Source organism: Bradyrhizobium sp. URHA0013, from assembly GCF_000518345.1.
Lineage (GTDB): Bacteria > Pseudomonadota > Alphaproteobacteria > Rhizobiales > Xanthobacteraceae > Bradyrhizobium.
In genome coordinates, this window is the sequence record NZ_KI912426.1 from 203,692 (window position 1) to 258,970 (window position 55,279).

Genomic DNA, 55,279 nt, shown 5'->3' on the forward strand with positions numbered 1-55,279 from the left:
GACGTGCAGCGCGGTGCAGGCGAAACCGGCTCGGCATCGTCGCAGGTGCTGGCAGCCGCGCAGTCGCTGTCCGGCGACAGCAACCGCCTCAAGCTCGAGGTCGGCAAGTTCCTCGATTCCGTGCGCGCCGCCTGACGGGCGCATATCATGAGAGAACTGCAACCGCCGCGCGTAGAAGCGCGGCGTTTGCGCGCGTGCATATTGCGGAGCCGCGACGAAGACCGCGCAGGGTTAACCTTCCGGAAAACCGATGCAGTCATGATGCCCGCAATATTCCGGGCGCTGAGTCGCCCTCCCGTATTGCGTATCGACGTATTGGAGCACACTCATGAGCGGCCTTTCCATCCGTCTCACCCACAAGGTCATGGCGATCGGACTTTTCGGTCTCGTCGGCCTCGTCGCTTTTGGCTCGATCTACCAGATCGGCAGCCTCTCCCAGGATGCCTCCCGTGCCGTCGCCAACCGCGCTCGCGCGATCGCTGACCTCGACAAGCAGCTCTCCATCGAGATGCTGGAGGCCCGCCGCAACGAGAAGAACTTTCAGCAGCGCCGCAACGAGAGCTACGCCAAGGCCCATGCCGAATTGATCGGGCCGATCAATCGCGATTTCGACGAGGTGGAGCGGCTGATGTCGGCCGGCGGCTTGGGCGCGCTGTCCGACCGGATGAAGCAGGCCCAGGACGGCTTCAAGCGATACGCGTCGGACTTCGGCGCATTGGTGGCCGCGGAGACCCGGCTCGGCCTAAACGAGACTCTGGGCCTCTCCGGCTCGCTCCGCGCCGCCGTGCACGACATCGAGGCCAAGCTCAAGGAGATCGACGATCCCAGGTCCACCAGCTGGATGCTGATGATGCGCCGGCACGAGAAGGACTTCATGCTGCGGCGCGACCCAAAATACATCGCCGAGATGAAGAAGGCCGCAGTCGAGTTCTCCAAGGCGATAGAGGTCGTCGCAATTCCTACGGCAGTGATGAACGACATCACAGCCAAGCTGCAGAAATACCAGTCCGAGTTCACGGCGTGGGTGGAGACGGCGCAGCAAACTGCGGCCCTCGACGCCAGCATGATGAAAACGTTCCGTGGGTTAGAACCAAGCATGATCGAGGTGCGCAACACAGTCGAAGACCTCTACAGGAAGGCCGACGTTGCGGAAGCTGCGACCCGCGATGCCGTGCGCATGTGGATGATGGTCGCCTTCGGCGTTACCGTCGTCGTGCTCGCCGCGGTCGGCTTCCTTCTGGGGCGTTCGATCTCGAAGTCGCTTGCCGGCATGGTCGGTGCGATGACGCGGCTTGCGCGCGGCGAGCTTTCGATTTCCGTCCCCGGCGTCGGGCGCAGGGACGAGATCGGCGAGATGGCCGGCGCCGTCGAGGTGTTCAGGACCAGCATGGCGGAGGCCGAGCGGCTGCGCATCGAGCAGATCGAGGCCGAGGCGCGCGGGCACCAGCAGCGCAAGGCCGACATGCACCGGCTCGCGGATAATTTCGAAGGCGCGGTTGGCGAGATCATCGATACTGTTTCGTCGGCTGCAACCGAGCTCGAAGCATCTTCGAACACGCTGACGCAGGCCGCCGAGCGCGGCAACGGGCTTGCCACCGTCGTGGCGGCCGCCTCCGAAGAGGCCTCCGCGAACGTGCAGTCGGTGTCTTCAGCGAGCGAGGAAATGACCTCCTCGATCTCCGAGATCAGCCGCCAGGTGCAGGAATCGGCGCGTGTTGCCGACGTCGCGGTCGAGCAGGCCCAGCGCACCAATGCGCGCGTCGCCGAGCTGACCAAGGCCGCCTCCCGCATCGGCGACGTGGTCGAGCTCATCAACACCATCGCCAGCCAGACCAATCTGCTGGCACTGAATGCAACGATCGAGGCGGCGCGGGCGGGCGAAGCCGGCAAGGGCTTTGCCGTGGTCGCGACCGAAGTGAAGGCGCTCGCCGAGCAGACTGCAAAAGCCACCGGCGAGATCGGCCAGCACATCGGTGCGATCCAGAACGCGACGCAAGACTCGGTCGGTGCGATCAAGGAGATCGGCAACACCATCGCGCGGATGTCGGAGATCTCGTCGGCCATCGCCGCCGCGGTCGAGGAGCAGGGCGCCGCGACGCAGGAGATCTCCCGCAACATCCAGCAGGCGGCGAACGGCACCTCCGAAGTCTCGGCGAATATCGGCGACGTCCAGCGCGGCGCAGGCGAAACCGGCGCTGCCTCGGCGCAGGTGCATTCGGCCGCGCAATCGCTGTCGCAGGAGAGCAACAGGCTCAAGAGCGAGGTCGCGCGCTTCCTGGACTCGGTGCGGGCGGCGTGACGGCGGCTGTCTCTGTCGGATGTTGCAACGCAAGCGCAGCGCTCGCGTCGCAGCATGAGGTGCCGCTGCCGCTGCAACAGATGGTTGCAGAAGAAATAATGACGGTCAGGGCTATCCCGTAGTTTTACGTAGGTTCCTGTTAACGCCTGTTTGCAACTATGGGCGCAAGCTCACGGGATAAAAATCAGCCAGCATTGTTGAACTGACCTCCGTCTCGCCACCGTCGTGGCGATTGCGGCGAAGGTGATTTGCGCCTTGCTAGGTATCATCAGGATTTGTCGTGATGTCGAAATTGTCGATCGTCTTCAAGCTTTTGGCCGTGCTGTCGGTCCTGGTTCTTTCGCTCGCCGGTGTCGGCGTGACGGCGATCGGCACCATGCAGAACATCAATTCCCATACGGTCGAGATCGCGGAGAGCTGGCTGCCCAGCGTGCGCGCGCTCGGCTCGCTCCGCGCCGACATCAACGAGCTGCGCGTCGCGCTCCGCCTGCATCTGATGCAGGACACCATTGAGGGCAAGGACGCCGCCGAGAAGCGCCTCGCCTCGCTGCAGGCGCGCATCGACCAGACGCGCAAGGTCTACGAGCCGCTGATCACCTCCGCCGAAGAGCGCTCGCTCTATGGGCAATGGAGCACGGCGTGGGCCGAGTATCTGAACGGCGTGCAGGACGTGATGGCGCTGTCGCGCAAGAATGTCGGCCGCTTCCCGGCCGACGCCAACGAGCTACTGCAGACCAAGGTTGCGAAGATGGCCCAGGCCGCCGACCCCCTGCTTCAGAAGGGCATCGAGCTCAACAACCGCGGCGCCGAGCTTGAGACGAAGCAGGCCGCCGATAGCTACGCGATGATCTTCCGCGTGCTGGTCGGCATCATCGTGCTCTCGGTCGTGATCGCGATCGGCGCCGCCTATTATCTCGTGCGCGACGTTTCTCGTGGCATTGCCTCAATCATCCGCCCGATGCAGTCGCTCGGCGAGGGCGACCTTTCGGCCGAGGTGCCGCATCGCGGCGAGAAGACCGAGATCGGATCGATGGCGGATGCACTGCAGATCTTCAAGGAGGCGCTGATCGCCAAGAAGGCCGCCGACGAGGCCGCTGCGCGCGATGCCGAAGCCAAGATCGAACGCGGCCGCCGTGTCGACGCCATCACCAGCAAGTTCGAAGCCATGATCGGCGAGGTGGTCGGGACCGTGTCCTCGGCCTCGACCGAGCTCGAGGCCTCCGCCTCGACGCTGACCAACACCGCGCAGCGCGGACAGGAACTCGCGACCGTCGTCGCGGCCGCCTCCGAGGAAGCCTCGACCAACGTCCAGGCGGTGGCATCCGCTTCGGAGGAGCTGTCGTCCTCCATCACCGAGATCAGCCGCCGCGTGCAGGACTCGGCGCGAATGGCCGCTGAGGCCGTCGAGCAGGCGACGCGGACCAACGACCGCGTCAATGCGCTGTCGCAGGCTGCCTCCCGCATCGGCGATGTCGTCGAGCTCATCAACACCATCGCGGGCCAGACCAATCTGCTGGCGCTGAATGCGACCATCGAGGCCGCACGTGCCGGCGAAGCGGGCCGCGGATTCGCCGTCGTCGCGTCCGAGGTCAAGGCATTGGCCGAACAGACCGCGAAAGCGACCGGTGAGATCGGGGCGCAGGTCGCGGGCATCCAGGCGGCGACGCAGGAATCGGTCAGTGCCATCCAGGAGATCGGCGGCACCATCGAGCGGCTGTCCGAGGTCGCTGCAGCCATCGCTGCCGCAGTCGAGGAGCAGGGCGCGGCCACGCAGGAAATCTCGCGTAACGTGCAGCAGGCCTCGGTCGGCACGCAGGAGGTCTCGTCGAACATTACCAACGTGCAGCGCGGCGCGATCGAGACCGGCGAGGCTTCGACTGAGGTGCTGTCGGCGGCGAAATCGCTGGCGACGGACAGCACCCGTCTCAAGGTCGAGGTCGCGCAATTCCTGGAATCGGTTCGCGCGGCCTGATTCTCACATGCTCGTCTGCGGAGCCGGCGGCGGTGCGACCTGCCGCCGGAACAGGATGCGCTGGTAGAGCCAGCCGATCGCGACCAGCACGATGCCGAGGCACATGAACGACAGCGCGCGGTAGACGCCTGTCAGCGTCGACATGTCGATGACGAACGCCTTCAGGATCGTCAACGCGATCACGACCGCCGACGCCAGCCGCGCCCGCTCGGAATTGACGAGAATGCCGACGCCCAGCAGCACCACGCCGAAGCCGAGCCAGCCGATCGAATAGGTATATTGCTCGGCGCCCGTCGTCGCCCCGCTGGAGAGGATCGGACCGTGATAGAAGCGGCGGATCTCCAGCGTGACATAGGCCAACGCGAACAGCAGCGCACCGCCCGCAATCGTGTTGGCGTAGGCCTTGCCGCGTTCGCCGGCCACGGCATAGGACAGCAGCAGCATCAGCACCGCTGGCAGCGCGTAGCCGAGCAGCAGCAGGTTGAACACGGCGCCGCCGACGTCGGTGCGCCACAGCAGCGGGTTCTCCAGGATCAAGAGGCCGAACACGCTGACGAGCCCGCCGATCGCCGTGAGCACGACCGCGCCGACATTGTGCACGATGCTGCGGCTGCGCTGCCGCAGACGCTCCAGCCCGATCGCCATGGCGAGCGCGACGCAGGCCTGCAGCGCGCATTCGAGCAGCGACGGTGCGGACGTCACGTCGCCGCCGGTCGCAAAATGGCGGATCTCCATGAAGGCGAGCAGCGCGGTGAACAGGATAGCGGCGCTCTCGACCATGCGCAGCGGGGCGTCGTCGGCGCGTCGGCGAAGGAACAGGCTCGCTGCCCAGAACGATGCCGCCGGCAGTCCGTAGCCCCACAACAGCCAGTTGAAGATCGGCGTGGTTCCGACGGCGTCGCCGACGATGCGCGGATCATAGCCGATACGTGCGGTGACGAGGCCGGCGAAGATCGCGGCCAGCCAGCGCAGGAACGGGATTGGCCGCTGCATCGAGATCCAGGCGGTGCCGAGCGACATCAGCGCCAGTGAGATCGTGAGCCAGCCCTTCTCCAGCGCAAATGTCAGCGCCAGCGCCAACGCACCGAGCGTGCCGGTCGCGAACAAGGCCGTGGAAATCATGGCGCCCGGCCGGGTCTCGCGGCGCGCAAGGGCTTCGGTGGCAGCACCAAAGGCGGCGGCGAGCAGCACCGCGAGGATGGCGAACGGAATCGAGCGGTCGAGATGCGCGATGCGTGCGTAGAGCGCGACCAGGATCGCGATCGGCGTCGCGACAGCCGCGACCGACCACACTACTGGAATGATCGCCGAGTTCGAACGAGCCTGCGCGAGAAAGCCCGCGATGCCGAAGCCGGCGGCGAAGATCGCAGCCATCACCAGATGCAGCGTCACCGCGCTATCGGTCGCCGTCGGTGCGATGCCGGCGATGGGGCCGCCCGGCAGCACCAGCATGTCGGGATTGGCGCGCACCGCCCATTCGGCGAACACGACGAAGACGGTCGCGGCGGCTGCGCCGAGCGCGCCGGTGGCTGCCGGCGCGCGCCAGGCGACAAGCAGCGTCGCGCCGACCAGCAGCGCGAAGGCGATCAGCGCCAGGTCCGCATGCGCGCTCGACAGCACGATCAGCATCGCGCCGAACAGATAGGCGCCGAGCGAGCCCGACGAGACCGGCTCGATCTCGCCGTCCTGGATCGTCGGGCCGAACATGAAGCCGCAGACGACGAGCAGAGCCGCGAGGACAAAGCCTGCGATCACATGGAAAGCGTGCGGCGCAACCTGCAAGTCGCCGGTATCGAGCCCCGGAAAGATCCAGAGCACGGCGAAGGCGATCGTGGTGACCGCAAGCCAGCGCCACAGCCGGATACGCGCGAGACCGAAGCTCGCGGCGGTGACGATCGCGAGATAGATGTAGAGCGCCCAATAGTCCGGCTTGCCGCTGGAGACGAGGATCGGCGTCACGAACGCGCCGACCACACCGAGGCCCGCGAGCGCGGGCCCGTGCAACAGCGCCGCGGCCAGCGTGCCGAGCGCAACGAGGCCGAGCAGCACGAAGGCGGTCGCGGGGACGAGGAAGCCATAGAGCGCGTAAGCCGCGTAGATGGTCGCAAATGCCACCGCCGTACCGGCAGCGGTGAGGATCGCGGGAATGTTGGCGATCGGCAGCGCGGCGATATTGGAGATGCTCTCTTTGCGGCGTGACCATTCGCCGGCTCCCAGCAGCGCCAGCGCGAATACGCCGCCAAGGAACACGCGCACGCCGGGGCCGACGAGGCCGGCCTCGATCGAATAGCGCACCATGAAGAAGCCGCCGAGCGCGAGCGCAAGGCCGCCGATCCACACCACCCAACGCGTGCCGAGCCGTTCCTCGAAGCCGGGCGCGGGTGCGGGCAGCGGCGGCGCGTCGGCCTCGGTGTTCGCTGCGAGCGGTGGCGGCGAAACATCCTCGGTGACGAGCGGGGGCGGCGCCTCGGCTCCCGGTTCGGCTTGGGGCACAAGTGGCGGCGGCGCTGCGGAAGTCGTCGCGGACGCTTCAGCCCACACATCTGCCGGGATCCGCGGCGGCTGCACGGGCCGTTGCGCGTGGAACGTCTCTTCGAGCGAGCTTAGCCGTCGTCGCAGCTCAGACGCTTGGCTGGAGGCCTTGATCGCGATGATGAAAGCGATGACCGCAATGATCAGCGCGAAGACGTCAAACGGGCCGTCAGACATAAAGCCTCCAGGCAATCGGCGGGCAGGGGCCGATCACACATATATCGGGTTAGCGCCGGGAGCGTACGCGCAAGCCCGGCGCGGGCCGCTCCTGGAGCACGTCGCGACGGAAGCGGTAGAGCGCCGCCGGACGTCCGCCCGTCTGTGTCGACATCACCCCGGTCGGTTCGACCAGGGCTTCCATTTCGACCAAGCGGCGGAAATTTTGTTTGTGCAGGTGTCGGCCGGAGATCGCCTCCACCGTATACTGCAATTCGGTGAGTGTGAACTCGGCGGGCAAAAGTTCAAAGACCACAGGACGATACTTCAGTTTGGCACGCAGTCGCGCGATCGCTGTCGCAAGAATCCGGCGGTGGTCGAAGCGCATGGATGTGCCGAGCGCGGACAGGGCCTTGCGCGCTAATGCCGCAGGGCGGCCGTCGCGCCGTGCTTCCTCGACCAGCCCGGCCTCATACAGGAGCTCGTAGCGGTCGAGCACGCGCTCCTCGTCCCAGGACGCGCCGTCCAGACCGAAATAGAACCGCACCCGATCCTTGCGCGGCAATGCGCGCGTCGTCTCCGGCGTCTCCTCTTCGGCCCACTCGGTCAATGCCGGGATGATGTCGTCCGCGATGATCGCGGGCGGGCCCTCTCGCCGGTCCTCCCAAGGCAGGAAGCGATACCATGGCGCGAAGCTCGCACTCGTGGCTGCCAGTTCGCCGCCGATGGCGCGCGTCAGTGCGAGATAGCCGATCGACACCATGTGCGCGCCGGTGTCGCCGGCCTCGGCATGCCGGCCGCGATCGCCAAACGTGTAGAGCTGTTCGACATAGCCGAGCCGCAGCCCCGTCTGTTCCTCGACCCAGGCCCGCAGGCCGATCTCGAAAGTGCGATGGCTCGGCGCATCGAACGGGCCGAACGGCAGGCCCGCCAGTCCGTCACTGTCGCGCGCGGTGAGGATCAGCGGCTCGTGATCCTCGATCGCGACGATCGCGGCAGTCAGGCCGATCTCGATCGGCGTCAGCAGCTTTTCGCTCATGCGATGGCGATCGTAACTGTCATTCGAGCTCGATCACGAAGGGGCGGCCCTCGACCATCATCGCGCCCGGGCCCATCTCGTCGAGTGCGCGCAGCATGCGGCCGTTGCGGCCCAGCGCACGGTCGGCAAGGCCGACGATGCGGCGGTTCGGCGAGGCGATCGGGGAAGCTGCCCGGATCTTCTTCGCGATCTCGGTCTCGTCGCGATCCGGATTGAGTGCGCACACGGCGGCAAAGGCGCTCGCGGTGGAGCGGCTGATGCCGGCATAGCAATGCACCACCAGCGGCGCGTCGCGGTCCCAGCCGCGCACGAAGTTCAGCACCTGCTCGATATGCGTTTCCGATGGCGCGACGAAGCCGTCCATCTCCTCGGTGATGTCGTCCATCGACACCTTGAGATGGTTGGCCGGCAGCACCGACACCGGCCGGGCCACCTGCTCGACATTGGCCATCACGGTCAGCACGTGGCTGGCCTTGGTGAGGCGGACGGTTTCGGGAAGGGCGGCGAGAGAACAGACGTGGATCATGGCGGACCTTTTTCCGCAGATTATAGCGAGGGTTGGCGGGGTGGGCAAAGCGAAGCGTACCCACCACTTTCGTCTCATTGCGCAAAATCAGTGGGGGCGGCGCGAGGGCCCTATTGCCCGCCCTGCAGGACCTACGCAAATACGGCGCCAAACCGCTCCAGAAACTGCTTCTCGGCCCGGGCAGCCGTCCAGGGGGTGAGATAGTCGCGCCGGACGCTGTCGGACAGGCCGGGGTCCTTGCCGAACAGGCGCTTGGCCTCGCTTTCACTGAATCCGGCAAGCGCGGTCGCCTCCAGATAGGCCGCGCCATGATCCGCTGCCTTGATCGCCAGCGTGATCTCGTCCGGCAGCACCGGCGGCAGGCCAAAGCGGATGTGGATGGCGCCGAGCAGGCGTTTCTCGACCGCTTTGTAATGACCGTCGAGCACGGCCTTGAACGGTGAAATCATGTCGCCGATCACATATTCGGGCGCGTCATGCAGCAGCGCGGCAAGCCGCATGCGCTGATCCACGCGGGGGTTCTCGTGCCGCATCACGGTTTCGACCAGCAGCGTATGCTGCGCGACCGAGAAGATGTGTGCGCCGATGGTTTGGCCATTCCAGCGGGCGACACGCGCCAGCCCATGCGCGACGTCGGCAATCTCGATGTCGAGCGGCGAGGGATCGAGCAAATCGAGCCGCCGGCCCGACAGCATGCGCTGCCAGGCACGAGACGCCACATCGCGTGACGATTTCCTGGCCGTCATTTGGCCTTGAGGCGCGGCTTGCGCTGCGACTTGCCGCAGCTCGCGTGACAATGGCAGTCGACGAGATGATCGTTGACCATGCCGGTCGCCTCCATGAAGGCATAGACGATGGTCGGGCCGACGAACTTGAAGCCGCGCGAGGACAGCTCCTTGGAGATCTGCATGGAGAGCGGCGTCGAGGCCGGCACGCTCGCGGTGGTCTTGAAATGATTGACCTTGGGCTTTCCGTCCATGAAGTCCCACAGGAATCTCGAGAAGCCGGGGCCCTTCTCCATGATGTCGAGATAGGATTTCGCGCTCGATATCGCGCCGTCGATCTTGGCCTTGTTGCGCACGATGCCGGCATCGTTCATCAGCGCGTGAACTTTCTTCTCGTTGTAGCGTGCGATCTTTTCCGGCTGGAAATCGTCGAAGGCTTTGCGGAAATTGTCGCGCTTGCGCAGGATCGTGATCCAGGACAGGCCGGCCTGGAAACCGTCGAGGATCAGCTTCTCATAGAGCGCGCGGTCGTCGTATTCCGGCACGCCCCATTCGGTGTCGTGATAGGCGACGTAGAGCGGATCTTCGCCGGGCCAGGGGCAACGCGTCTTTCCGTCGGGATGCAGGCGGGGAGCACGGCTCATGCGATGGGTTGCTTCGTTGGAATGCGCACGACGTCTGGTTCGGCAAGCCTCACAGTGAGGCCACCGGCAGTCAGCGCCTGTCCTGCATCGAGCGCATCAGCGACGCGGTCGATGCGCACCAGCGCGATACCCTTGCCCTGCGCCGACGAGCCCATCGTGCCGACCGGCTTGTCGCCGGCGAGAACGCTGACGCCGGGCTCGGGCGAGGAGTCCTCGAGCAGCACCTTGACGCTACGGGTGCGCGCGGTGCCGCGATGCTGCATGCGCGAGACGACCTCCTGGCCGACATAGCAGCCCTTGTCGAAATCGACGCCGGAAAGGCGGTCCATGTTGGTCTCGTGCGGGAACGCATCGCTGTACGTGAAATCGAGCCCGCCGCGCGGCACGCCGAGCGCGATGCGGTGGGCCTCGTAGGCGGCGGCGTCGACCATCTCGGCGCCGATCAGATCGGACAGCTTCTGTTTGAGATCTTCGGGAATCAGGATGCGGGTGCCGAGGTCCTCATTGCGCGGATCGGCGAAGGCGAGGTCGGGCTGGGCCGCAGGCTTGCCGTCCCAGGCCGCAAGCACGCCGAGATCCTCGGACAGGTTTTCCACCGTGACCTTGGCGCGCAGCTTGTAGAATTTCAGCTTGGTGGCGAGGCTGTCGGCAAGCGGCTTCGGGCAATCGATCAGGAACCCACCGCCATGGCCGGCAGGCGCTTCCGTGATCAGGAAATCCACGATGATCTTGCCCTGCGGCGTCAGCAGCGCGCCGAATCGGCCCAGGCCCGGTTTCAGCTTGTCGACATCGGTCGTGACGAGGCCATTGAGGAAGTTGCGCGCATCCTCGCCCGCGACCTTGATCACGCCCCGGTCCGGAAGAAACGCTGATTTCATACGAAAATCTCTTGCGACATGTTGCTCTGGAACGTAAGCCCGCAAGGCAAAAACGACAAGACCTCAAGCCCTGCGCTTGGGGACGAGAGAGGCCTTCAGCCATGACCCAGCGTTTCGACGTGATCCTCAAGGGCGGCACTGTCGTCAACCAGGACGGCGAGGGAGCCCGCGATATCGGCGTCGTCAACGGTCGCATTGCCGAGATCGGCGCGCTGTCGCAGGCTTCCGCCGCCGAGGTGATCGACTGCAAGGGCCTGCACATCCTGCCCGGCGTGATGGACACCCAGGTGCATTTCCGCGAGCCCGGGCTGGAGCAGAAGGAAGACCTCGAGACCGGCTCGCGCAGCGCCGTGATGGGCGGCGTCACCGCCGTGTTCGAGATGCCGAACACCTCGCCATTGACCGTGACCGAGGCCACCTTCACCGACAAGGTGAAGCGCGCCCATCACCGCATGCATTGCGACTTCGCCTTCTTCATCGGCGGCACCCGCGAGAATGTGCAGGATCTGCCGGTGTTGGAGCGGGCGCCAGGTTGCGCCGGCGTCAAAGTGTTCATCGGCTCCTCGACCGGCGCGCTCTTGGTGGAGGACGACGAGAGCCTGCGCCGCATCTTCCAGGTGATCCGCCGCCGCGCCGCGTTCCACGCCGAGGACGAATACCGTCTTAATGAACGCAAGCCGCTGCGCATCGAGGGCGACACGCGTTCGCACCCGGTGTGGCGCGATGAGACCGCGGCGCTGATGGCGACGCAGCGGCTGGTCAAGCTCGCGCACGAGACCGGCAAGCGCATCCACGTGCTGCACATCTCGACCAAGGAAGAGATCGAATTTTTGCGCGACCACAAGGATGTCGCCTCCTGCGAGGCGACGCCGCATCATCTCACGCTAGTTGCGCCCGAATGCTACGAGCGGCTCGGCACCCTGGCGCAGATGAACCCGCCGGTGCGCGGCGCCGATCATCGCGCCGGGATCTGGCGCGGCATCGAGCAGGGCATCATCGACGTGCTCGGCTCGGACCACGCCCCGCATACGCTTGAAGAGAAGCAGAAGACCTATCCGGCCTCGCCCTCCGGTATGACCGGTGTGCAGACGCTGGTGCCGCTCATGCTCGACCACGTCAATGCCGGCCGGCTGTCGCTGGCAAGGTTCGTCGATCTCACCAGCGCCGGCCCCGCGCGCCTCTACAATATGGCCTGCAAGGGCCGCATCGCCGCCGGCTATGACGCCGACTTCACTGTCGTCGATCTCAAGCGCAGCGAGACCATCACCAACAAATGGGTCGCGTCCAAGGCCGGCTGGACCCCCTATGACGGCGTCCGCGTCACCGGCTGGCCCGTCGGCACCTTCGTCCGCGGCCGCCGCGTGATGTGGCAGAGCGAACTGGTGACGGCCGCGCAAGGTGAGCCGGTGCGGTTTCTGGAGACGTTGAAGCAGTAGGGATTGCAGGTAAGCGGCACAAACTTCCCACACATCCGGTGTCGTCCTGGCGAAAGCCAGGACCCATTATCCCGACTGCATTTTGTTGCGAAGATGGGTGGCTACACGTGTGCGCCACAATTTGATCTTGCGGTAATGGGTTCTGGCTTTCGCCAGGACGACGCTGAGGGAGGAATGAATGACCCAACCAACACCCCTCATCACCACCGAGCAACTCGCAGCCCAGCTCGGCGATCCCAACCTGCGCCTCTACGACTGCACGACCTACAACGAGCCGGTGCCGCCAGGCAGCGACATGCCCTATCGCGCGGTGCCCGGCGACAAGACGTTCGAGGCGGGCCACATCCCGGGCGCCGATTTTCTCGACCTGCAAGGCGAGTTCTCCGACGCCTCCGCGCAGCAATTCTTCATGATGCCTGATGTGGCCGAGCTGGAGGCCGCCTTCGGCCGCCACGGCCTCGATGCATCGAAGTCGGTCGTCCTCTACAGCATCGGCACCATGATGTGGTCGACGCGGTTCTGGTGGATGCTGCGCTCGCTCGGCGTCGACGCGCGGGTGCTCGACGGCGGCCTCGACAAATGGAAGGAAGAGGGACGGCCGGTCGTAACAGGAGGACCGAAGGGTTATCCCGCCACGACCTTCAAGGCTACGCCGCGCGCAGGCTTCTTCGTCGACAAAAATGCAGTGAAGGCACGGCTCGGCGATCCCGCGACTGTTATCGTCAACGCGCTCGGCCCGCAATTTCATCGCGGCCTCGAGCCGAGCCGCTACGGGCGGCCCGGCCGCATTCCCGGCAGCGTCAACGTATCAGCGGCAACGCTCACCAATGCCGACAAAACGCTGACGACGCTCGCCGATGCCGAAGCCAAATTCGTTGTGGCAGGCGTCACCCGCGACAAGCATGTGATCTGCTATTGTGGCGGCGGCATCTCGGCGACGATCGACCTGCTGCTGCTGACGCAACTCGGCTACGACAAGCTGACGCTGTACGATGCCTCGATGGGCGAGTGGGCGAGGGATCCGGCGCTCCCGATCGAGACGGATTAGGCCTTCGGAGGAGGCTAGAAAGTTGGGAACCTTTCCCTTGGGGCGGCATCCAATGTCCGGGAACGAAGCCAATTGAGCAGGTGACCGCCATGCCACGGACCGCAGCCGGCCTATCCGCCGGCGCCAAAACATCGGAAATCCGGACCTTGGAAGCCGAACTGGTCGAGCGGGCGCGGGGCCGTGACGAGGCCGCGTTGCGCGAGATCATGCAGGCCAACAATCGCAGGCTCTATCGTCTGGCGCGCGGAATTCTGCGCAGCGACAGCGAAGCCGAGGATGTCGTTCAGGAAACCTATGTCCGCGCCTTCACCCATCTCGACGGCTTCCGCGGCGAGTCCGGGCTGTCGACCTGGCTGTCGCGCATCGCCATCAACGAGGCGCTTGGCCGGGCGCGAAGCGCCAGGCCGCATGTCGAACTCGGCTCGGTGCCCGAAGCGATGCTCGAGGCGCAAATCATCAAATTTCCCGCTTCTCCCGCAGGCGATCCGGAAAGGACCATGGCCCAACGCGAAATCCAGCGCGTCGTCGAGCGCGCCATCGATGAATTACCGGATGTCTTCCGCATGGTCTTCGTCGCACGCGTCATGGAAGGCATGAACATCGAGGAGACCGCCGAACTGCTCGGCGTCAAGCCCGAAACCGTGAAGACGCGGCTGCACCGTGCGCGGACCATGCTGCGCGAGAACGTCGAGAAGGAGATCGGTCCGGTGGTGATGGATGCGTTCCCGTTCGCCGGGTGGCGCTGCGAGCGGCTGACCGTGTCAGTGCTGAAGCGGCTCGGCATCGGCGGCTGAAGTTTTTCGGGAACGTTCGCGCGAGAATTCCATCCAACGCCTGTGAAGCAACGCGCCGGCAAAGCGTCCGGCACCACAGGAGTGTCAAACCATGTTCGTTCGTTGGAGCGCGGCGATCGCCGCTGCAATTTTGTTGTCGAGCCCTGCCCTGCTGCAAGACGCCAGAGCAGCCGACAAGCCGACCGATCCGCAGATCGCCCACATCGCCTACACCGCAGGCGTGATCGACATCAACGCAGCCAAGCAGGCGCAGAAGAAGGCCAAGAACAAGGACGTGAAGGCATTTGCCGAGGACATGCTGCGCGACCATGAGGCCGTCAACAAGCAGGCGCTCGCGCTGGTCAAGAAGCTGAACGTCACGCCTGAAGACAACGACACCAGCAAGGCGCTGTCGAGGCAGGCGAGCGATAAGCTCGCCGAACTCGACAAGCTAAATGGTGCGGCCTTCGACAAGGGCTATGTCGCAAACGAGGTCGCCTACCACAAGACGGTCAACGGCGCGCTGGAAACCCAGCTCATTCCATCCGCCAGCAATGCCGAGCTGAAGAGCCTGCTGCAGACCGGCCTGAAAATCTTCCAGGGGCATCAGCAGCATGCCGAGCATGTCGCGGCGGAGCTGAAATAGGGAGGCAATGATGCCGGGACGATTGTCTGCGATCGTGTCAGCGGTCCTGCTCGTGGCGTTGGCCGTCCCGGCGCACGCTGCGACCATCGAGATCACGATGGAGAATCTCGAAGTGTCGCCGAAAGACGCTTCGGCCAAGGTCGGCGACACCATTGAATGGATCAACAAGGACGTCTTCGCCCACACCGCGACTGCCGGGAACGGCGATTTCGACGTGAACTTGCCTGCGAAAAAATCAGGGACGCTGGTTCTCAAGAAGGCGGGCACGGTCGATTATTACTGCCGCTATCATCCCAACATGAAAGCGACGCTCAAGATCGAGCCGTAACGGCTGGGAGCGTATTCCTGACGGCAGCGGAAACTGGCCCCGCCCGCGTGGCGGGGGCATTTTCGGCAAGGCTTACTGCCTCGAGGAAGACTTACTGTCTGGAAATGTCGACCGAGAATTCGCCGTTGCGGATGCGGCCGGGAAAGCCTTCGACGAACTTCGCCACCGCGTCCTCGCCATAGGTGCCGACAAGCTCGGCAAGGGCCGCAAACAGGCTCGCCTGCGCCAGGCAGTCGCCGTCGACGCCATCATGGCGCGCTTCGGCCCAGGCCTCGTTGAGATAGCTCAGTGCGGCCTGCTTCTGCTCGTGATCGGGCAGCGGCGCGCGTGCGGGGGCGTAGGACACTGGATGGCTCATGAAACTCGATCAGGGCTGGGGCGCGATCCACGGCGATGCGCTGTGCGAGAGGTGTAGCACGCGCGTTAACGCCCGCTAGGCCACATCTTTAGGAACGGTTAACGGCTGTGTACAAACTCGACGACGGGGTTCCCCGCCGCGCGTCCGACAGCCCAATCCTCATGGTGAGGAGCGCGTTCTTCGCGCGCGTCTCGAACCATGCAGGCCCCGCTAGAGCCGGGCCTTTCATCCTTCGAGACGCCCGCTTTGGCGGGCTCCTCAGGATGAGGAATTTGCGTTGCAGGATGAAGCCGACAGGAATCAATTCGCGTAACGCGCCGTGAGATCGCGCGAGATCTTCGCGCCTTCCTCGATGTAGCGGCGGATCGCCACCGTCGCGGCCGGCGTGCAGCTCCGGTAGGTCTGCTGGAAACCGTTATAGCCGCGGTTGAAGCCGGCGATCATGCGGGTGCGGCGTTCACCGGCGGGGGTTTCGGCATCGATCAGCGCCTGCATCTCGCTGCGCCATTTGTTGCCCTCGTTGGACCCGCAGATGCCGCGCAGATAGTGCAGCCCACCGAGAATCTCCGCCAGCCGCTGCAAATCGCCGTCAAACGGCGCTGCCCCGTCCTGAGCCCTCGTGGGCACCGAGGCACAGGCGAGAATCAGGGCAAAAATGGCCAGAAATCGCGTCGACATCGGCCGGGTGTATGCCTCCTCGGGGCGGTGGACGCAAGGCGTGTCGGTCAGGGGCCGATCAGCCGGTGGGCGGACTGGATGACCTCTTCCAGCCCGCCGGTCAGCTTGAGGTCGCCAAGGCTCGCCAGGGCCTCCGGGGCGATCCAGCGGTAGTCGTCGAGCTCGTCGTTGAGAACCGGCTCCCGGGCCACCCATCGGGCAGCAAAGGACATGATCAGGTAGTGGCCGGCGCCGGCCGCGGCCGGGAGCACTTCGCGCCAGCCCGCGAGGCCAATGATGTCGATATCGAGCCCGGTCTCCTCGTCGATCTCGCGCGCCAGCGCCTGGTGCAGCGATTCGCCGAACTCGACCCGACCGCCCGGCAGCGAATAGAGCCCCTTTGCCGGCGAGCGTGCGCGACGGGTCAGAAGCACCTTGCCGTCACGAAAAATCGCGGCACTGACCGCGATCTGGGGATGGGCCGGCTGGACGATCGCAGCCATGACTTCACCTGCTCGGGCCTAGTTCGCCATGATGTTGTCGACGTCGGCTTCCGCGCCGCCATTGATGATGCCGCCGCAGGCCGCGATCAGCGGCTTGACCCAGTGGGCGGCCTGCTCGGCGAGGCGAACGCGGGTCGTGTCCTTCTCGACCTCGCGCATGGCCGAGCCGACCGCCGTCAGGATCGAGGTCATGGTGTCGGTGAGGTGGTCGAACTGGGCGCGCACGTTCGGGTCGGCTTGTTCATAGGCCTCGATCGCCAGATCCCGGGCCTTGAAATTCGACGCCGTGAAATGCTCGGCATAGGACAGCGGCGACCAGGTCAGAAAATCTTCCGCGCATTCCGGCATGTCGGGGACCATTTCCAGCAGCATCACGGCTTCATTGAAATGGTTGAGATAGTCGGTGGCAAGCCCGGTCCGCGGGTTGATGTTGGCCACGCGCAGCCGCTCGGCCCAGGCCGCGGCCTCGGGCGCCGTCTGTCCATGCATTCGCGCCGGCTGGGAGACCGTTGAGCTCATCTGCCGCAGTGTTAACGTTCGGGGTTAAAAGGACCTGAACGGACCCTATATAGGCCCTCAAGGATGTGTGGACGCTTCGTCATAACTTCGGCCCCCGCGGCTTTGCGGCAACTGTTCGGCTACATTGAGCAGCCGAATTTCCCGCCCCGGTTCAACGTGGCCCCGACACAACCGATTCCGGTCGTGCTGGCCGAGAACGGCGCGCGCCATTTCCGACTGATGCGCTGGGGTTTGCTGCCGGGCTGGGTCAAGGATCCCAAGGGATTTACGCTCCTGATCAATGCCCGTTCCGAGACGGTGCTGGAGAAGCCCGCCTTCAAACGCGCGATTCGCCGGCGGCGCGGCCTGATTCCGGCCGACGGCTATTACGAATGGAAGACGGAGGATGGCCGCAAGCAGCCCTTCTTCATCCATCGCGCCGACGGCGCGCCGCTCGGCTTTGCCGCACTGTTCGAGACCTGGGTTGGGCCGAACGGCGAGGAGCTCGACACGGTCGCGATCGTCACGGCGGCCGCAGGCGAGGATCTCGCCACGCTGCATGATCGCGTGCCCGTCACCATCAGCCCGCGCGATTTCGAGCGCTGGCTCGACAGCCGCAGCGATGACGTCGATGCCGTGTTGCCGCTGATGACCGCCCCGCGCATCGGCGAATTCGCATGGCACCCGGTCTCCACCCGCGTCAACCGCGTCGCCAATGACGACGACCAGTTGCTGCTTCCGATCAGCGCGGAGGACATGGAAGCGGAAGCGCCGAAGAAGAAGGTGGTGCGGAAAGCGGCGGCCGGCTCAGCCGATGACGGGCAGGGGTCGTTGTTCTAGCTGCGAACCACAAAACAACTGTCGTCCCGGCCTAGTGCGCAATTGCGCACGGGGGGCCGGGACGACGGTGGAGTTTTAGGCGGCAGCCCTTACACGATTTCCCTCGCCCTCAACGCCGCGATCTCCGCCGCGTCGAATCCCAGTTCGCCCAGCACCGCGTCCGTATCCGAGCCGAGCTCCGGCGCCATCCGGTCCAGCCTGCCGCCGCCATGCGCGAGCTTGAATCCGCTGCCGGCGAAACGAAGCCGCCCATAGGGTGTGTCGAGCTCCTGGATCGCGCCGCGCGCCTTGATCTGCGGATGGTCGATCACTTCCTCGACCTTCCAGATGCTGGCGCAGGGCGCGCCGGCATCTTCCAGAATGGTCTCCCATTCGCGCGCCGGCCTTGCCGCGAGCGCCTCTTCGATGATGGCGCGCAGCGCCGGCTCGTTCTCGTTGCGCGCAAACCAGTCGGCAAAGCGCGGGTCGCTGAACGTATCCGCGCGGCCCAGTGCAGACATCAGCGCGCGATATTGCTTCTCGTTGTTGACGGCGAGCAGGATGTGACCGTCGCCGCATCTGAACAAATTCGCCGTGGACCTGCGGCTGACAGCCTGATTGCCTGACAGCTGCTGGCGATGGCCGGCGACCGACCAGTCCGCGATCTGCCCCGACAGAAACGCCATCGTCGCCTCCAGCATGGAGACGTCAATGAGCTGGCCCTTGCCGGTGCGATCGCGCTGGTACAGCGCGCTCGACACGCCGAACGCAGCGGTCGCGCCCGACAGCACGTCGCACACCGCAAAGCCCGCGCGCGTCGGGCCGGTTTCGGGATGACCGGTGATCGCCATGATGCCGGACAGCGCCTGCATCTTGCCGTCATAGCCGGGGCGCAGCCGATCCGGACCGGTCTGGCCGAAGCCTGATACCGCGCAGTAGATCAGCTTTGGATTGATCGCATACAGCGCCTCATAGCCGATGCCGAGCTTGTCCATCACGCCGGGACGGAAATTCTCCATGACCACGTCGACCTGGCTCACGAGCTTCTTCACGATCGCGATCGCATCGGGCTTTTGCAGATCGAGCGTCAGGCTGCGCTTGTTGCCGTTGATGGCCTGGAACGCCGGTGCGAGCCCGCGCTCCGCCCATTCGCGGCTGAGCGGCGTGCGGCGCATGTCCTCGCCCTCGCGCCGCTCGACCTTGATGACGTCAGCGCCCAGCAGCGCGAGTTGGTAGCTCGCATAGGGGCCGGCCAGCACTTGCGTGAAGTCCAGGATCTTCACGCCTTCGAACGGTCGCGTCACGTCGCTCTCCCTTTTTGTTCTGGTTGTCGGAGGCGTCAGGCGGCGCGCTTGCCGCGCGCGATCTCCTTCTGCTTGTCGAATTCGGCACGGCGGCGCGCCAGCTCTTCGGCTGAGAGCTGCGCGACGTTGTTGTAGTCGAGCTTCCAGGAGGCGTCCTCGCTCCAGCGCAGCGGTGACTGCATGGTGGTCTGCGGGCCGCTCGCGTTCTCCAGCAATCTGAGCGCCAGCTCGAGCGTCTGCGCCTGCGAGGCGACGTCGTGCGGCTTGCCGGCGGAATTGCCGAGCGGAAAATCCGAGAACAGGAAGCGCGGCACCGCAGCGTGCTCGATGATGTCCTTGGCGCAGCCCATGATCACCGTCGGAATGCCGTTCGCCTCGAGATGCCGCGCCACCAGCGCCGTGGTCTGGTGACAGACCGGGCAGTTCGGCACCAGCACGGCGACATCGACCTTGTCGGCAAGGCAGCGCGCCAGAATCTCCGGCGCGTCGGTGTCGAGGGTAACGCGATGGCTGCGGTTGGTCGGCGCGCCGAAGAAGCGCGGGGCCACCTCGCCGATGCGCTCCGCAGCACTCGCCTTCAAAAGCTGCGGCAGCGGAAACCAGGCGCCGTTGTCGGTGGCCGTGGTGTGCTTGCGGTCGTAGCCGATATGCGAGATGCGAAGGTCGTGCGGCTTCGCCGTGTCGCCGTCATAGACCTGGTAGAATTTCGCACCGCCATTATACGCAGCGCCCGGACCCTGGTCGCCCTTGGCTGGATCGTACGGCGCGGCCGTCGTGATGATGGTGACGCGCGATTCCAACAGCGGCTTCTTCAGCGGCTGGAACGGCGCCTCGGTGTAGTGGGCCCAGCGATACGCCGTGGTGTAGCCGATCGCGGCGTAATACTCCCGCGTGCGCTGCATATAGGGCACGGGGGCGTCATAGTCGGGCGCAAAACCGAATTCGTCGTCGCGCGAAGCGGACATGGGCGCGTCTCCTGGTTCCTGTTGGCGACAGACTAGAGATAGTCGGGGGTGAGCTCAAGAGTAAGCAAGTTCACCGAAACACATGCAGCGCCACATGCTGCAGCAGCATGATCGCCTTCGCGTCGATGATGCGCCCGTCCGCGATCATCGCCAGCGCCTCGTCGATGCCAAGCTCGAGCACCTCGATGTCCTCGCCTTCATGTTCGAGGCCGCCGCCGTCGCTGACCCGCATCTCCGGCTCGTATTCGGCGACGAAGAAATGCAGCTTCTCGGTGATGGCGCCGGGACTCATGAACGCCTCGAACACCTTGTGGACGTGGTGCAGGCGATAGCCGGTTTCTTCCTCCGCTTCGGCGCGGATGCGCATTTCGGGCGAGGCATCGTCGAGCACGCCGGCGGCCGCCTCGATCAGCAGATCGTCGTAACCGCGGATGAAGGCCGGCAGGCGGAATTGCTTCACCAGGATCACCGTACGGCGTGCCAGATTATACGGCAGCACGGCGGCGGCGTTGTCGCGCTCATAGGTCTCGCGATGCTGCGTCTGCCATTCGCCATTGGCGCGCCGGTACTCGAACGTCGTGTTCTTGAGTGTGGTCCAGCCGTCCGAGAGCACGCGGACGTCCTTGATGCGGACGCGGTCGGAAATGGTCATGGCTCGATCTCAATTGCTTGGCGTTGTGGTGCGGCCGTCGAGCCACTTCTGGAACATCACCGAGGTCGATTCCTCGAGACCCAGCGACTGGTAGAACGCATTGGCCTGCTCATTGCCGCGGCGGACCAGGAGCTGGAGTTTCAAAATTCCAGCCTGGCGCAGCCAGTCTTCGGCCGCGGCCATGATGACGCGGCCGTGACCACGCTTCTGGCTGCCCGGATCGACGGCGACGTAATAGACCCAGCCGCGATGACCGTCATGGCCGACCATCACGGTGGCGACGATGGCGCTGCCGTCGCGGCCGAGCAGGATCGTGGAATTGTCGCGCCGCCGCGCCAGCGCGATGTCGGCATGCGGATCGTTCCACGGCCGCGTCAGCCCGCAGCGCTGCCACAGCGCCACCACGGGCTCGACATCGGCCTCGGTGATCGCCTCGATCCTCAGCGCACTCACAGCACTTTGCCCGGGTTCATGATTCCAAGCGGATCGAGCATCGCCTTGAGCTGTCGCATCAGCTCGATGGCGGTCTTGTCCTTCACCTCGGGCAGCTCGTCGCGCTTGAGCACGCCGATGCCGTGCTCGGCCGAGATCGAGCCGCCCATGCGCAGCACGATGGCGAACACCACCGCGTTCATCTCGTGCCAGCGCGCCAGATAGTCCGCGGTGTTGGCCCCGATGGGCTGGCTGACATTGTAGTGCAGATTGCCGTCGCCGAGATGGCCGAACGGCACCGGCCGCGCGCCGGGGATCAGTTTCACCACGGCTTCATTGGCCTCGGCGATGAAGGCGGGGACGGTGGCCACCGGCACGGAAATGTCGTGCTTGATCGAGCCGCCCTCCGGCTTCTGCGCCGACGACATCTCGTCGCGCAGCTTCCAGAAGCCAGCGCGCTGGGTCAGATTGGCCGCGATCACCGCGTCGTCCACGATCTCGTCCTCCATGGCGCGGCCGAGGATCGTTTCCAGTGGCGTGCGGGCGTCGTCGCCGGGCGACGACAATTCCATCAGCACGTACCAGGCATGCTTTTGCGCGAGCGGATCGCGCACGTCGATGCCGTGGCGGATCGAGAAATCGACCGCCATCTCCGAGAGCAGCTCGAAGCTCGTCAGCGCATTGGCGGCCTCGCTTTGCGCGATCGCCAGCAGTTTCAGGGCGGCGTCCGGCGACTTCAACCCGACGAAGGCGGTCTCGATCGACCGCGGCTTCGGAAACAGCTTCAGCGTCGCCGCCGTGATGATGCCGAGCGTGCCTTCGCCGCCGATGAAGAGGTTGTGCAGATTGTAGCCGGTGTTGTCCTTCTTCAGCTTCGACAGCACGTTGAGCACGCGCCCGTCCGCCAGCACCACCTCGAGCCCCAGCGCCATCTCGCGCGCGACGCCATAGGCGAGCGCGGCCGTGCCGCCGGCATTGGTCGAGAGATTGCCGCCGATGGTGCAGCTCCCTTCCGCGCCGAGCGAGAGCGGGAACAGCCGGTCCATTTCGGCGGCCTTTTGCTGTGCGATCTGCAGCACCACGCCGGCCTCGCAGGTCATGGTGTTCGACGCAGTATCGACCTCGCGGATCTTGTCGAGCCGCCGCAGCGACACCACCACCTCGCCATTGTGCGGGGTCTGGCCGCCGACCAGCCCGGTGTTGCCGCCCTGTGGCACCAGCGCGATTTTGTGCTCGGAGGCGAGCTTGCAGATTGCGGCGACCTCGGCGGTCGAGCCGGGGCGCAGCACCAGCGGCGAGCGGCCGTGGAACAGATTGCGCTCCTCGGTGACGTAGGCCTCGATGTCGGCCGCATCGGTGATGGCGTGCCTCTCGCCGACGATTCTGCGGAATTGTTCGATCAGCTCGGGCGCAAGCGGTGGGGTCGCGGAATGATTAACGTTCATTGTCTTGTCTCTTGCTTCGCTCTTATCGCGCCACGGCCGCCCGGCGCAGCCGGTCGTTGATCGCTTCGCCCAGATCTTGTTCGGGGATCGCCATCACCGCGATCGCCCGCGGCCCGCTGGCATCGAGGGCGCGAAGATAGCCGAACAGATTGGCGGCGGCTTCATCGAGATCGCCGCTGGGCGACAAATTCATGACCGCCGTGGCGGCCTCCAGTCCGGGCAGGCGCGCGGGGCCGAACGCCAGCAGCGCTTCGCCCGGCGCGACGTCCCGCGCATTGAGCCGCACATTGGCGCGCGGCGCGTAATGCGAGGCCAGCATGCCCGGCGCCAGCGGCTGGCTGTCGTCGCTTTCGGCCTCCGCGGGCAGTCGCGCCAGCGGTGCACCGAGCACGGTCTCGATCCGTTCGCGTGACAGCCCGCCGGGCCGCAGCAGCATCGGCGCCGCAAAGCAGCCGACGATGGTCGATTCGACGCCGACCGTAACGGGTCCGCCGTCGACGATCAGGTCGATCCGCCCCGCAAGGTCGCCCTCGACATGGGCCGCCAGCGTCGGCGAGACGTGGCCGGAGAGGTTGGCGGACGGCGCCACCACCGCCCCGCCGAAGGCGCGCAGGATCGCCTGCGCCACCGGATGGGCCGGAATGCGGATCGCGACCGTATCGAGGCCCGCGGTGGCAAGCTCGGCCACCGGGCAGTTCTCCGTCTTCGGCACCACCAGCGTCAACGGTCCCGGCCAGAACGCCTCCGCAAGGCGCAAGGCGCGGGCATCGAATCGCCCGATCCGCCGCGCGGCCGCGAGGTCGGCGACATGCGCGATCAGCGGATTGAAGGACGGTCGCCCCTTGGCGGCGTAAAGATGGGCGATCGCGCCGGCATTTCCGGCGTCCGCCCCGAGCCCGTAGACCGTCTCGGTCGGGAACGCGACCAGCCCGCCGGCGGCCAATGTCCGGGCGGCAGCTTCCGCGCCGGCGGTGCCGGCCGGTAAAATCAGCGTTTCAAGACCCGTTTTCACAGGGATAAGATTCCTCAGCTCGGCCGCTTGCGGTGCGCCAAACCCGACGCTATAAGCCGGCCTCTTGTCGGAGTGTGGCTCAGCCCGGTAGAGCACTGCGTTCGGGACGCAGGGGTCGCAGGTTCGAATCCTGCCACTCCGACCATTCTTCCAAAAGTCGACGTTCTAGAGGCTCGGCGGACCGGTCGCCGGGGCCTCGGAAGCGCCTTATTGCAACGATTTAGGGCGCGGGTCCACGGCCGATTTGGCCGGGCAGAGGCGTGTGCCGCAGCGGCATGGCTTTCTTTTCGCCGGCATCCCTGATCCGGCGTTGCACGGTAGGTCAGAGAATTACCGTCTCGCCGCGAGCGAGCCAATCAAATCACCACCAGGCACGGTTCCCACGAGGCCTCCTCTGACGCTTCCGCAATTGCCTCTAAAACCGCCGTAACTCATCAAACGCTCGCGCTCGGGACGGTCGGTTGCCATCCGGTCAGACCGACGGTTAGATGAACCTGCAGTCGATCGCAGCTTCAAGCAGCGCAATCCGCCAATAACAAAAAACAGGGCAGGAATCATGAACAAGAAAATCGTCGCGCTTGTTGCAGCTTTTACCTTCGCTGCTTGCGGATCGGCATGGGCCGCGTGGCCGGAAGACAAGCCGATCGAAGTCGTCGTCGGCTTTGCGCCCGGCGGCGGTACCGATGTCATGGCTCGCAAACTTCTTCCCTTTGTTGAGCGCGCGCTTGGCGGTAAGGCGAAGTTTGTCGTCCTGAACAAGCCTGGCGCTGGTGGAGAGATCGCGTTTGCTGCGATCGCGCGCGCGGCGCCCGACGCCTATTCGATCGGCGTCGTCAACGTGCCGGGCTACAACTTTTTGCCGATGACGCGCAAAACCCAATACACAACGGATGAAATCCGGCTGGTCGCACGGATCGTTGAAGATCCGAACGTGATGGTGGTTCCCGCGGACAGCAGATTCAAGAATCTACCGGATGTCATTGCCGCACTTCGCAGCAAGCCCGGCTCGGTGACGTTTGGTCACAACGGTGCCGGCACGAACGGTCATTTGGCCATTCGCATGCTGGCAGCAGCCGCGAAGGTCGAGCCCAACGAAATCTCTTACAGAGGAACGGCCGCACAGCGGACCGATCTATTGGGCGGGCATCTGGAAGTCGGGATGGTCACTCTCAGCGAGATTCCCGAATTGCATGGCACCAACAAGGGGCAACTTCGCGTCATCGCGATCCTGTCGAAGAAGCGCTTTCCATCGCTGCCCGAAGTTCCGACAGCAGAGGAAGTGGGCTTTCCGATCACGACGACGGCAGAACGCGGCTTCGCGGTGCCGAAGGGCGTTCCGGACGACATCGTCAAGAAGCTGGAAGCCGGGATTGCGGAAGGCCTGCGCAATCCCGAGTACCTGACGAATTCGCCTGGCGACGAGCCGGTGATCGCCTTCCTGACTGGCGCTGAGTGGCAGAAACGACTCGACGGCATGTCTGAGGCGTTGCGTCCCTATGCTGAAGACATGCGCGCGAACGAGCAGAAGTAATCAACCCTGCTGTCGCCGGCGGTTGTCGCGAGACTATCGCCGCGCCACCAGAACGCCGACCATAAACGCAATCATCAGTGCCGGCAGCGGCGCCTCGCGTACCATGCCGCGAACGACATGTGTCCAATTTTGCTCCGGGACGAGGTTCGGAGACCTGATCTCCGGTGTTGGCGTGATGCCCCATTCGGAGGCGAGTTCGGCAATCTCGCTTGAGGCGAGCCGCACGCCGTCGCGGACGCGGAAGATGGCGGCGTCCGCGCGCTCGCGCGGCGCAAGCAGCATCATCGTCGTGACGGCCGTACGCAGGGTCATCTCGCCGTAACCTTGCAGCCTGACCGATTCCTCGGGGTCGGACGTCATCGGAAATCCCTCACAGGGCCAAATGCCTTACAACGCGAAGTGGCGCGCGATGGTGAAGGCCATCGTCGCGCACAGGACCAGCGTGGATACCGCGCCGGCCACGCCGCGCGCGAGATCGGTCCGCGTCAGGTGCCTGGTCATGATTTTGCTCCATGCTCGGCATGGCAATGGCGGGGAGGCGGCGTTGGTTCCAGCCGCGACGGGCGAATCGCGAACGCGGGCTATTTCCGCAGCAGCTCGCTCAGCGCCGCCGTCGCCTCGGCGCAGCGGATGTCGTCGATCTCGCGCGACAGGTTGAGTGCGCTCGATCTGAGCTCTTCGACTTTCCAGCTCTCGGGGTGCTGGGTCTCGAGTTGACCGAGCCGCTTGTTCAGATCATCCAATCTGGTTTGCAATTGTTCGACGCTGGCGGCCCCATTCACCACCCAGACTCGTTGCGCACGCATCGTAGTTCCCCTGCTCGTCTCACGGCGTTGTGAGAGGGGTTCGTGGCCGCAATGGGAGTTTCTTTTGTCCGGCTTCAGACGGACGGGAACCGTTGCAGATCAGCAACGGGAGTTCCCTCGCGGAAGCGTGCGTCTGGAGCTCGGCCCGTCACCGCATCAGGCCGCGCGCGGCCACTCGGTCGATTGCCTTTCAAGCCGGCTTTCGAGAATGGCGATGCTCACCCGGATATTGTCGCGCCGGGCCCGCAGGTTCTGCGCGAGCATGGGGTAGGCGACGTTCTGGGGATCGGAGATTCCAGCCTTCCGCTCTTCCTCCAGAATGTCGGCGTCGATCATTTGCATGCGCCAGCGCAGATCGGAGATCAATGCGTGGAGCTGTGTCGGCATGGTCGCTTCGAAACGGGACGTCGGGTGCATGATCGCCTCACGATGAAACAGACCCACTGCGGGTCTGAGGGATTTGACTGCCGTCCAGCAAGCACAATGCCAGTGGGCGGCTGAGCGTCTCCCGCAATTGCTCCACGGCGCACCGGAACGATTACCACTCTTTCCCGTTGCTGCAGGGGCCTCGATAACGAGGCGATCGAGGGACCCATGCCGCTCATCCGCTATTTCGTCTTCACCGGCGGCGCTCTGCTCGCCCTCCTGTACCTTGCTGATTACTACCTGGCCGGCCCCGTGAGTGCGGCCGCCGAAACCGGGCCGGACCTCTCGATCGCCCGAATTCATTCTGCACAGACCTGGCCGGAGAAGATCATCTTCGACACCAACGTGCGCCAGATTCCGTTGACCAAAACTGTGGCGTCAACGTCAGACGCGGCGGCGCCAGTCGCGCCGGACGGTACGCGCCAGGCATTTGCCATGGCGGCGCAGCCCGCCGCAGAGCTCTCCCAGGCCGCAGAGCTCTCCAAGGCCGCGGAGCTCTCCAAGGCCGCGGAGCCCAGGCAGGCCAAGGCGGCCGCTCTGAACAAACGCGTCGCGGAGCGGCATCGTCGCCGCCAGCCGTCGCGCATGGCGGCGCGCGGTCAGTTCTTCAACGAGCCCGTCGCCGCAGAATGGTGAGTGCCGCTCTGCGAGGGTGTTTTCGCGCGACGTGGATGCGGTCGATCGCCATTCATCCTCGGCGCCCCCCGCGTGACGCTCGAATTGCCTCTCGGTTGGGCACTGTGCCGGACAGCGAGGCTGTGCGCGCGACGCGTCGCAAGATAGTCTCTGCCGCGACCTGACCCAGGAAGCGGACGAGGGAAAGATTCGTGACGAGATTTGTGACGATCGCGGCCGGCCAGCTTGGCCCTGTCGCGCGGACAGAGACGAGAACCGCGGTCGTGGCGCGCTTGATGGCCTTGATGCGCCAGGCGCACGCCAACGGTTGCGACCTGATCGTCTATCCCGAGCTCGCGCTGACCACGTTCTTTCCGCGCTGGTATTTCGAGGATCAGGCGGAGATAGACAGCTTCTTCGAGCGTGAGATGCCGGGGCTGGAGACGAGAGGCCTGTTCGATCTCGCGCGCGAGATCGGCATCGGATTTTATCTTGGCTATGCCGAGCTGACGGTCGAGACCGGAATTGTCAGGCGCTACAACACCTCCATCCTGGTCGAGAAGAGTGGCGAGATTGTCGCGAGATATCGCAAGGTGCATTTGCCCGGGCATGCCGAGCACGAGCCTTGGCGCGAATTCCAGCATCTGGAAAAGCGCTATTTCGATCCGGGCAGCAGTTTCGGCGTGACCGAGGCCTTTGGTGGCGTGATGGGAATGGCGATCTGCAACGATCGCCGCTGGAGCGAGACCTATCGGGTGATGGGGCTGCAGGGCGTCGAGATGGTGATGATCGGCTACAACACGCCGGTGCACAATCCGCCCGCGCCCGAGCATGACGATCTCTCGCTGTTCCACAATCATCTGGTAATGCAGGCCGGCGCCTACCAGAACGGCACCTTCGTGGTCGGCGTCGCCAAGGCCGGTGTCGAGGAGGGCGTCGACCACATCGGCGGAAGCTGTGTCATCGCGCCCTCCGGCGAGATCATCGCGCGATGCACGACCAAGGGCGACGAGATAGCGCTCGCTCGCTGCGATCTCGATCTCTGCAACTCCTACAAGCGTACCACCTTCAATTTCGACGTTCACCGTCAGCCGCAGGCCTACCGGATGATTGTCGAACGGAAGGGCGTGACCCTGATGGCGGACAGAACGCCGGTGCGAACGACAGGGTGAGCTCCAGTAGCCCGGGTGAGCGAAGCGATACCCGGGACCGCTGCGAGAGTCCCGGATGTCGCTTCGCTCATCCGGGCTACAAGACTTGCCGTCGGGCAAAACACCCGCACTCCGTCAACCCCTTCCTGCAAAAATATTCCACTTTACCGAAATTCGGTTTTGACGTATGTGTCGCCCATCCCGGCTCATCCTTGAGGGGCGATCTTGTGGTCGTCACGTTCGCGAGTCGGGCTTGCGGTGGACGCGGCAGCGTTCGGGTGCGAGAGGCCAAGGGCAGGGCGGATTGCTCTCCGTGAGCCCAACGCTTCGTTCCGACGAGCGGCGCTGCTAGGCTTCGTCTCGTCATCAGGTCGGCGGCAACGTGCACAACGCCGCCGAAACCGGTGGCGAAATGGCGGGCCGTGCGTACGGCAAAACCGTGTGGTCCTGGCCGTCGTTGCTACGGTCAAGCTCTTGCGGATGCGGCATCTGCGTCAACCGGCGCGGTGTCGGTGACTTTCGCGAAGGCGAGGGAGGCCAAAAGGAACTCGGCTCCCGGGAGAGCACGGCATAAGCCGTCCAACCATCGCGCAGGGAAGGCCGAGTGATTGGCACCACCTGTATGCTGCTGTGCGGTTTCCTTGCGCTACATTTTCGCGCAGCGGACCGCGGGTGCCAGCCGGCACCCGGCCTTCCCTGCGCCCTTTTGGACAAGAGGGTGGAGTGACGAAGCAAAGCTCGGGCGAAATCAGCCGCGAGAACGCGAAGCCGTGTCTGCGAATTGGCGCAACAACCTCAAATGTCGTCCTGGCGTAGGCCAGGACCCATACCCCGAGGTCTATCGATTTGAGGCGGTATCAATCCCACCGAGCGAATGTCCGCCAAACTCCTCCCTGGGGGTAATGGGTCTTGGCCTTCGCCAGAACGACGCAGGGGTTGGTGGCGATCAGTGTGACCCACACCCCATCACAACCACGTGTCTTTATTCGGAAACAATCATTCCCTATTATCCCGCAATGCAAAAAGCCGCCCGCAAATCCCGCTCCGTCGCGCGTCCGCCCGGCCGTCCCCGGGAGTTCGACATGGACATTGCCCTCGACGGGGCCGTGCGCGTGTTTTCCGAGCGCGGTTATCATGCGACCTCGATTGGCGATCTCACCGCGGCGATGCGGCTGGCGACCGGCAGCGTCTACAAGGCGTTTCGCGACAAGCATGCGGTGTTTCTCGCCGCCTTCGAGCGCTATGTCGCTCTGCGCCAGGAGCAGACGCGTAGCGCCGCGGCGAAAGGCGCCAACGGCCGCGAGCGGCTGCGCAACATGCTATTGTCGTATGTAGAGCATTCCCAGGGCAGCGAGGGGCGGCGCGGCTGCCTCGTGGTCGGCAGCGCGGTCGAAATGTCCGCGGTCGACCCGGTGGTGGCCGCCCTCGTCAGCGCGCGGCTCGAGACCAACGAAGGCTTCATCGCTGGCCTCATTCGCGAGGGGCAGGCTGACGGCTCGATTCCCCGCCATGTCGCCGCCGACGACACCGCGCGGCTGATGATCTGCATCACGCAGGGTCTGCGCGTCGTCGGCAAGGCGCGCCTTTCGCTTGACGGCAAGCGCCTGGTCGCCGTCGCGATGAAGCTGCTCGTCTGAATTTTTTGTCATATTAGGAAACAAGCGTTTCCTATATCTGGAGACTATGTGAATGACGATGAATGCCACGATCGAGACAGCCCCCGAGCCGGATGCGGTGTCGCAGCGCCTGACCTTCGTGCTTGCCGCGGCCTGTGGCATGGTCGCCGCCAACATCTATTACGCCCAGCCGCTGATCGCCCCGATCAGCGCCGCGCTCGGCCTGTCGCATGGAGCGGCGGGACTGATCGTCACCATGACGCAGATCGGCTACGGCGTGGGGCTTCTCTTCATCGTCCCGCTCGGCGACCTCGTCGAGAACCGCACCCTGATCTGCTCCGTCATCACGCTCGGCGCGGCAGCCCTGCTCGCCGCGGGGGCCGCGTCCCATGCGCTACCGTTCCTGATGGCCGCGCTGTTCATCGGGCTCGGTTCGGTCGCGGTGCAGATCATCATTCCCTATGCGGCGCACCTTGCGCCGGCAGCCATTCGCGGCCGTGTCGTCGGCAACGTCTCGACCGGCTTGATGCTCGGCATCATGCTGGCGCGACCGGTGTCGAGCTTCGTCACGGCGATGCTGTCGTGGCACGCGGTGTTCTTCTGCTCGGCCGCACTGATGATCGTGCTCGCAGCGGTACTCTGGATGACGCTGCCGAAGCGCAAGCCGGTCGCGCGGATGCATTACGGCGAGTTGCTGCTGTCGATGCCGCATCTGGCGCGGACCACGCCGCTGCTGCGCCGCCGCGCGCTGTACCAGGCCAGCCTGTTCGGCGCCTTCAGCCTGTTCTGGACCGTGACGCCGCTGCTGCTCGCGAGCGAGTTCGGCTTCACCCAGCGCGGCATTGCGCTGTTCGCGCTCGCCGGTGTCGCCGGCGTGTTCGCGGCGCCGATCGCGGGGCGGCTTGCCGATCGCGGCTACAGCCGCATGGCAACACTGGTCGCGCTGCTGCTCGCGGCCGTAGGCTTCCTGATCACGCATGTCGGCGCGCCCGGATCGGTGCTGAACCTCGCCTGCCTGGTCGTGGCCGCGATCGCGATCGACATCGGCGTGCAGGGCAACGTCGTGCTCGGCTTCCGCGCGATCTTCGCGCTGGGGCATGAGCACCGCAGCCGCCTCAACGGCCTCTACATGGCGACGTTCTTCACCGCGGGCGCGGCGGGCTCGGCGGTCGGCGCCTGGGCGTTTGCGCAAGGCGGCTGGACGCTGGCATCGGCCATTGGCCTCGCGCTAACCGTCGCAGGCCTGGTCTATGCGGCCACCGAGTAGTGGCCGCGGTCGCCTAAATTGTGCGATTCGGCCCGTTTACCAAGGCCGTCCGGCCGGCAATTTCCACCTCGCAGTTTCCCTGCCGCTGTAGTACTTTGGTCGCAAGCGAGCCTGGTTAACGGGCGGCAGGGGGAGGCTGATGAGGCGTGCGGGGCTGGTTGGCGTACCGCGGGTACGACCATGGTCGTGGCAGGCGTTTCTGCTTGGATTCGTCGTTGTCGCAATGTCGGCTGCGCTCCAGGGCGTCTGTGTCGCGCTCGGCGCAAAACTCTATTTCGCAGCGTTCCTGCCCAGCCTGTTCGTGCTCGGCATTATCGCGGGCGTGCCAGTTGCGGCGTTCGCAGCATTGCTCACCATTCCCCTGGTATGGTGGGCGTTCATGCCGCCGTTCTTCGAGTTCAATTCGCTGACCAGCGCGCATGCCGATTCCATCAAGCTGTTCTGCCTGCTCGCCGTGCTGGTGATCGGCCTTGCCGATCTCTGCCGCGAGACGATGGCGATCATCAGCCGTGGCGGGTTGAAGCCGCGCAGCGAGAGCGCGGCAACGAATTCGCAATAGACCGGCCTTGCGCGGTCGCGCACGTTGCGCGCGGGCAACAGTCCGGAAACCATTCGCGCGCTTGCCGCGCGGCGCTAACTTTTCGAAAAAGATTTGGCCGCAATTTCTCCCCCGGGAATGACGAGGGAGTTTTCGGACATGAACGGCCAAATCACCGGTCACGCCATCTTGGAGAACGTGCGCCGCTATCGCGGCATCGCATCGCTCTATCGCCAGACCGCTGCATTCCGCCCGGGCCAGAGCTGGTCGCTGCTCGAGCAGGCGAAGGATTGGGAAGCACGGGCGCTGCTGGAGCTGGAAGCCTATTTCGCCGCGCGGATGGATTACGCTGCTACGCGTGCGGCCTGATCGTTAACCATCGGCGCGGCCTTGCGCAGGCCGCGTCGGTCATCGGGTCGCGCACGGAAAGCACGGGGCGACTACGGAGTTATCTCGACCCCCGCCTGTGTTAGCAACGTCCCGACCAAGACATCCCAATTCGGCCGGGGCAAGCGATGACCACCTTCAACCGCATCTTCACGACCGAGCGCCTGCTCCAGATCATCGTCATTCTCGCGGCCACGGTCGCAATGAAGCTGATGGGCTGAATTCCGGCAGGCTATCGCGCGCCGAATTCCGGCAATTCGGGCAGATAGTTCGCCCCCTCCGAGCCGAGAAAATCGAACATCGCCTGCGCCGGCGGCAACAGCACCTTGTCGCTGCGGCGGATCACGTACCATTGCCGCACGATCGGCAGGCCCGCGACGTCGAGCACGATCAGCCGGCCCTCGGTGAGCTCGTGCGCCACGGTGTGGGCCGAGATGAAGGCGATGCCGAGCCCGGCGATGACAGCCTGCTTGATGGTCTCGTTGCTGCTCATCTCCATGCCGATGATCGGCTCGAGATCCGACCTCTGGAACATGCCTTCCATCAGCGTCCGCGTGCCCGAGCCAGGCTCGCGGGTGAGGAAGGTCTCGTGCACGAGGTCGGTCAGGTTGAGGCCGGAATCTTTCTCCAGCCAGTGCCCCTTGCGTGCGACGATGATGTGCGGATTCCGCCCGAGCTGACGGACGTCGACGCTGACATCGGCCGGTGGCCGACCCATCACTGCGAAATCGAGGTCGTAGCCGTGCATGGCCTCGCGGATCTCCTCGCGATTGCCGACCGTGAGCTTGAGCTCGATCTTCGGATACCGCTTCGAGAATGCCGCGATCGCGTGCGGCACGAAATATTTTGCGGTCGAGACCGCGCCGAGATGCACCGTGCCGCCGGTTCGCCCGGCGAGCAGGTCGAGCGCGCCCTGGCAGTCGGTGATTGCGGCTTCGACGCGCTCGGCGAGGGTAAGCACCTCCTTGCCCGCCTCCGTCAGCAGCATGCCGTCGCCGGTCCGCTGCAGCAGCGGCAGGCCGGCGAGATCCTGAAGCTGGCGCAGTTGCTGGGTCACGGCCGGCTGCGTCAAGCCGAGCTGGGTCGAGGCTGCCGTGACGCTGCCCTTGGCCGCGAGCGCCGCGAGCGAGCGAAGCTGCCGGATCGTCAGATGCCGGAGCTGTGCCGCCGAATGGGTATTATAAGATAATTCTTTGGCGCTCATTATGAATAGAAATTTTCCTTATTAAGCCGGCCCTGTCAATCTCATCGTTGTTGGCACTGACCGCACCGGACCTCCAGCGAGGAGGGAACTGGATACGGCACCAGCAAAGGGGATGGACGCAGATGACCGGGCAACTCAGGCTGGACGACCACCTTCAGCGGTATTCCGAGACGGCGCCGCATGCGCTGGCCGTGGCGTCCGCGGTCGATGCCATCGCGGCGGCCGCGATCGAAATCGCCGATCTCATCGCCACCGGAGACCTTGCGGACGCCTCCGGCCTGACCACCGGCCGCAATAGCGACGGTGACATCCAGCGCGATCTCGACGTGCAGGCGGATGCGATCCTGCGCCGCTGTCTCGGCAAGCTGCCGATCGCGGCACTGGCGTCGGAGGAGATGCGCGAACCTCAGATCGGCGACCGCAAGGCCAAGATCTGCGTCGCGATCGATCCGCTCGACGGCTCCTCCAACATCGACATCAACATGACCGTAGGCACGATCTTTTCGATCCTGCCCGCGCCTGATGATCTCGCGCTCGCCTTCCATCAGCGCGGCTCGGCGCAGCTCGCGGCGGGGTTCGTCACCTACGGCCCGCAGACCTCGCTGGTGCTGACGCTTGGCGAGGGCGTCGATATCTTCACGCTGGATCGCAAGTCCGGTTGCTTCCGTCTCGCGCGTAGCGCCGTGCAGATCTCCGAGACCTGCGAGGAGTTCGCGATCAACGCCTCGAACCGCCGGCATTGGGAACAGCCGGTGCGCGCCTTCGTCGACGAATGCCTCGCCGGTGTGGAAGGGCAGGCCAACCACAATTTCAACATGCGCTGGGTCGGCTCGCTGGTTGCCGAGGCCTACCGTATCCTCACCCGCGGTGGCGTGTTCCTCTATCCCTCTGATGCACGGCCGGGCTATGGCGACGGCCGCCTGCGCCTCGTCTACGAGGCGCACCCGATGGCTTACATCGTCGAGCAGGCCGGCGGCTCCGCGTCGACCGGGCGCGAACGCATCCTTGAGCTTTCAGCGCAGAGCCTGCACCAGCGCGTGCCGCTGATCATGGGTTCGAACAACGAGGTGCAGCGCGTCGAGGACCTGCATTGCGATCCCTTGCTGGTCGCCAGCGTCTCCGCACCGCTGTTCGCGCGGCGCGGCTTCTTCCGGCTGTAAGCGAGGCATCCCATGTCCAGGAAGCATCCGATCATCTCCATCACCGGCTCTTCCGGCGCGGGCACCACGTCGGTCAAGAAGACTTTCGAACAGATATTCTTCCGCGAGAAGGTCAACGCCGCCTACATCGAAGGCGACGCCTTCCATCGCTACGACCGCGCGGAAATGCGCACGCAGATGGCGAAGGAGGCCGATCGCGGCAACAGGCATTTCAGCCATTTCAGCCCCGAGACCAATCTGTTCGAGGAGCTGGAGCGTGCCTTCCGCGACTATGGCGAGACCGGTACGGCGATGACGCGGCACTATGTCCACGATGCCGAGGAATCCGCGCTGCATGGTGCCGCACCCGGCACCTTCACCGAATGGAAACGGCTGCCGGAGAGCTCCGACCTGCTGTTCTACGAGGGCCTGCATGGCGCGGTCGTCACCGACAAGGTCAACGTCGCGCGTTATGCCGACCTCAAGATCGGCGTCGTGCCCGTCATCAATCTCGAATGGATCCAGAAGCTGCACCGCGACCGCAGTGCGCGAGGCTATTCGACCGAGGCCGTCACCGACACCGTTCTGCGAAGGATGCCCGACTACATCCACTACATCTGTCCGCAATTTTCCGAGACCGACATCAACTTCCAGCGCGTGCCGACGGTGGACACCTCCAATCCATTCATCGCGCGCTGGATCCCAACGCCGGACGAATCGATGGTCGTGATCCGCTTCAAGAACCCGCGCGGCATCGACTTCCCCTACCTGCTCTCGATGCTGCCGCAAAGCTGGATGTCGCGCGCCAATTCGATCGTGTGCCCCGGCGCGAAGCTCGATCTTGCCATGCAGCTGATCCTGACGCCGCTGATCATGCAGCTCATCGAGCGCAAGCGAAACCTGAAGTGAACGAGGGGAGGATCCGATGAACATCTCCGTCCACGCCGACGCAGACCTTACCGCGGTCACACACAATGATCTCGCCAACGCCGTCCGCTTCCTCGCGGTCGACGCCATCGAGACCTCGCAGTCCGGCCACCCCGGACTGCCCATGGGCATGGCCGATGTCGCCACCGTGCTGTTCTCGCGATTTCTGAAATTCGACTCGGCTCACCCCCACTGGCCGGACCGTGATCGCTTCGTGCTGTCGGCAGGCCACGGCTCGATGCTGCTCTATGCATTGCTCCATCTCACCGGCGGCGACGTCAGCCTCGATGACATCAAGGCCTTCAGGCAATGGGGCTCGAAGACGCCGGGCCATCCGGAATATGGCCATACGCCGGGCGTCGAGACGACGACCGGTCCGCTGGGGCAGGGGATTGCGACCGCGGTGGGCATGGCGCTCGCCGAGCGGATGGGCAATGCGCGGCATGGCGATGGCCTCGTCGATCACTTTACGTATGTGATCGCCGGCGACGGCTGCCTGATGGAAGGCATCAGCCAGGAAGCGATTTCGCTCGCCGGCCATCTCGGGCTCGGCCGCCTGATCTTGCTGTTCGACGACAACGGCATCTCCATTGACGGGCCGACCTCGCTTGCGACCTCCGACGACCAGCTCGCGCGCTTCGCCGCCTCAGGCTGGTCGGTGCGCCGTGTCGATGGGCACGATTCCGAAGCAGTTGCGCAGGCGATTGCGGAGGAGCGTGAGAGCCAAAGACCGTCGCTGATCGCCTGCCGCACCATCATCGGCTATGGCGCGCCGGATCGTCAGGGCACCGAGAAGGCGCACGGCGCGCCGCTCGGCACCGAGCAGACCGCGGCGGCGCGGCGAGCGCTCGGCTGGGACTATCAGCCCTTCGTGGTGCCTGTCACGGTCCTGAAAGCATGGCGGATGATCGGGCAGCGCGGGCAGGTCGAGCGTCTCGCCTGGCTCGATCGCTATGAATGCGCGACGCCTGAGCAGCGCGATCTGTTTGTCGAGGGCAAGGCGGTTGCCCTGCCGAACGCCTATGCCCTGGCCTCGGCGAAGTTGCGCGAGCGCTTTGCCACCGAGCGTCCGAAGCTCGCGACGCGGCAGGCGTCGCAACAGGTGCTCGACGGAATCGCAGGGACGATTCCCGGATTTGTCGGTGGCTCGGCGGACCTCACGCATTCGAACCTGACGCATGCCAAGGCGCAGACCCCGGTCAAGCGCGGCGCGTTCGCCGGCGATTACATCCATTACGGCATCCGCGAGCACGGCATGGCGGCCGCGATGAACGGCCTCGCGCTGCACGGCGGCTTCATTCCCTATGGCGGCACCTTCCTCGCGTTCTCCGATTACAGCCGGCCGGCGATCCGCCTTGCGGCCTTGATGCGGATCCGCGTCATTCATGTGATGACCCATGACTCCATCGGCCTCGGTGAGGACGGCCCGACGCATCAGCCGGTCGAGCATCTCGCAGCGCTTCGCGTCATTCCGAACCTGCTTGTTTTCCGGCCGGCCGACGCGGTTGAGACGCTGGAAGCATGGGATTGCGCGCTCCAAGCTGAAAATCGTCCGTCCGTGCTGTGCCTGTCCCGTCAGGCGCTGCCGACCTTCCGCAGCGACGTGCGCGGTAGAAACCGCGTCGCACGGGGCGCCTATCTGATCGTTTCGCCGGACGGCGGCCGCGACGTGACGCTCATCGCAACGGGTTCGGAAGTGTCTATTGCGCTGGAAGCGGCCCGCCTGCTCGCCACCGAGCACGTCCGCGCGGCCGTAGTCTCCGCGCCCTGCTTCGCGTTGTTCGAGGAGCAGCCGGAGGACTACCGCGCTGCCGTGCTCGGCACGGCGCCACGGATCGGCATCGAGGCGGCAGTCGCCGGCGATTGGCATCGATGGATCGGCACTGACGGCGAATTCGTCGGCATGCGCGGCTTCGGTGCCTCGGCGCCCGCGCCAGTGCTCTACCGCGAATTCGGCATCACGCCGCAAAGCGTCGCGGAAGCCGCCCGGCGGGCGATTGCCCGCACAAGCAAGCAATAACAGGAGGAATTGTCGTGGCCCGTATCACCCTTCGTCAGCTGCTCGACCACGCCGCCAGTCACGGCTACGCGGTGCCGGCATTCAACATCAACAACATGGAGCAGGGCATCGCGATCATGCAGGCGGCGGCCGAGGTCGACGCGCCGGTGATCATCCAGGCTTCGCGCGGCGCGCGCAGCTATGCCGGCGACCTCATGCTCTCGCACATGATCGACGCGCTGGAGCGGACCTATCCGGACATCCCGCTCTGCATGCACCAGGACCATGGCAACGACGAAGCGACCTGCGCCTCTGCGATCGCCCACGGCTTCACCTCGGTGATGATGGACGGCTCGCTCAAGGCAGACGCCAAGACCGCGGCCGATTACGACTACAACGTTGCGATCACCAGCCGCGTCGTCGATCTCGCCCATTGGGTCGGTGCCTCCGTCGAAGGCGAGCTCGGCGTGCTCGGCTCGCTCGAGCATGGCGGCGGCGAACAGGAGGATGGTCACGGCGTCGAAGGCACGATCAGCCACGATCAGTTGCTGACGGATCCCGACCAGGCGGTCGACTTCGTCCGCGCCACCAAGGTCGATGCGCTCGCGATCGCGATGGGCACCTCGCACGGCGCCTACAAGTTCAGCCGCAAGCCGGATGGCGACATTCTGGCGATGCGGGTGGTCGAGGAGATTCATCGCCGTCTGCCGAACACGCATCTCGTGATGCACGGCTCTTCCTCGGTGCCGCAGCCGCTCCAGGACATGTTCAATCAGTTCGGCGGCGAGATGCCGCAGACCTGGGGCGTGCCGGTCGAGGAGATCGTCCGCGGCATCAAGAGCGGCGTGCGCAAGGTCAACATCGACACCGACTGCCGGCTGGCGATGACCGCGGCGTTCCGCAAGGTCGCCGCGCAAACGCGCTCCGAGTTCGATCCGCGCAAATTCCTCAAGCCCGCGATGGATGCGATGCGCGAGCTCTGCCGCGAGCGCTTCGAGCAGTTCGGGACTGCAGGCCACGCCAGCCGGATCAAGGTCGTTCCCTTGAGCGAGATGGCGCGGCGCTACCGCGCCGGAGAACTCGATCCCAGCATCGACGCCCGCGAGCCCGTCGCGGCCTAATCATTCAGAGAGAGAAGAGCAGGAGAGAGCCATGAATGCACATGCAGGAACCGTCCGCGGCAAGGAAAGATATCGATCGGGCGTGATGGAATACAAGCGCATGGGCTATTGGGAGCCTGATTACGTGCCAAAGGACACCGATGTCATCGCGCTGTTCCGCGTCACGCCGCAAGAGGGCGTCGACCCGATCGAGGCGTCGGCCGCAGTCGCCGGCGAATCTTCTACCGCGACCTGGACGGTGGTGTGGACCGATCGCCTGACCGCTGCCGAGAAGTATCGCGCAAAATGCTATCGCGTCGATCCGGTGCCGGGCACGCCAGGCTCGTATTTCGCCTACATCGCCTATGACCTCGACCTGTTCGAGCCAGGTTCGATCGCCAACCTGTCGGCCTCGATCATCGGCAACGTGTTCGGCTTCAAGCCGCTGAAAGCGCTGCGGCTGGAAGACATGCGCTTCCCGGTCGCTTATGTGAAGACGTTCCAGGGACCGGCAACCGGCATCGTGGTCGAGCGCGAGCGGCTCGACAAGTTCGGCAGGCCGCTGCTCGGCGCCACCGTCAAGCCTAAGCTCGGGCTTTCAGGGCGCAATTACGGGCGCGTCGTCTACGAGGCGCTGAAGGGCGGGCTCGACTTCACCAAGGATGACGAGAACATCAACTCGCAGCCGTTCATGCACTGGCGCGACCGCTTCCTCTATTGCATGGAAGCGGTGAACCGCGCACAGGCGGCCTCCGGGGAGGCGAAGGGCACCTACCTGAACATCACCGCTGGAACGATGGAGGACATGTACGAGCGCGCGGAGTTCGCGAAGGAGCTCGGATCGTGCATCGTCATGATCGACCTCGTGATCGGCTACACCGCGATCCAGTCGATGGCGAAATGGGCGCGGCGCAACGACATGATCCTGCATCTGCATCGCGCCGGTCACTCGACCTACACGCGGCAGAAGAGCCACGGCGTGTCGTTCCGCGTCGTCGCCAAGTGGATGCGGCTTGCCGGCGTCGACCACATCCATGCCGGCACGGTGGTCGGCAAGCTCGAAGGCGATCCGAACACCACGCGCGGCTATTACGATGTTTGCCGCGAGGACTTCAACCCGACCAAGCTCGAACACGGACTGTTCTTCGATCAGTCCTGGGCGAGCCTGAACAAGATGATGCCGGTCGCCTCCGGCGGCATCCATGCCGGCCAGATGCACCAGTTGCTCGACCTGCTCGGCGAGGATGTCGTGCTGCAGTTCGGCGGCGGTACCATCGGCCATCCCATGGGCATCGCGGCCGGTGCGATCGCCAATCGTGTGGCGCTGGAAGCGATGATCCTCGCTCGCAACGAGGGCCGCGACTATGTCCACGAAGGTCCGGAGATCCTGGCCAGGGCGGCCGAGACCTGCACACCGCTGAAAGCTGCACTCGAGGTCTGGAAGGACGTCTCCTTCAATTATGAATCCACCGACACGCCTGACTTCGTGCCGACCGCGCTCGAAACCGTTTGAGGAGATTTGACATGAAGCTGACCCAAGGCTGCTTCTCGTTCCTGCCCGATCTGACCGACGACCAGATCACCAAGCAAGTGCAGTATTGCCTGACCAACGGCTGGGCGGTGAACATCGAGTTCACCGACGATCCGCATCCCCGCAACACCTATTGGGAGATGTGGGGCCTGCCGATGTTCGATCTCCAGGACGCCGCCGGCGTGATGATGGAGCTCGCCGAATGCCGCAGAGTGTATGGCGACCGCTACATCCGCCTCAGCGGCTTCGACTCCAGCCATGGCTGGGAATCGGTGCGGATCTCGTTCATCGTCAACCGCCCGCCGCAGGAAGCCGAGTTCGAGCTGGTGCGGCAGGAGGTGGGCGGACGTGCGATCCGCTACACCACCGTGCGCCGGCAGCCCGCACACGCGCCAACCTAAGTCATTCTCCTCCGCGCGGAGCACTCCCTGCTCCGTTTCCTTGGCGGACCCCTGCTTCGCCGCTTCCCCGCGGCGAAGCCCTTTTCTTCGAGGTGCCGATGCTGGATGTTCCCCACGCAATGACCACTGAGCCCGGCAAGACCAGTTTCGATCTCCGCAAGGAGGCCGAAGAGGCTGGAATCACCGGCACGTTGCAGCAGCTCGAGCAGGAGCTGATCGGATTGAAGCCGGTGAAGAACCGCGTGCGCCAGATCGCGTCGCTCTTGCTGATCGAACGTATCCGGCAGCGTGCGGGACTGGCTTCGTCGCCGCCGACGCTGCACATGTCGTTCACCGGCAATCCCGGCACCGGCAAGACGACCGTCGCGTTGCGCATGGCAAAGATCCTGCACGGCCTCGGCTTCGTGCGGCGCGGGCAGGTGATCTCGGTGACGCGCGACGATCTCGTCGGCCAGTATATCGGCCACACCGCGCCGAAGACCAAGGAGATCCTGAAGAAGGCGATGGGGGGCGTGCTGTTCATCGACGAGGCCTATTATCTGCACCGTCCCGACAACGAGCGCGACTACGGCCAGGAGGCGATCGAGATTCTGCTGCAGGTGATGGAAAACCAGCGCGAGGACCTCGTCGTGATCCTTGCCGGCTATGGCGAGCGGATGACGAGCTTCTTTGCATCAAACCCCGGCTTCCGTTCGCGCATCGCCCACCACATCGACTTTCCGGACTATGCGGAAGCCGAGCTTCTGGTCATTGCCGAATTGATGCTGAAAGAGCGCGGCTATCGCCTCTCGGCGGCGGCGCGTGAGGCGTTCGAGAAATACATCGCGCTGCGTCGGACCCAACCGTTCTTCTCCAATGCGCGCTCGATCCGCAACGCCGTCGACCGCATCCGCCTGCGGCAGGCCGATCGCCTGGTATCCGATCTCGATCGCATGCTCGACATCGCCGACCTCGAAACGATCGATCCCATGGACGTCCTGGCGAGCCGCGTCTTCAGCGGCGGTGCCGACGCGCAGGGGAGTGCGAAGCCATGACCAGAGAAATCCTCATCGCGCCGTCGATCCTGGCTGCGGATTTCGCGCGCCTCGGCGAGGAGATCGCAGCGATCGACGCTGCGGGCGCCGACTGGATTCATTGCGACGTCATGGACGGGCATTTCGTCCCGAACATCAGTTATGGCGCGGACGTCATCAAGGCGATCCGGCCGCTGACGAAGAAAATATTCGATGTGCATCTCATGATCGCGCCGGCCGATCCCTATCTCGAGGCGTTCGCGAAGGCCGGCGCGGATCTCATTACGGTGCATGCCGAAGCGGGTCCGCACCTCGATCGCTCGCTCCAGGCCATCCGCGCGCTCGGCAAGAAAGCCGGCGTCAGCCTGTGTCCCGCCACTCCCGAAAGCGCGATCGAGTATGTGCTCGATCGTCTCGATCTCGTCCTGGTGATGACGGTCAATCCGGGTTTTGGCGGCCAGTCCTTCCTCGAGTCCCAGCTCGAGAAGATCGCGCGGATCCGAAGCATGATCGGCGACCGGCCGATCCGGCTCGAGGTTGACGGCGGCATCACGCGCGACAATGCTGCTGCCTTGGCCGCTGCGGGCGCCGATACGCTTGTAGCGGGTTCCGCCGTGTTTCGCGGCAGGAGCAGCGCGGACTATGCCGGCAACATTGCGGCCATCCGCGCGGCTGCGGAAGCGGGCAGGGTTCCGAACCTGCAACATAGTTCGGAGCGGACGATGCGAGCCGGTGAGCCCGCGCTCATCCGGTAGACGACCCGGTACACATTGGCCCGCGGTAAGGTTCCGAAGCGTTGAGTCCGCGCTGGTTGGAACTTTCGCCTAAATGCGCGTTTGCCTAGAATCAAGCGCGTCTAGCGCGCCGCGGGCGCAGCAAATCTTTTGCACAACCGCCATCGCCCTGACGCAAATAAGGGCAATAAGCTCTGTGTGAATGCGAGGGAGGGTCTCATGGATAACGTACGTCGTTACCGCGCGCTGGCGTCCCTCTGTCGTCAGCAGGCCGCCTACCGGCCGCTCCAGAGTTGGGAACTGCTCGGCCAGGCCGAACATTTCGAATATCTCGCCGAAGTCGAACTCAAGGCGCATTTCGACGCATGCAATGCGCAAGACGGCGAGGAGGGCGTCGAGGCCACGCCGTGGGAGAGGCCCGCCGCGGCGTGACGGTCCAACTTGTTCGAACATGACCTGAGCTTGCCGAGGCCGGCACCGCTCAAGGACGCGGTTATCAGCCCGAACGACGAGGCTTGCGACCGGCCCGTCCTGGATCAGCCCTCGATTAATGCGACATCAGCGTGGGGACGGTCATGGCTTCCAACATGGCGCGGGTGACGCCGCCGAGGAACCGCTCCTGCAATCGCGAATGGCCGTAGCCGCCCATGACCAGAAGATCGAGGCGCTCATCGGCTGCAAGCGACAGCATGGTCGGCTGAATGTCAGAGCGCGCGGCCGACAGGTTGACGGTGCGGGTCGACAGTCCGCGCCGGCCGAGGTGCCTTGCCAGATTGCGCGTCGAGACCTCGTCGGGAACCATGTCTGTTTCGTTGATCGCAATAATCACGATTTCCTCGGCGCGGGCCAGGAATGGTGCGGCGTCGCGCATGGCGCGCGCGGCGAGGCGGCTGCCGTCCCAGCAGATGCCGATCCGTTTCGCCTTGAACGCTCCATGGAAAGTGTAGGGCAGGAAAAGCACCGGGCCGCCCGCCTGGAACAGGATCTCGCGGGGCACATCGTTGCCGAGTGAGGCTTGCGCCGGGTCTGGCTGGAGCACGATGCTGAGATCGTGCAGCCGCGCCATCTCGCCGAGCAACCCGACCGCATCCCCCGGCATCGCCCCGAGCGGGTGGCATGTGTAGGAAATGCCGGCGTTCATCGCTTCGTTCTTGAATACCGCGAGCGCCGCCTCGGCCCGCTCCACTGCGCTCTCGCGCTCCATCTCGAACACCGCCGCCACTGCGGCGCCGCCCTCCATGATATAGGCCGCGCTGGTTGCCACATAGCCAACCGCGACTGCATCGAGATGGGCGTTGAGGCCCGCCGCGAGCGAGATCGAGCCGTCGATCACCGGGCGCACCGGGCGCTCGGTAGGGATGTGGACGAGAATGTCTTTGTACATGACGCGCCTCCGACGGACATCGTCCGGTGGCTGCAGTCTTTCACGGTGCGCAGGGGCCGCGTTGAGCTGCATCAAACGTGCAGCCTCGAGTTTTGGACCTTCGCCGGCCCCGGCTACTTTGCCAAGATTTAACCGCGCGGACGGGACGCTGTAAGGTGGCGACCGCCATGTTGGGTGCAAGGCGACTTACCCAACATGGACATATCGACATGAGCGATCACGTCAATTCCGACACCACAACGTCCCGCAAGGTCCTGAGGCCACGCCGGCTCGCGCTGCTCGGCACCGTGGCCGCGCTTGGCGTGGCCGTGCTGGCGACTGCACCCGGCTCTTCGCCGTTCAGCGCGAGCTCCTTCATCGCGCCCGCCCAGGCCGCGGAGCCCGCCGCGACACCGCCGGGCTTCGGCGAGCTCGTCAGCAAGGTCAAACCCGCCGTCATCTCGGTGCGGGTCAGGATCGACCAGGACAACGACAAGAGCGCGATGCTGCAACAGAACCGGATGGATTCGGACGAGGCGACGCCGTTCGACCAGTTCTCACGGCAATTCGGCTTCCGCGGGCCGGGTGGCATGGAGGGCATGCCGCGCCAGCACCGCCAGATGATCACGGGTGAGGGCTCCGGCTTCTTCATCTCCGCCGACGGCTATGCCGTGACCAACAACCACGTCGTCGATCACGCCGAGTCGGTGCAAGTGACGATGGACGACGGAACGATCTACAGCGCGAAAGTGGTCGGCACCGATCCGAAGACCGATCTCGCGCTGATCAAGGTCGAGGGTAAGAAGGATTTTCCGTTCGTCAAATTCTCGGACCAGAAGCCGCGTATCGGCGACTGGGTCGTCGCGGTCGGCAATCCCTTCGGCCTCGGCGGCACCGTGACCGCCGGCATCGTCTCGGCCAGCGGCCGCGACATCGGCAACGGTCCCTATGACGACTTCATCCAGATCGACGCGCCGATTAACAAGGGCAATTCCGGCGGCCCGGCCTTCGACATGAACGGCAACGTGATCGGCGTGAACACCGCGATCTTCTCGCCCTCCGGTGGCTCTGTCGGCATCGGCTTCGACATTCCGGCCTCGACTGCAAAGCTCGTCGTCGCACAGTTGAAGGACAAGGGCGCGGTCACTCGCGGCTGGCTCGGCGTGCAGGTGCAGCCGGTGACATCGGATATCGCCGACAGCCTCGGCCTCAAGGAGGCGCGCGGCGCGATCGTCGACAATCCGCAGGACGGCAGCCCGGCGGCGAAGGCGGGCATCGAGGCGGGCGACGTCATCACCGCCGTCAACGGCACCGCGATCAAGGATTCCCGCGATCTCGCCCGCACCATCGCCACCCTGGCGCCGGGCACGTCTGTGAAGCTCGACGTCGTCCACAAGGGCGACAGCAAGACGGTGACACTGGCGCTCGGCGAGTTGCCGAACGAGCGGCAGGCCAGAGCCGACGAGGGCAAGTCGCAGCCGGATGCCGGCATGCCGCCGCGTCTCGGGCTCGGCCTGGCTCCGGCCGGCGACGTGCAGGGCGCCGGCCAGAAGGGCGTCGTCGTCACTGAAGTCGATCCGCAAGGGCCGGCCGCGCAACGCGGCATCCAGACCGGCGACGTCATCCTCAATGTGGGCGGCAAGGCTGTCGCCAATATCGGCGACGTCCGTTCGGAGCTGGCGCAGGCGAAATCGTCCGGCAAGCGCAGCGTGCTGCTGCAGGTCAGAAGCGCACAGGCGACCCGGTTCGTCGCGGTGCCGCTCGCATAAGGCGAACGTCGATCGGCGCCACTCCAAAAAGGCGGCCCACGGGCCGCCTTTCCTGTTCGCCTTCAGGATTCCGGATGTCCGCCGATAACATTCTCGTTAACGGCAGTGAGGATGACCCGGTTCGTCCGAAAAAGCCGTGTTCGCTCATCACAATTCCGGGTCAGGTAGGGACTCGGCGGCAATGAAGCCGCCGGCAAGCGTGGAACTTCGAACTGCCGCCGCTGAGCTGGACCGGTCGGCAATTCGTATTGATCGGTGCCGACATGGATCGATTGAAGCTCTCGCTGAGGACTGCGCTGCTCGTGGCGCCATTCGTGCTGTGGGGCGGAATCGCTCTCGGGCGTGACGACGGCCGCTACGCGGACTCTCCCCTCAAGCCATGGTTCGACGGTCTGCGCAGCCACCTCGGTCCGTGCTGCTCAGATGCGGATGGGTTTGCCGTCGCCGATCCCGATTGGGACTCGCACAATGGACATTATCGCGTGCGGCTCGACGGCGAGTGGGTCGACGTCCCGGACGAAGCCGTGATCACCGAGCCGAACCGGGCCGGCCGCACCATGGTGTGGCCGGTGAAGACCGCGTTCGGCGTTTCGATCCGCTGCTTCATGCCGGGCAGCATGATCTGACGGAGGTCAGCGCGACCGTTTGGAGGATTTGCGCTTCGACGTCTTCTTCGAAGTCTTTCTCGAAGTCTTCTTGGATGTTTTCCGAGATGTCTTCTTTGACGTCTTCTTGGACGTCTTTCGCTTCGCGGCTTTCTTCGGGACCTTCTTGCCCTTCTTGCGCGCTTTCGACAGGCCGATCGCGATTGCCTGCTTGCGGCTCTTCACGCGTCCGCCTCGACCGCCCGGTCCGCTTTTCGCGGTACCCTTCTTGTAGCGCTTCATCTCGCCTTCGACGTCGCTGCCGGAGCTGCGCGAGTAGCGGCGCTTCTTTGCCTTGCGTGCCATGCATGTTCTCCCTTGGCCTGGGAAAACAATCCGAGACAGGCATGGTTCCGAAAGCGCGCATGCACGTCCCGGATACGCGGCTTAGTCTAGAACGAATCCGCCAGCTCGATCTCGGCTTCCAGCACCTGAATGCGCCGTGCTGCCTCGCTGGAGGACAGATCCCGCGCATATTGCGCTGGCTGATACGCCTCTTCGCTCAGCCGTTTCAGCCGGAGGCCCTGCGCCCGCGTCATCTGCTCGGTGAGGAAAGTCTTGGCGGTGAGGAGAGTCTTGGCGTCGTATTTACCCTGAACCTGCATGTCGCTTCTCCCTTCTGAAATCGTGACTTGACTATATGTTCTTATTTTGTTCTAACAAGTCATGGACAACAGAATTAATGAAATTCGACGTAAAATCAGCGCCTTGAGGCTGGAAATGGCCGATATCGAGGCGGCCGTACGCGAACTCGTCGAGCGCGATCGGGACTGCACAGAGAAGGCCCTGGCGCAGATGGATCTGCGCCGGAAAATCAATCTGCTGATCGGCGAATGGAAGGCTGCAGGTGGCGGCGATGTCCTGCCGAATGTCCGCGATAGGATGCGCCTTCGTTCCGCGAAGACATCAGGTAGTCCTCTGCGCGTGATCGCGCGCCGCTGAGAGCTTTGGGAGCGCACGGTGGAGGAAGACCCGGATGCGTACCGGATTCTAAAGCTGCGCGCCGAGATTCTCGAACTGGGCTCTGCCATCCGGCAGCTGCAACGCGAGGGGCTTGATGACGCCGCGGCCCAGCTCTTGATCGCGCGCAAGCGTACACGACTCGACCATCTGGTGAAGTCAGATCCTGCAGGCGTTCATCCTGTTATCCTGAGAAGCCATCGTAGCTGAAGCCTGCACGCAACGCGGCCCGAGAAAAAGTTTGTTCGAGCACCATAAGCAAAAAGGCCCCGCGATCGCGGGGCCTCTATGAGTTGGACGAACAAAACCTACTTGGTGTTGCCCATGCCGCCCTTGTTGTTCGTCATGGTGCCGCCCTGGTCGGAGCCGGGACCGGAGCCGCCCTGACCGGAGGGATCAGCACCCTTGGAGGACTTGGTGTTGGCGCCTGTGGTGGTTTGCGACGATGACATCGAGGATCCGTGTTTTGCCTTGTGCGACTTGGCCTGCACCGCGAACGGTGCGGCGGCGAGGCCGGTGGCCAACATCACGGCAAGAGCGAGCTTGGTGGTCTTCATGTGCGGGAACTCCCTGAGTTGAATTGACGCAGGCAGCCAACTGCTATTCGTCGCAGGAGTTCCGAACAAAGAAGTTCCGGTAAATCTTGCATCCTTCAAGATTGCTTGTCCTCTGCGAGGATGAATACGACGCCGGTGAGTGTCGCCCCGATCGCGAACGTCGTCACCAATGTGAGGGCGAAAACGACAACGGCCTGGCTTCCGCCGTGACTCAGCAAATTGGCGACGGCTGGATTGGACAGCACGAGCAAGAGGCTGAAAGCGAGCCCTAAGGCTGCGCCCATCATGGCGTGCGTCATCAGCTTGACGAGCCCGCTCGGAGAGATCAGGTCCGACGACTTTTTCGTGCGCATGGAACTCTATCCCGATCTCGCAAGCAACGCCTGCGACACGCGCCGGTTCCACCCGCATGAAGGAATCGTTATCGCCCGCTTCATCCGATGTTCATGCCGAGTGGGCGAGAATGACCGCGCAACACGGGAACATTCGATATGGGTAAGGTGGTCTTTCTCTATCGCTCTCTGGCTTATCGCAACGCCGCCGCGGACATCCTCCGCAAAGCGCGCAAGCTGCCCCGCGGCGCGGAGCGAAGCGCGGCGTGCCGCTATGCCAAGGCTCTGCGCGATCTCGCCCAAACGGAAGCCTGGCTCGAAGGACGGGTCGCGCGCGAGCCGCAAACGACGCAGCGCAGGAAGAGTGCGGCCTCCGCTTAACCGGACGCGCGCTGCAATTCGGCGGAGCTGGCGGCTTCGAAGTTGCCGGGCGCGGTCGTCGCGGCAGTCTTGCGGACCAGCGGCACCTCGAGCCGGCACAACAGACCCTCGGCGCGCCAATCGAATCGCGCCTGCCCGCCGAGCTGGGACTCGACGCTCGCAAGCAGGCTCCGCGTACCAAAGCCGCGGGATTTCGGCGTCATGACGAGCGGGCCGCCGGACTCCTCCCAGGTCAGCGTGAGCAGCTCATCCTCGACCTGCCAACCGATCGCGAGCCGTCCCGTCCGCGTCGAGAGCGCGCCATACTTCGCCGAGTTGGTGAAAAGCTCATGCAGGGCCAGCGCCAGCGTCTGGGCGGTTGCCGGCAGCAACTGAACTTCGGACCCCGCCAATTTGATCTGGCCGCCGAGGGAATAGGGCGCAAGCTCCTCGTCGATCAGCTTCGAGAGTTCGGCACCCTGCCAGCTCGACAGCGACAGGATCGTATGCACGCGCGCCAGTGCATTGATGCGTCCCTCGACGGCGCTGACATAGGCTTTGACTTCGTCGGCGCGGGTGAGGCGCACGATCGATTGCGCCAGCGCAAGCGCATTCTTGGCGCGATGATCGACTTCCCGCGCCAGGAGAGTCTGCCGTTCCTCGGCGCGCTTGCGTTCGGTGATGTCCACCGTCACGCCGCTGACGCGCATCACCCGACCGCTCTCGTCAACCGTGGCGGCGGCCGTGCCGACACACCAGCGCACATCGCCGTCGGGCCGCACGATGCGGAACTCCGTTTCATAGGAGCGTGTGCCCTTGTTGAATTCGGCGATCGCCTTGCGCAACCGATCGACGTCGTCCGGATGCAACAGCGCCTGAACGTTGGCCGGATTCACCTCGAAGCTCTCCGGGCCAACACCAAAGATGCGGTATTGCCCCTCGTCCCACATCCAGTCGCCGGTGATCCAGTCCCAGTCCCACGAACCCATCTTGCCGGCGGCGATCGCCATGCTGCGCCGCTCTTCGCTCTCGCGGAGCTTTGCGGTGGAATTCTCCAGCTCGGCGGTGCGTGCACGCACGCGGTCCTCGAGATCCTGGTTCAGCCGTTCGAGTTCGCGCGTCTTGCGATAGAGCTCTGCAAACACCTTGACCTTGGCGCGCAGCACCTCCGGCACGACCGGCACCGGGACGTAGTCGACAGCGCCCATCTCGTAGCCGCGCAGGCGGTCGATATCGCTGACTTGAATGGCCGAGATGAAGATCATTGCGGTCTTCTGGAAGCGCGGGTGCTCGCGGATCATCGCGGCGAGCTCGAAGCCGTCGAGCTCGGGCATGCAGACGTCGACCAGGATCACCGCGATCTCGGTCTTGAGCAGCACCTCCAGAGCCTCGCGACCGGACGAGGCGATCACGAGGTTCTGGCCGAGATCCTTCAGGATCACCTCATAGGCGAGCAGCTTGGCCGGCTGGTCGTCGACGAGGAGGATGTTGACCTTTTCGTGGTCCATACGGGCATCCAACTCAGCGGTGCAGCCACATGCGGATTGCAAGCAGCAATTGATCGGTGTTGACGGGTTTGGCGAGGTAGTCGGACGCGCCGGCCTCGAGACATTTCTCGCGGTCGCCTTTCATGGCCTTGGCCGTCAACGCAATGATCGGAAGACGGGCGAAGGTCGGATTTTCACGAATGACGCCGATGGTTTGATAGCCATCCATCTGCGGCATCATGATGTCCATCAGCACGATGGCGATCTCCGGATTGGATTCAACCAGGGCCACCGCCTCGTTGCCGGTCGTGGCCGTCAGCACCTTCATGCCGCGTCGTTCCAGCACGCTCGACAGCGCGAAAATGTTGCGGGCGTCGTCGTCGACGAGCAGGGCGGTCTTGCCGATCAGGTCTTCGTCGGAACTGTTCAGCTTCTCGAGCATGCGCTGCTTCTCGACCGGCAACTCCGTGATCACGCGGTGCAGGAACAGCGCGGTCTCGTCAAGAAGGCGCTCCGGCGATTCCACACCCTTAACCACGATGCTTCGCGCCATGGTGTGGAGCTCCGCATCTTCCTCGGCCGACAACTCGCGGCCGGTGAAAACGACGACCGGGACATTCGACAGCGCCTCGTCGTTGCGGATCTGGTCCAGCACCTCGAAGCCGGTCATGTCGGGCAGGCGCAGGTCGAGCACGACGCAATCACAGGGGTTCTCACGCAGCATCGAGAGCGCGTCGGCACCGGTGCCGGTCGTCACGATCTCGATGTCGTCGTGGTGCAGGAGCTCGCGGATCGAGAGCTGCTCGGCCTCGTTGTCCTCGACGATCAGCAGCCGCTTGCGCCGCGGCCGCGCATATTCCTTGATCTGCGTCAGCGCGGCCGCGACGCCCTCGGTCGTCGTCGGCTTGTTGACGAAGGAGAAGGCGCCGCGCGCCAGCGCATGCTGGCGGTCCTCGTCGAGCGTGATGATCTGCACGGGGATGTGGCGGGTCAGCGGATTGTGCTTGAGCTGGCTCAGCACGGTCCAGCCGAGCATATCAGGCAGGAATACGTCGAGGGAGACGGCCCGCGGCTGGTACTGCTTTGCAAGCTCCAGCGCCTCCGCGCCGCGGGCGGCGACCAGCACCTTGAAGCCCTTATCGCGCGCGAGATCGACCAGCACACGCGCGTAATGCGGGTCGTCCTCGACGATCAGGAGGATGCTGTCGCCTGGTTCGAGGTTGAGCCGGTCGTCGGGAAGCTGCTCGATCACGCGCTGCGGTTCGGCTGTAGCCGGCTGCAGCGCGGGCGGCTGGCTGTGTTGCTGGGGCGCCGCGCGGGGCGCGAGCGTCGGGCCGGAATATTTCAGCGGCAGGTAAAGCGTGAAGCACGAGCCCTTGCCCGGCAAGCTGCGCAGGTGGATCTCGCCGCCGAGCAGGCTTGCGAGCTCGCGACTGATCGCAAGGCCGAGGCCGGTGCCGCCATATTTGCGGCTGGTGCCGGCATCCGCTTGCTGGAACGCCTCGAAGATCAGCTTCTGCTTCTCCACGGGAATGCCGATGCCGGTGTCCGACACTTCGAATGCGATCACGGCCGGCGCCGAGTTCAGCACGGGATGATCCGTGCCCCAGCCGCCGACCGCTGCGGCGACCTTCAGGCGCACTTCGCCTTCCGCGGTGAACTTGAAGGCGTTGGAGAGCAGGTTCTTCAAAACCTGCTGCAGGCGCTTGGAGTCGGTGACGAGGCTGCGCGCGAGATTCGGATCGACGTCGATCTTGAACGAAAGGTTGCGGTTCTCCGCCTCGTGACGGAACGGCCGCCCGACCGTTTCGAGCAGGTTCGCGGTCAGGATTTCCTCGGCGTCGACCGTCACCGTACCGGACTCGATCTTGGAGAGATCGAGAATGTCGCTGATGAGATTGAGCAGGTCGGTGCCGGCGCCGTGGATGGTGCGGGCGAATTCGACCTGCTTGCCGGTAAGATTGCCGTCCGGATTGTCGGTGAGCTGCTGGCCGAGGATCAGGATCGAGTTCAGCGGCGTGCGCAGCTCGTGGCTCATATTGGCCAGGAACTCGGACTTGTACTTCGAGGTCAGCGCGAGCTCGGTCGCCTTTTCCTCCAGTGCGCGGCGGGCCTGCTCGATCTCCTGGTTCTTGCGCTCGACTTCGACGTTGCGCTCGGCGAGTTGCTGCGCCTTCTGTTCGAGCTGATCGTTGGTCTGCTGCAATTCGCGCTGCTGGGTCTGGAGCTCGCCAGCGAGCTGCTGCGACTGCTTGAGCAGGCCTTCGGTCTGCATCGTCGCCTCGATCGAGTTGAGCACGATGCCGATCGAGTCCGTGAGCTGCTCCAGGAAGGTCATCTGTGAGGTCGTGAAGGAGGTCAGCGAGGCGAGCTCGATGACCGCCTTGACCTGGCCTTCGAACAGCACCGGCAGCACCACGAGGTTCTTCGGCGCGACGCGAAGCAATGCCGAATTGATCGGCACCACGTCGGGCGGAATGTCCGCAATCACGCGCGGGCGCCGGTCGAGCGCGCATTGGCCGATCAGGCCGTCGCCTAATGGCAGCACGCGCGGATACGGATAGACGCCATCGCCGGCGTAGGAGGCAAGCAGCAGGAGCCGCGGACTGTCTTCGTTCTCGACCTGATAGATCACGCCGGTATGCGCATTCACCAGCGGCGACAATTCGGTCAGCAGCAGGCGACCGACGGTGGTGAGGTCGCGCTGGCCCTGAAGCATGTTGGTGAATTTCGCCAGATTGGTCTTCAGCCAGTCCTGCTCGGTGTTCACGTCCGTCGTGAGACGGAGGTTCGTGATCATCGTGTTGATGTTGTCTTTCAGCTCCGCGACCTCGCCGCGGGCGTCGACCTGGATCGACCGCGTCAGGTCGCCCTTGGTCACGGCGGTCGCCACTTCCGCGATCGCGCGCACCTGCGAGGTGAGGTTGGCCGCCAGCAAATTGACGTTGCCGGTGAGATCCTTCCAGGTGCCGGCGGCGCCGGGCACGTCGGCCTGACCGCCGAGCCGGCCCTCGACGCCGACCTCGCGCGCCACCGACGTCACCTGGTCGGCGAAGGTCGCGAGCGTCTCGGTCATGTTGTTGATGGTATCGGCGAGCGCCGCGACCTCGCCCTTCGATTTCACGGTGAGGTTCTGCTTGAGGTCGCCATTGGCGACCGCGGTCACCACCTTGACGATGCCGCGGACCTGCTCGGTCAGGTTCGCCGCCATGAAGTTGACGGTGTCGGTGAGATCCTTCCAGGTGCCGGCGACGCCGGGCACCTGGGCCTGGCCACCGAGTTCGCCTTCGGTGCCGACCTCGCGCGCAACGCGCGTGACTTCGCCGGCGAACGCATTGAGCTGGTCCACCATGGTGTTGATGGTGTTCTTGAGCTCGAGAATTTCGCCCTTCACGTCGACGGTGATCTTGCGCGACAGGTCGCCGCGCGCGACGGCGGTGGTGACTTCGGCGATGTTGCGGACCTGGGTGGTGAGGTTCGCGGCCAGCAGGTTGACGTTATCGGTGAGGTCCTTCCAGGTGCCGCCGACGCCGGGCACGACGGCCTGGCCGCCGAGCCGGCCCTCGGTGCCGACCTCGCGCGCGACGCGCGTCACTTCCGCGGCGAAGGAGCGGAGCTGCTCGACCATGGTGTTCAAGGTATCCTTGAGCAGCAGAATTTCGCCGCGCACGTCCACCGTGATCTTCTTCGAGAGGTCGCCGCCGGCGATCGCGGTTGCGACCTCGGCGATGTTGCGGACCTGCGCGGTGAGGTTCGATGCCATGAAGTTGACGTTGTCGGTGAGATCCTTCCAGGTGCCGGCAACGCCGGGCACTTCGGCCTGGCCGCCAAGCTTGCCTTCGGTGCCGACCTCGCGGGCGACGCGCGTGACTTCACCGGCAAAGCCGTTGAGCTGGTCCACCATGGTGTTGATGGTGTTCTTCAGCTCCAAAATCTCACCCCGGACGTCGACGGTGATCTTGCGCGAGAGGTCGCCGCGCGCCACGGCAGTGGTGACTTCGGCAATGTTGCGGACCTGGGCTGTAAGGTTGCCCGCCATCGAGTTGACGCTGTCGGTGAGGTCTTTCCAGGTGCCGGCGACGCCGGGCACGTTGGCCTGGCCGCCGAGCCGGCCTTCGGTGCCGACCTCGCGCGCGACGCGCGTCACCTCGCCCGCGAAGCGGTTGAGCTGGTCGACCATCGTGTTCAGCGTGTCCTTGAGCTGAAGGATCTCGCCGCGCACGTCCACGGTGATCTTGCGCGACAAGTCGCCACCGGCGATCGCAGTCGCGACTTCGGCGATGTTGCGGACCTGGGCGGTGAGGTTGCCCGCCATCGAGTTGACGCTGTCGGTGAGGTCCTTCCAGGTGCCCGCGACGCCGGGGACTTCGGCCTGGCCGCCGAGCTTGCCTTCGGTGCCGACCTCGCGCGCGACGCGTGTGACTTCGCCGGCGAAGGCGTTGAGCTGGTCGACCATGGTGTTGAGCGTTTCCTTCAGCTGAAGGATTTCGCCTGACACGTTGACGGTGATCTTCTTCGACAAATCGCCCTTGGCCACCGCGGTCGCGACTTCGGCGATGTTGCGGACCTGGCCGGTCAGGTTCGAGGCCATCGAGTTGACGCTGTCGGTGAGATCCTTCCAGGTGCCGGCGACGCCGCGCACCTGGGCCTGGCCGCCGAGCTTGCCTTCGGTGCCGACCTCGCGGGCGACGCGCGTGACTTCGCCGGCAAAGGCGTTGAGCTGGTCCACCATGGTGTTGATGGTGTCTTTCAGCTCCAGGATTTCGCCGCGGACATCGACGGTGATCTTTTTCGACAAATCGCCACCCGCGACCGCGGTCGTCACCTCGGCGATGTTGCGGACCTGTGCGGTCAGGTTCGAGGCCATCGAGTTGACGCTCTCGGTCAGGTCCTTCCAGGTGCCGGCGACGCCGAGCACGTTGGCCTGACCGCCGAGCCGGCCCTCGGTGCCGACCTCGCGCGCGACGCGCGTGACTTCGCCGGCGAAGGCGTTGAGCTGGTCGACCATGGTGTTGAGCGTTTCCTTCAATTGAAGGATTTCGCCCGAGACGTTCACCGTGATCTTCTTCGAGAGGTCGCCGCTCGCGATGGCGGTGGCAACATCGGCGATGTTGCGGACCTGCGCGGTGAGGTTCGACGCCATGAAGTTGACGTTGTCGGTGAGGTCCTTCCAGGTACCGGCCACGCCCGGCACCTGGGCCTGGCCGCCGAGTTTGCCTTCGGTGCCGACCTCGCGCGCCACGCGTGTCACTTCCGAGGCGAACGAGTTGAGCTGGTCCACCATGGTGTTGATGGTGTCTTTTAGCTCCAGGATTTCGCCTCGTACGTCCACCGTGATCTTGCGCGACAGGTCGCCGCGCGCCACGGCGGTGGTGACGTTGGCGATGTTGCGCACCTGCGCGGTGAGGTTGCCGCACATGGCGTTGACGCTGTCGGTGAGATCCTTCCAGGTGCCGGCGACGCCGGGCACGATGGCCTGACCGCCAAGCTTGCCGTCGGTGCCGACCTCGCGCGCCACGCGCGTCACCTCGGAGGCGAAGGAGCGGAGCTGGTCCACCATCGTGTTGATGGCTTCCTTGAGCTGAAGGATCTCGCCGCGGACGTCGACCGTGATCTTCTTCGAGAGGTCGCCGTTCGCAACTGCGATCGTCACCTCGGCGATGTTGCGAACCTGGTTGGTCAAATTGTTCGCCATCGAGTTGACGCTCTCGGTCAGATCCTTCCAGACGCCGGTCACTTCCGGCACCTGGGCCTGGCCGCCGAGCTTGCCCTCGG

General features: G+C 64.7%; 56 protein-coding genes and 1 tRNA gene (1 of these 57 cut by a window edge). 30 read left to right on the forward strand and 27 right to left on the reverse strand.

Annotated elements, in window-relative coordinates; all coding sequences use genetic code 11:
* Window positions 1-328 precede the first annotated feature (328 nt).
* The gene (locus tag N551_RS0121530) at window positions 329-2,299 is read left to right on the forward strand and encodes a methyl-accepting chemotaxis protein (protein WP_027568629.1); all 1,971 of its coding nucleotides are present in this window, start codon (window positions 329-331) and stop codon (window positions 2,297-2,299) included.
* 283 nt (window positions 2,300-2,582) lie between these two features.
* The gene (locus N551_RS0121535) at window positions 2,583-4,271 is read left to right on the forward strand and encodes a methyl-accepting chemotaxis protein (RefSeq protein WP_027568630.1); all 1,689 of its coding nucleotides are present in this window, start codon (window positions 2,583-2,585) and stop codon (window positions 4,269-4,271) included.
* A 3-nt stretch (window positions 4,272-4,274) separates the two neighbouring features.
* Here the strand turns inward: N551_RS0121535 and N551_RS0121540 are convergent, their stop codons facing one another.
* The 6 genes from N551_RS0121540 to N551_RS0121565 form a co-directional block, all read right to left on the reverse strand.
* The gene (locus N551_RS0121540) at window positions 4,275-6,980 is read right to left on the reverse strand and encodes a DUF2339 domain-containing protein (protein ID WP_027568631.1); all 2,706 of its coding nucleotides are present in this window, start codon (window positions 6,978-6,980) and stop codon (window positions 4,275-4,277) included.
* Window positions 6,981-7,029: 49 nt separating this feature from the next.
* Entirely contained in the window at window positions 7,030-7,998 is a 969-nt protein-coding gene (locus tag N551_RS0121545) for an NAD regulator (protein ID WP_027568632.1), read from the reverse strand.
* A 19-nt stretch (window positions 7,999-8,017) separates the two neighbouring features.
* Window positions 8,018-8,524, reverse strand: a complete 507-nt coding sequence (locus tag N551_RS0121550; RefSeq protein WP_027568633.1) for a tyrosine phosphatase family protein — start codon at window positions 8,522-8,524, stop codon at window positions 8,018-8,020.
* A gap of 131 nt (window positions 8,525-8,655) precedes the next feature.
* The gene (locus N551_RS0121555) at window positions 8,656-9,270 is read right to left on the reverse strand and encodes a YfbR-like 5'-deoxynucleotidase (protein WP_027568634.1); all 615 of its coding nucleotides are present in this window, start codon (window positions 9,268-9,270) and stop codon (window positions 8,656-8,658) included.
* On the reverse strand, window positions 9,267-9,893 hold the full coding sequence (locus N551_RS0121560) for a DNA-3-methyladenine glycosylase I (protein WP_027568635.1): 627 nt from the start codon (window positions 9,891-9,893) through the stop codon (window positions 9,267-9,269). Before N551_RS0121560 ends, N551_RS0121555 begins: the two co-directional genes overlap by 4 nt.
* A complete protein-coding gene (locus tag N551_RS0121565) occupies window positions 9,890-10,771 on the reverse strand; it encodes a folate-binding protein YgfZ (protein ID WP_027568636.1) in 882 nt (293 codons plus the stop codon). Before N551_RS0121565 ends, N551_RS0121560 begins: the two co-directional genes overlap by 4 nt.
* A gap of 101 nt (window positions 10,772-10,872) precedes the next feature.
* On the opposite strand from N551_RS0121565, the gene N551_RS0121570 reads away from it, so the two are divergent.
* The 5 genes from N551_RS0121570 to N551_RS0121590 all read left to right on the forward strand — a co-directional run bounded on the left by N551_RS0121570 (window position 10,873) and on the right by N551_RS0121590 (window position 15,002).
* Entirely contained in the window at window positions 10,873-12,207 is a 1,335-nt protein-coding gene (locus tag N551_RS0121570) for a dihydroorotase (RefSeq protein ID WP_027568637.1), read from the forward strand.
* Window positions 12,208-12,385: 178 nt separating this feature from the next.
* Window positions 12,386-13,255 (forward strand): sulfurtransferase, encoded by an 870-nt coding sequence (locus N551_RS0121575; protein WP_027568638.1) that lies wholly within the window; start codon window positions 12,386-12,388, stop codon window positions 13,253-13,255.
* Between the two features lie 89 nt (window positions 13,256-13,344).
* Window positions 13,345-14,049, forward strand: coding sequence for an RNA polymerase sigma factor (locus tag N551_RS0121580; protein WP_027568639.1), 705 nt, complete (start codon window positions 13,345-13,347; stop codon window positions 14,047-14,049).
* 91 nt (window positions 14,050-14,140) lie between these two features.
* Window positions 14,141-14,674, forward strand: coding sequence for a DUF4142 domain-containing protein (locus N551_RS0121585; RefSeq protein ID WP_027568640.1), 534 nt, complete (start codon window positions 14,141-14,143; stop codon window positions 14,672-14,674).
* A 10-nt stretch (window positions 14,675-14,684) separates the two neighbouring features.
* Window positions 14,685-15,002, forward strand: a complete 318-nt coding sequence (locus tag N551_RS0121590; RefSeq protein WP_027568641.1) for a cupredoxin domain-containing protein — start codon at window positions 14,685-14,687, stop codon at window positions 15,000-15,002.
* 91 nt (window positions 15,003-15,093) lie between these two features.
* Here the strand turns inward: N551_RS0121590 and N551_RS0121595 are convergent, their stop codons facing one another.
* The 4 genes from N551_RS0121595 to N551_RS0121610 form a co-directional block, all read right to left on the reverse strand.
* Entirely contained in the window at window positions 15,094-15,360 is a 267-nt protein-coding gene (locus N551_RS0121595) for a hypothetical protein (protein WP_007594892.1), read from the reverse strand.
* A gap of 300 nt (window positions 15,361-15,660) precedes the next feature.
* Entirely contained in the window at window positions 15,661-16,038 is a 378-nt protein-coding gene (locus N551_RS0121600; RefSeq protein ID WP_007607220.1) for a TIGR02301 family protein, read from the reverse strand.
* Window positions 16,039-16,085: 47 nt separating this feature from the next.
* Window positions 16,086-16,520 (reverse strand): NUDIX hydrolase, encoded by a 435-nt coding sequence (locus N551_RS0121605; protein WP_027568642.1) that lies wholly within the window; start codon window positions 16,518-16,520, stop codon window positions 16,086-16,088.
* An 18-nt stretch (window positions 16,521-16,538) separates the two neighbouring features.
* Window positions 16,539-17,039, reverse strand: coding sequence for a hypothetical protein (locus tag N551_RS0121610; protein WP_027568643.1), 501 nt, complete (start codon window positions 17,037-17,039; stop codon window positions 16,539-16,541).
* A gap of 63 nt (window positions 17,040-17,102) precedes the next feature.
* On the opposite strand from N551_RS0121610, the gene N551_RS0121615 reads away from it, so the two are divergent.
* Window positions 17,103-17,858: an SOS response-associated peptidase gene (locus N551_RS0121615; RefSeq protein ID WP_027568644.1), complete on the forward strand. Its 756-nt coding sequence runs from the start codon at window positions 17,103-17,105 to the stop codon at window positions 17,856-17,858.
* A gap of 89 nt (window positions 17,859-17,947) precedes the next feature.
* Here the strand turns inward: N551_RS0121615 and N551_RS0121620 are convergent, their stop codons facing one another.
* The 6 genes from N551_RS0121620 to N551_RS0121645 form a co-directional block, all read right to left on the reverse strand.
* Window positions 17,948-19,141, reverse strand: coding sequence for a CaiB/BaiF CoA-transferase family protein (locus tag N551_RS0121620; RefSeq protein ID WP_027568645.1), 1,194 nt, complete (start codon window positions 19,139-19,141; stop codon window positions 17,948-17,950).
* 35 nt (window positions 19,142-19,176) lie between these two features.
* Complete coding sequence (locus N551_RS0121625) at window positions 19,177-20,106, reverse strand: glycine reductase (RefSeq protein WP_027568646.1); 930 nt, start codon at window positions 20,104-20,106, stop codon at window positions 19,177-19,179.
* 70 nt (window positions 20,107-20,176) lie between these two features.
* Complete coding sequence (locus N551_RS0121630; protein ID WP_027568647.1) at window positions 20,177-20,758, reverse strand: GDP-mannose pyrophosphatase; 582 nt, start codon at window positions 20,756-20,758, stop codon at window positions 20,177-20,179.
* Window positions 20,759-20,767: 9 nt separating this feature from the next.
* Window positions 20,768-21,211 (reverse strand): GNAT family acetyltransferase, encoded by a 444-nt coding sequence (locus tag N551_RS0121635; RefSeq protein WP_027568648.1) that lies wholly within the window; start codon window positions 21,209-21,211, stop codon window positions 20,768-20,770.
* Window positions 21,208-22,635, reverse strand: coding sequence for an FAD-binding oxidoreductase (locus tag N551_RS0121640; protein ID WP_027568649.1), 1,428 nt, complete (start codon window positions 22,633-22,635; stop codon window positions 21,208-21,210). The genes N551_RS0121635 and N551_RS0121640 overlap by 4 nt, the downstream gene beginning before the upstream one ends.
* 22 nt (window positions 22,636-22,657) lie before the next feature.
* Window positions 22,658-23,647: an L-threonylcarbamoyladenylate synthase gene (locus N551_RS0121645; protein WP_027568650.1), complete on the reverse strand. Its 990-nt coding sequence runs from the start codon at window positions 23,645-23,647 to the stop codon at window positions 22,658-22,660.
* A 68-nt stretch (window positions 23,648-23,715) separates the two neighbouring features.
* On the opposite strand from N551_RS0121645, the gene N551_RS0121650 reads away from it, so the two are divergent.
* Window positions 23,716-23,792 (forward strand) — tRNA-Pro (locus N551_RS0121650).
* 411 nt (window positions 23,793-24,203) lie between these two features.
* Window positions 24,204-25,178 (forward strand): tripartite tricarboxylate transporter substrate binding protein, encoded by a 975-nt coding sequence (locus tag N551_RS36155; RefSeq protein ID WP_051462887.1) that lies wholly within the window; start codon window positions 24,204-24,206, stop codon window positions 25,176-25,178.
* A gap of 33 nt (window positions 25,179-25,211) precedes the next feature.
* Here N551_RS36155 and N551_RS0121660 read toward each other — a convergent pair whose 3' ends face one another.
* The 3 genes from N551_RS0121660 to N551_RS0121675 all read right to left on the reverse strand — a co-directional run bounded on the left by N551_RS0121660 (window position 25,212) and on the right by N551_RS0121675 (window position 26,320).
* Window positions 25,212-25,538, reverse strand: coding sequence for a hypothetical protein (locus N551_RS0121660; protein ID WP_027568651.1), 327 nt, complete (start codon window positions 25,536-25,538; stop codon window positions 25,212-25,214).
* A gap of 221 nt (window positions 25,539-25,759) precedes the next feature.
* Entirely contained in the window at window positions 25,760-25,984 is a 225-nt protein-coding gene (locus N551_RS0121670) for a hypothetical protein (protein ID WP_027568652.1), read from the reverse strand.
* A 156-nt stretch (window positions 25,985-26,140) separates the two neighbouring features.
* The gene (locus tag N551_RS0121675) at window positions 26,141-26,320 is read right to left on the reverse strand and encodes a hypothetical protein (RefSeq protein ID WP_371180079.1); all 180 of its coding nucleotides are present in this window, start codon (window positions 26,318-26,320) and stop codon (window positions 26,141-26,143) included.
* 258 nt (window positions 26,321-26,578) lie between these two features.
* On the opposite strand from N551_RS0121675, the gene N551_RS0121680 reads away from it, so the two are divergent.
* The 6 genes from N551_RS0121680 (at window position 26,579) to N551_RS0121705 (ending at window position 31,966) form a co-directional block, all read left to right on the forward strand.
* Window positions 26,579-27,046, forward strand: coding sequence for a hypothetical protein (locus tag N551_RS0121680; RefSeq protein ID WP_027568654.1), 468 nt, complete (start codon window positions 26,579-26,581; stop codon window positions 27,044-27,046).
* A 191-nt stretch (window positions 27,047-27,237) separates the two neighbouring features.
* A complete protein-coding gene (locus tag N551_RS0121685; protein WP_027568655.1) occupies window positions 27,238-28,197 on the forward strand; it encodes an N-carbamoyl-D-amino-acid hydrolase in 960 nt (319 codons plus the stop codon).
* A gap of 995 nt (window positions 28,198-29,192) precedes the next feature.
* On the forward strand, window positions 29,193-29,813 hold the full coding sequence (locus tag N551_RS0121690) for a TetR/AcrR family transcriptional regulator (protein ID WP_027568656.1): 621 nt from the start codon (window positions 29,193-29,195) through the stop codon (window positions 29,811-29,813).
* A 52-nt stretch (window positions 29,814-29,865) separates the two neighbouring features.
* Window positions 29,866-31,059 carry an MFS transporter gene (locus N551_RS0121695; RefSeq protein ID WP_027568657.1) on the forward strand — a complete coding sequence of 398 codons (1,194 nt, stop codon included), beginning with the start codon at window positions 29,866-29,868 and terminating at the stop codon, window positions 31,057-31,059.
* 139 nt (window positions 31,060-31,198) lie between these two features.
* On the forward strand, window positions 31,199-31,618 hold the full coding sequence (locus N551_RS0121700) for a hypothetical protein (protein ID WP_027568658.1): 420 nt from the start codon (window positions 31,199-31,201) through the stop codon (window positions 31,616-31,618).
* Between the two features lie 138 nt (window positions 31,619-31,756).
* Window positions 31,757-31,966, forward strand: a complete 210-nt coding sequence (locus tag N551_RS0121705) for a hypothetical protein (RefSeq protein WP_007594851.1) — start codon at window positions 31,757-31,759, stop codon at window positions 31,964-31,966.
* 250 nt (window positions 31,967-32,216) lie between these two features.
* On the opposite strand, the gene N551_RS0121715 is transcribed toward N551_RS0121705, so the two are convergent.
* Window positions 32,217-33,188 carry a LysR family transcriptional regulator gene (locus tag N551_RS0121715; RefSeq protein ID WP_027568659.1) on the reverse strand — a complete coding sequence of 324 codons (972 nt, stop codon included), beginning with the start codon at window positions 33,186-33,188 and terminating at the stop codon, window positions 32,217-32,219.
* A 122-nt stretch (window positions 33,189-33,310) separates the two neighbouring features.
* On the opposite strand from N551_RS0121715, the gene N551_RS0121720 reads away from it, so the two are divergent.
* From N551_RS0121720 to N551_RS37340, 9 genes are all read left to right on the forward strand, one after another.
* Window positions 33,311-34,348: a class 1 fructose-bisphosphatase gene (locus tag N551_RS0121720; RefSeq protein WP_027568660.1), complete on the forward strand. Its 1,038-nt coding sequence runs from the start codon at window positions 33,311-33,313 to the stop codon at window positions 34,346-34,348.
* Between the two features lie 12 nt (window positions 34,349-34,360).
* The gene (locus N551_RS0121725) at window positions 34,361-35,236 is read left to right on the forward strand and encodes a phosphoribulokinase (protein WP_027568661.1); all 876 of its coding nucleotides are present in this window, start codon (window positions 34,361-34,363) and stop codon (window positions 35,234-35,236) included.
* Between the two features lie 16 nt (window positions 35,237-35,252).
* Window positions 35,253-37,274 (forward strand): transketolase, encoded by a 2,022-nt coding sequence (gene tkt, locus N551_RS0121730; RefSeq protein WP_027568662.1) that lies wholly within the window; start codon window positions 35,253-35,255, stop codon window positions 37,272-37,274.
* A gap of 14 nt (window positions 37,275-37,288) precedes the next feature.
* Entirely contained in the window at window positions 37,289-38,374 is a 1,086-nt protein-coding gene (gene fba, locus N551_RS0121735) for a class II fructose-bisphosphate aldolase (protein WP_027568663.1), read from the forward strand.
* A 31-nt stretch (window positions 38,375-38,405) separates the two neighbouring features.
* On the forward strand, window positions 38,406-39,866 hold the full coding sequence (locus N551_RS0121740; RefSeq protein ID WP_027568664.1) for a form I ribulose bisphosphate carboxylase large subunit: 1,461 nt from the start codon (window positions 38,406-38,408) through the stop codon (window positions 39,864-39,866).
* A gap of 11 nt (window positions 39,867-39,877) precedes the next feature.
* Window positions 39,878-40,285 carry a ribulose bisphosphate carboxylase small subunit gene (locus N551_RS0121745; protein ID WP_007594833.1) on the forward strand — a complete coding sequence of 136 codons (408 nt, stop codon included), beginning with the start codon at window positions 39,878-39,880 and terminating at the stop codon, window positions 40,283-40,285.
* 98 nt (window positions 40,286-40,383) lie between these two features.
* Window positions 40,384-41,319, forward strand: coding sequence for a CbbX protein (gene cbbX, locus N551_RS0121750; RefSeq protein WP_027568665.1), 936 nt, complete (start codon window positions 40,384-40,386; stop codon window positions 41,317-41,319).
* On the forward strand, window positions 41,316-42,053 hold the full coding sequence (gene rpe / locus N551_RS0121755) for a ribulose-phosphate 3-epimerase (protein WP_027568666.1): 738 nt from the start codon (window positions 41,316-41,318) through the stop codon (window positions 42,051-42,053). The genes cbbX and rpe overlap by 4 nt, the downstream gene beginning before the upstream one ends.
* A 198-nt stretch (window positions 42,054-42,251) precedes the next feature.
* Window positions 42,252-42,464 (forward strand): hypothetical protein, encoded by a 213-nt coding sequence (locus tag N551_RS37340; RefSeq protein WP_027568667.1) that lies wholly within the window; start codon window positions 42,252-42,254, stop codon window positions 42,462-42,464.
* A gap of 115 nt (window positions 42,465-42,579) precedes the next feature.
* On the opposite strand, the gene N551_RS0121765 is transcribed toward N551_RS37340, so the two are convergent.
* Window positions 42,580-43,416 carry a universal stress protein gene (locus tag N551_RS0121765; protein WP_027568668.1) on the reverse strand — a complete coding sequence of 279 codons (837 nt, stop codon included), beginning with the start codon at window positions 43,414-43,416 and terminating at the stop codon, window positions 42,580-42,582.
* Window positions 43,417-43,625: 209 nt separating this feature from the next.
* On the opposite strand from N551_RS0121765, the gene N551_RS0121770 reads away from it, so the two are divergent.
* Window positions 43,626-45,164: a Do family serine endopeptidase gene (locus N551_RS0121770; RefSeq protein ID WP_027568669.1), complete on the forward strand. Its 1,539-nt coding sequence runs from the start codon at window positions 43,626-43,628 to the stop codon at window positions 45,162-45,164.
* 263 nt (window positions 45,165-45,427) lie between these two features.
* Window positions 45,428-45,790 (forward strand): hypothetical protein, encoded by a 363-nt coding sequence (locus tag N551_RS0121775; RefSeq protein WP_027568670.1) that lies wholly within the window; start codon window positions 45,428-45,430, stop codon window positions 45,788-45,790.
* Between the two features lie 6 nt (window positions 45,791-45,796).
* Here N551_RS0121775 and N551_RS0121780 read toward each other — a convergent pair whose 3' ends face one another.
* Together N551_RS0121780 and N551_RS0121785 are read right to left on the reverse strand one after the other, a co-directional pair.
* On the reverse strand, window positions 45,797-46,114 hold the full coding sequence (locus tag N551_RS0121780) for a DUF6496 domain-containing protein (protein WP_027568671.1): 318 nt from the start codon (window positions 46,112-46,114) through the stop codon (window positions 45,797-45,799).
* 86 nt (window positions 46,115-46,200) lie between these two features.
* On the reverse strand, window positions 46,201-46,413 hold the full coding sequence (locus tag N551_RS0121785) for a DUF3072 domain-containing protein (RefSeq protein ID WP_027568672.1): 213 nt from the start codon (window positions 46,411-46,413) through the stop codon (window positions 46,201-46,203).
* A gap of 115 nt (window positions 46,414-46,528) precedes the next feature.
* On the opposite strand from N551_RS0121785, the gene N551_RS0121790 reads away from it, so the two are divergent.
* Together N551_RS0121790 and N551_RS37345 are read left to right on the forward strand one after the other, a co-directional pair.
* Window positions 46,529-46,750 (forward strand): hypothetical protein, encoded by a 222-nt coding sequence (locus N551_RS0121790; protein WP_027568673.1) that lies wholly within the window; start codon window positions 46,529-46,531, stop codon window positions 46,748-46,750.
* A gap of 18 nt (window positions 46,751-46,768) precedes the next feature.
* Window positions 46,769-46,978, forward strand: coding sequence for a hypothetical protein (locus N551_RS37345; RefSeq protein ID WP_081747932.1), 210 nt, complete (start codon window positions 46,769-46,771; stop codon window positions 46,976-46,978).
* 98 nt (window positions 46,979-47,076) lie between these two features.
* Here N551_RS37345 and N551_RS0121800 read toward each other — a convergent pair whose 3' ends face one another.
* Both N551_RS0121800 and N551_RS0121805 read right to left on the reverse strand, forming a co-directional pair.
* On the reverse strand, window positions 47,077-47,325 hold the full coding sequence (locus N551_RS0121800; RefSeq protein WP_027568674.1) for a hypothetical protein: 249 nt from the start codon (window positions 47,323-47,325) through the stop codon (window positions 47,077-47,079).
* A gap of 95 nt (window positions 47,326-47,420) precedes the next feature.
* Complete coding sequence (locus N551_RS0121805; protein WP_027568675.1) at window positions 47,421-47,678, reverse strand: hypothetical protein; 258 nt, start codon at window positions 47,676-47,678, stop codon at window positions 47,421-47,423.
* A 138-nt stretch (window positions 47,679-47,816) separates the two neighbouring features.
* Here N551_RS0121805 and N551_RS0121810 point away from each other — a divergent pair, with 138 nt between their 5' ends.
* Window positions 47,817-48,038 carry a hypothetical protein gene (locus tag N551_RS0121810; RefSeq protein WP_027568676.1) on the forward strand — a complete coding sequence of 74 codons (222 nt, stop codon included), beginning with the start codon at window positions 47,817-47,819 and terminating at the stop codon, window positions 48,036-48,038.
* Here the strand turns inward: N551_RS0121810 and N551_RS0121815 are convergent.
* Window positions 48,035-49,525: an HWE histidine kinase domain-containing protein gene (locus tag N551_RS0121815; RefSeq protein WP_027568677.1), complete on the reverse strand. Its 1,491-nt coding sequence runs from the start codon at window positions 49,523-49,525 to the stop codon at window positions 48,035-48,037. The genes N551_RS0121810 and N551_RS0121815 overlap by 4 nt on opposite strands.
* 13 nt (window positions 49,526-49,538) lie before the next feature.
* Window positions 49,539-55,279 carry the 3' portion of a HAMP domain-containing protein gene (locus N551_RS0121820; protein WP_027568678.1) on the reverse strand. It continues 550 nt past the right edge of the window, so 5,741 of the gene's 6,291 nt are visible here — the last part of the coding sequence; the start codon falls outside the window, past its right edge; it ends in the stop codon at window positions 49,539-49,541.

Excerpts from the sequence above, each read along its gene's own strand:
- N551_RS0121530 (WP_027568629.1), top strand. The coding sequence starts at position 329 with ATGAGCGGCCTTTCCATCCGTCTCACCCACAAGGTCATGGCGATCGGA.
- N551_RS0121535 (WP_027568630.1), top strand. The coding sequence starts at position 2,583 with ATGTCGAAATTGTCGATCGTCTTCAAGCTTTTGGCCGTGCTGTCGGTC.
- N551_RS0121540 (WP_027568631.1), bottom strand. The coding sequence starts at position 6,980 with ATGTCTGACGGCCCGTTTGACGTCTTCGCGCTGATCATTGCGGTCATC.
- N551_RS0121545 (WP_027568632.1), bottom strand. The coding sequence starts at position 7,998 with ATGAGCGAAAAGCTGCTGACGCCGATCGAGATCGGCCTGACTGCCGCG.
- N551_RS0121550 (WP_027568633.1), bottom strand. The coding sequence starts at position 8,524 with ATGATCCACGTCTGTTCTCTCGCCGCCCTTCCCGAAACCGTCCGCCTC.
- N551_RS0121555 (WP_027568634.1), bottom strand. The coding sequence starts at position 9,270 with ATGACGGCCAGGAAATCGTCACGCGATGTGGCGTCTCGTGCCTGGCAG.
- N551_RS0121560 (WP_027568635.1), bottom strand. The coding sequence starts at position 9,893 with ATGAGCCGTGCTCCCCGCCTGCATCCCGACGGAAAGACGCGTTGCCCC.
- N551_RS0121565 (WP_027568636.1), bottom strand. The coding sequence starts at position 10,771 with ATGAAATCAGCGTTTCTTCCGGACCGGGGCGTGATCAAGGTCGCGGGC.
- N551_RS0121570 (WP_027568637.1), top strand. The coding sequence starts at position 10,873 with ATGACCCAGCGTTTCGACGTGATCCTCAAGGGCGGCACTGTCGTCAAC.
- N551_RS0121575 (WP_027568638.1), top strand. The coding sequence starts at position 12,386 with ATGACCCAACCAACACCCCTCATCACCACCGAGCAACTCGCAGCCCAG.
- N551_RS0121580 (WP_027568639.1), top strand. The coding sequence starts at position 13,345 with ATGCCACGGACCGCAGCCGGCCTATCCGCCGGCGCCAAAACATCGGAA.
- N551_RS0121585 (WP_027568640.1), top strand. The coding sequence starts at position 14,141 with ATGTTCGTTCGTTGGAGCGCGGCGATCGCCGCTGCAATTTTGTTGTCG.
- N551_RS0121590 (WP_027568641.1), top strand. The coding sequence starts at position 14,685 with ATGCCGGGACGATTGTCTGCGATCGTGTCAGCGGTCCTGCTCGTGGCG.
- N551_RS0121595 (WP_007594892.1), bottom strand. The coding sequence starts at position 15,360 with ATGAGCCATCCAGTGTCCTACGCCCCCGCACGCGCGCCGCTGCCCGAT.
- N551_RS0121600 (WP_007607220.1), bottom strand. The coding sequence starts at position 16,038 with ATGTCGACGCGATTTCTGGCCATTTTTGCCCTGATTCTCGCCTGTGCC.
- N551_RS0121605 (WP_027568642.1), bottom strand. The coding sequence starts at position 16,520 with ATGGCTGCGATCGTCCAGCCGGCCCATCCCCAGATCGCGGTCAGTGCC.
- N551_RS0121610 (WP_027568643.1), bottom strand. The coding sequence starts at position 17,039 with ATGAGCTCAACGGTCTCCCAGCCGGCGCGAATGCATGGACAGACGGCG.
- N551_RS0121615 (WP_027568644.1), top strand. The coding sequence starts at position 17,103 with ATGTGTGGACGCTTCGTCATAACTTCGGCCCCCGCGGCTTTGCGGCAA.
- N551_RS0121625 (WP_027568646.1), bottom strand. The coding sequence starts at position 20,106 with ATGTCCGCTTCGCGCGACGACGAATTCGGTTTTGCGCCCGACTATGAC.
- N551_RS0121630 (WP_027568647.1), bottom strand. The coding sequence starts at position 20,758 with ATGACCATTTCCGACCGCGTCCGCATCAAGGACGTCCGCGTGCTCTCG.
- N551_RS0121640 (WP_027568649.1), bottom strand. The coding sequence starts at position 22,635 with ATGAACGTTAATCATTCCGCGACCCCACCGCTTGCGCCCGAGCTGATC.
- N551_RS36155 (WP_051462887.1), top strand. The coding sequence starts at position 24,204 with ATGAACAAGAAAATCGTCGCGCTTGTTGCAGCTTTTACCTTCGCTGCT.
- N551_RS0121660 (WP_027568651.1), bottom strand. The coding sequence starts at position 25,538 with ATGACGTCCGACCCCGAGGAATCGGTCAGGCTGCAAGGTTACGGCGAG.
- N551_RS0121670 (WP_027568652.1), bottom strand. The coding sequence starts at position 25,984 with ATGCGTGCGCAACGAGTCTGGGTGGTGAATGGGGCCGCCAGCGTCGAA.
- N551_RS0121675 (WP_371180079.1), bottom strand. The coding sequence starts at position 26,320 with ATGATCGACGCCGACATTCTGGAGGAAGAGCGGAAGGCTGGAATCTCC.
- N551_RS0121680 (WP_027568654.1), top strand. The coding sequence starts at position 26,579 with ATGCCGCTCATCCGCTATTTCGTCTTCACCGGCGGCGCTCTGCTCGCC.
- N551_RS0121690 (WP_027568656.1), top strand. The coding sequence starts at position 29,193 with ATGCAAAAAGCCGCCCGCAAATCCCGCTCCGTCGCGCGTCCGCCCGGC.
- N551_RS0121695 (WP_027568657.1), top strand. The coding sequence starts at position 29,866 with ATGACGATGAATGCCACGATCGAGACAGCCCCCGAGCCGGATGCGGTG.
- N551_RS0121700 (WP_027568658.1), top strand. The coding sequence starts at position 31,199 with ATGAGGCGTGCGGGGCTGGTTGGCGTACCGCGGGTACGACCATGGTCG.
- N551_RS0121705 (WP_007594851.1), top strand. The coding sequence starts at position 31,757 with ATGAACGGCCAAATCACCGGTCACGCCATCTTGGAGAACGTGCGCCGC.
- N551_RS0121715 (WP_027568659.1), bottom strand. The coding sequence starts at position 33,188 with ATGAGCGCCAAAGAATTATCTTATAATACCCATTCGGCGGCACAGCTC.
- N551_RS0121720 (WP_027568660.1), top strand. The coding sequence starts at position 33,311 with ATGACCGGGCAACTCAGGCTGGACGACCACCTTCAGCGGTATTCCGAG.
- N551_RS0121725 (WP_027568661.1), top strand. The coding sequence starts at position 34,361 with ATGTCCAGGAAGCATCCGATCATCTCCATCACCGGCTCTTCCGGCGCG.
- tkt (WP_027568662.1), top strand. The coding sequence starts at position 35,253 with ATGAACATCTCCGTCCACGCCGACGCAGACCTTACCGCGGTCACACAC.
- N551_RS0121740 (WP_027568664.1), top strand. The coding sequence starts at position 38,406 with ATGAATGCACATGCAGGAACCGTCCGCGGCAAGGAAAGATATCGATCG.
- N551_RS0121745 (WP_007594833.1), top strand. The coding sequence starts at position 39,878 with ATGAAGCTGACCCAAGGCTGCTTCTCGTTCCTGCCCGATCTGACCGAC.
- cbbX (WP_027568665.1), top strand. The coding sequence starts at position 40,384 with ATGCTGGATGTTCCCCACGCAATGACCACTGAGCCCGGCAAGACCAGT.
- rpe (WP_027568666.1), top strand. The coding sequence starts at position 41,316 with ATGACCAGAGAAATCCTCATCGCGCCGTCGATCCTGGCTGCGGATTTC.
- N551_RS37340 (WP_027568667.1), top strand. The coding sequence starts at position 42,252 with ATGGATAACGTACGTCGTTACCGCGCGCTGGCGTCCCTCTGTCGTCAG.
- N551_RS0121765 (WP_027568668.1), bottom strand. The coding sequence starts at position 43,416 with ATGTACAAAGACATTCTCGTCCACATCCCTACCGAGCGCCCGGTGCGC.
- N551_RS0121770 (WP_027568669.1), top strand. The coding sequence starts at position 43,626 with ATGAGCGATCACGTCAATTCCGACACCACAACGTCCCGCAAGGTCCTG.
- N551_RS0121775 (WP_027568670.1), top strand. The coding sequence starts at position 45,428 with ATGGATCGATTGAAGCTCTCGCTGAGGACTGCGCTGCTCGTGGCGCCA.
- N551_RS0121780 (WP_027568671.1), bottom strand. The coding sequence starts at position 46,114 with ATGGCACGCAAGGCAAAGAAGCGCCGCTACTCGCGCAGCTCCGGCAGC.
- N551_RS0121785 (WP_027568672.1), bottom strand. The coding sequence starts at position 46,413 with ATGCAGGTTCAGGGTAAATACGACGCCAAGACTCTCCTCACCGCCAAG.
- N551_RS0121790 (WP_027568673.1), top strand. The coding sequence starts at position 46,529 with ATGGCCGATATCGAGGCGGCCGTACGCGAACTCGTCGAGCGCGATCGG.
- N551_RS0121800 (WP_027568674.1), bottom strand. The coding sequence starts at position 47,325 with ATGAAGACCACCAAGCTCGCTCTTGCCGTGATGTTGGCCACCGGCCTC.
- N551_RS0121805 (WP_027568675.1), bottom strand. The coding sequence starts at position 47,678 with ATGCGCACGAAAAAGTCGTCGGACCTGATCTCTCCGAGCGGGCTCGTC.
- N551_RS0121810 (WP_027568676.1), top strand. The coding sequence starts at position 47,817 with ATGGGTAAGGTGGTCTTTCTCTATCGCTCTCTGGCTTATCGCAACGCC.
- N551_RS0121815 (WP_027568677.1), bottom strand. The coding sequence starts at position 49,525 with ATGGACCACGAAAAGGTCAACATCCTCCTCGTCGACGACCAGCCGGCC.